At 60.2% G+C, this 55,628-nt stretch carries 59 protein-coding genes (1 of these 59 running past the window's edge); 23 read left to right on the top strand and 36 right to left on the bottom strand.

The window, feature by feature from the left end:
• From AO388_RS08080 to AO388_RS27270, 4 genes are all read right to left on the bottom strand, one after another.
• Positions 1-1,038 carry the 5' portion of a TonB-dependent receptor gene (locus AO388_RS08080; RefSeq protein ID WP_054081926.1) on the bottom strand. The gene continues 1,269 nt to the left of window position 1, outside the view, so only the first 1,038 of its 2,307 coding nucleotides appear in the window; it begins with the start codon at positions 1,036-1,038; its stop codon lies off the left edge, out of view.
• Between the two features lie 72 nt (positions 1,039-1,110).
• Positions 1,111-1,515: an ExbD/TolR family protein gene (locus AO388_RS08075; protein WP_058416278.1), complete on the bottom strand. Its 405-nt coding sequence runs from the start codon at positions 1,513-1,515 to the stop codon at positions 1,111-1,113.
• A gap of 1 nt (position 1,516) precedes the next feature.
• Complete coding sequence (locus AO388_RS08070) at positions 1,517-2,209, bottom strand: MotA/TolQ/ExbB proton channel family protein (protein ID WP_003431782.1); 693 nt, start codon at positions 2,207-2,209, stop codon at positions 1,517-1,519.
• Between the two features lie 10 nt (positions 2,210-2,219).
• A complete protein-coding gene (locus AO388_RS27270) occupies positions 2,220-3,020 on the bottom strand; it encodes an energy transducer TonB (protein ID WP_083515781.1) in 801 nt (266 codons plus the stop codon).
• Between the two features lie 320 nt (positions 3,021-3,340).
• On the opposite strand from AO388_RS27270, the gene AO388_RS08055 reads away from it, so the two are divergent.
• Entirely contained in the window at positions 3,341-4,189 is an 849-nt protein-coding gene (locus AO388_RS08055) for an ureidoglycolate lyase (protein ID WP_003368960.1), read from the top strand.
• Between the two features lie 48 nt (positions 4,190-4,237).
• Here the strand turns inward: AO388_RS08055 and AO388_RS08050 are convergent, their stop codons facing one another.
• Positions 4,238-5,056, bottom strand: coding sequence for an alpha/beta fold hydrolase (locus AO388_RS08050; RefSeq protein ID WP_058416277.1), 819 nt, complete (start codon positions 5,054-5,056; stop codon positions 4,238-4,240).
• 290 nt (positions 5,057-5,346) lie between these two features.
• On the opposite strand from AO388_RS08050, the gene AO388_RS08045 reads away from it, so the two are divergent.
• From AO388_RS08045 to AO388_RS08030, 4 genes are all read left to right on the top strand, one after another.
• Positions 5,347-7,665 carry a mechanosensitive ion channel family protein gene (locus AO388_RS08045; RefSeq protein WP_003431779.1) on the top strand — a complete coding sequence of 773 codons (2,319 nt, stop codon included), beginning with the start codon at positions 5,347-5,349 and terminating at the stop codon, positions 7,663-7,665.
• Positions 7,666-7,818: 153 nt separating this feature from the next.
• Positions 7,819-8,703: a sugar nucleotide-binding protein gene (locus tag AO388_RS08040; RefSeq protein WP_003431778.1), complete on the top strand. Its 885-nt coding sequence runs from the start codon at positions 7,819-7,821 to the stop codon at positions 8,701-8,703.
• Positions 8,696-9,622 (top strand): NAD-dependent epimerase/dehydratase family protein, encoded by a 927-nt coding sequence (locus AO388_RS08035; RefSeq protein WP_058416276.1) that lies wholly within the window; start codon positions 8,696-8,698, stop codon positions 9,620-9,622. The genes AO388_RS08040 and AO388_RS08035 overlap by 8 nt, the downstream gene beginning before the upstream one ends.
• Positions 9,623-9,979: 357 nt before the next feature.
• The gene (locus tag AO388_RS08030) at positions 9,980-10,474 is read left to right on the top strand and encodes a hypothetical protein (RefSeq protein ID WP_003368952.1); all 495 of its coding nucleotides are present in this window, start codon (positions 9,980-9,982) and stop codon (positions 10,472-10,474) included.
• 275 nt (positions 10,475-10,749) lie between these two features.
• Here AO388_RS08030 and AO388_RS08025 read toward each other — a convergent pair whose 3' ends face one another.
• The 5 genes from AO388_RS08025 to AO388_RS08005 all read right to left on the bottom strand — a co-directional run bounded on the left by AO388_RS08025 (position 10,750) and on the right by AO388_RS08005 (position 14,707).
• Positions 10,750-11,436 carry an OmpW/AlkL family protein gene (locus AO388_RS08025; protein WP_003368950.1) on the bottom strand — a complete coding sequence of 229 codons (687 nt, stop codon included), beginning with the start codon at positions 11,434-11,436 and terminating at the stop codon, positions 10,750-10,752.
• A gap of 103 nt (positions 11,437-11,539) precedes the next feature.
• A complete protein-coding gene (locus tag AO388_RS08020; protein ID WP_003431776.1) occupies positions 11,540-12,064 on the bottom strand; it encodes a DUF3299 domain-containing protein in 525 nt (174 codons plus the stop codon).
• An 8-nt stretch (positions 12,065-12,072) separates the two neighbouring features.
• Positions 12,073-13,338 (bottom strand): ABC transporter permease, encoded by a 1,266-nt coding sequence (locus AO388_RS08015; RefSeq protein WP_003368946.1) that lies wholly within the window; start codon positions 13,336-13,338, stop codon positions 12,073-12,075.
• 1 nt (position 13,339) lies between these two features.
• Complete coding sequence (locus AO388_RS08010) at positions 13,340-14,050, bottom strand: ABC transporter ATP-binding protein (RefSeq protein ID WP_003368944.1); 711 nt, start codon at positions 14,048-14,050, stop codon at positions 13,340-13,342.
• 69 nt (positions 14,051-14,119) lie between these two features.
• Positions 14,120-14,707: a DUF2796 domain-containing protein gene (locus tag AO388_RS08005; RefSeq protein WP_003368941.1), complete on the bottom strand. Its 588-nt coding sequence runs from the start codon at positions 14,705-14,707 to the stop codon at positions 14,120-14,122.
• 299 nt (positions 14,708-15,006) lie between these two features.
• On the opposite strand from AO388_RS08005, the gene AO388_RS08000 reads away from it, so the two are divergent.
• Both AO388_RS08000 and AO388_RS07995 read left to right on the top strand, forming a co-directional pair.
• Positions 15,007-15,429, top strand: a complete 423-nt coding sequence (locus AO388_RS08000; protein WP_003431775.1) for a nuclear transport factor 2 family protein — start codon at positions 15,007-15,009, stop codon at positions 15,427-15,429.
• Between the two features lie 61 nt (positions 15,430-15,490).
• Entirely contained in the window at positions 15,491-15,844 is a 354-nt protein-coding gene (locus AO388_RS07995) for a hypothetical protein (protein WP_054081931.1), read from the top strand.
• Between the two features lie 54 nt (positions 15,845-15,898).
• Here AO388_RS07995 and trxA read toward each other — a convergent pair whose 3' ends face one another.
• From trxA to AO388_RS07980, 3 genes are all read right to left on the bottom strand, one after another.
• Positions 15,899-16,771 carry a thioredoxin gene (gene trxA / locus AO388_RS07990; protein WP_003431771.1) on the bottom strand — a complete coding sequence of 291 codons (873 nt, stop codon included), beginning with the start codon at positions 16,769-16,771 and terminating at the stop codon, positions 15,899-15,901.
• A 247-nt stretch (positions 16,772-17,018) separates the two neighbouring features.
• Complete coding sequence (locus AO388_RS07985) at positions 17,019-17,672, bottom strand: class I SAM-dependent methyltransferase (protein WP_003368932.1); 654 nt, start codon at positions 17,670-17,672, stop codon at positions 17,019-17,021.
• Entirely contained in the window at positions 17,669-18,118 is a 450-nt protein-coding gene (locus AO388_RS07980; RefSeq protein WP_003368930.1) for a hypothetical protein, read from the bottom strand. Before AO388_RS07980 ends, AO388_RS07985 begins: the two co-directional genes overlap by 4 nt.
• Before the next feature lie 176 nt (positions 18,119-18,294).
• Here AO388_RS07980 and nrdR point away from each other — a divergent pair, with 176 nt between their 5' ends.
• From nrdR to AO388_RS07935, 9 genes are all read left to right on the top strand, one after another.
• Positions 18,295-18,759, top strand: a complete 465-nt coding sequence (gene nrdR, locus AO388_RS07975; RefSeq protein WP_003317051.1) for a transcriptional regulator NrdR — start codon at positions 18,295-18,297, stop codon at positions 18,757-18,759.
• A 41-nt stretch (positions 18,760-18,800) separates the two neighbouring features.
• Complete coding sequence (gene ribD / locus AO388_RS07970; protein WP_161937163.1) at positions 18,801-19,901, top strand: bifunctional diaminohydroxyphosphoribosylaminopyrimidine deaminase/5-amino-6-(5-phosphoribosylamino)uracil reductase RibD; 1,101 nt, start codon at positions 18,801-18,803, stop codon at positions 19,899-19,901.
• A 47-nt stretch (positions 19,902-19,948) separates the two neighbouring features.
• Entirely contained in the window at positions 19,949-20,611 is a 663-nt protein-coding gene (locus tag AO388_RS07965; protein ID WP_003317049.1) for a riboflavin synthase, read from the top strand.
• Positions 20,612-20,632: 21 nt separating this feature from the next.
• Positions 20,633-21,724, top strand: a complete 1,092-nt coding sequence (ribBA, locus tag AO388_RS07960) for a bifunctional 3,4-dihydroxy-2-butanone-4-phosphate synthase/GTP cyclohydrolase II (protein ID WP_003368927.1) — start codon at positions 20,633-20,635, stop codon at positions 21,722-21,724.
• Between the two features lie 130 nt (positions 21,725-21,854).
• A complete protein-coding gene (gene ribH, locus AO388_RS07955; protein ID WP_002555427.1) occupies positions 21,855-22,331 on the top strand; it encodes a 6,7-dimethyl-8-ribityllumazine synthase in 477 nt (158 codons plus the stop codon).
• Positions 22,328-22,825: a transcription antitermination factor NusB gene (gene nusB / locus AO388_RS07950; RefSeq protein WP_003368925.1), complete on the top strand. Its 498-nt coding sequence runs from the start codon at positions 22,328-22,330 to the stop codon at positions 22,823-22,825. Before ribH ends, nusB begins: the two co-directional genes overlap by 4 nt.
• 16 nt (positions 22,826-22,841) lie before the next feature.
• A complete protein-coding gene (gene thiL / locus AO388_RS07945) occupies positions 22,842-23,807 on the top strand; it encodes a thiamine-phosphate kinase (protein WP_058416274.1) in 966 nt (321 codons plus the stop codon).
• Between the two features lie 133 nt (positions 23,808-23,940).
• Positions 23,941-24,558, top strand: coding sequence for a GTP cyclohydrolase II (gene ribA, locus AO388_RS07940; protein WP_003368920.1), 618 nt, complete (start codon positions 23,941-23,943; stop codon positions 24,556-24,558).
• Entirely contained in the window at positions 24,555-24,974 is a 420-nt protein-coding gene (locus tag AO388_RS07935; RefSeq protein ID WP_054081934.1) for a hypothetical protein, read from the top strand. The genes ribA and AO388_RS07935 overlap by 4 nt, the downstream gene beginning before the upstream one ends.
• Positions 24,975-25,021: 47 nt before the next feature.
• Here the strand turns inward: AO388_RS07935 and AO388_RS07930 are convergent, their stop codons facing one another.
• From AO388_RS07930 to AO388_RS07910, 5 genes are all read right to left on the bottom strand, one after another.
• Positions 25,022-25,594, bottom strand: a complete 573-nt coding sequence (locus AO388_RS07930; protein WP_003368916.1) for a HupE/UreJ family protein — start codon at positions 25,592-25,594, stop codon at positions 25,022-25,024.
• 25 nt (positions 25,595-25,619) lie between these two features.
• Entirely contained in the window at positions 25,620-26,237 is a 618-nt protein-coding gene (gene ureG, locus AO388_RS07925; protein ID WP_003368915.1) for an urease accessory protein UreG, read from the bottom strand.
• A 21-nt stretch (positions 26,238-26,258) separates the two neighbouring features.
• A complete protein-coding gene (locus AO388_RS07920) occupies positions 26,259-26,933 on the bottom strand; it encodes an urease accessory protein UreF (RefSeq protein WP_003431765.1) in 675 nt (224 codons plus the stop codon).
• Positions 26,930-27,430: an urease accessory protein UreE gene (ureE, locus tag AO388_RS07915; protein ID WP_003431764.1), complete on the bottom strand. Its 501-nt coding sequence runs from the start codon at positions 27,428-27,430 to the stop codon at positions 26,930-26,932. Before ureE ends, AO388_RS07920 begins: the two co-directional genes overlap by 4 nt.
• A 236-nt stretch (positions 27,431-27,666) precedes the next feature.
• Positions 27,667-28,299: a TetR family transcriptional regulator gene (locus tag AO388_RS07910; protein ID WP_002555418.1), complete on the bottom strand. Its 633-nt coding sequence runs from the start codon at positions 28,297-28,299 to the stop codon at positions 27,667-27,669.
• A 223-nt stretch (positions 28,300-28,522) separates the two neighbouring features.
• Here AO388_RS07910 and AO388_RS07905 point away from each other — a divergent pair, with 223 nt between their 5' ends.
• Positions 28,523-30,589, top strand: coding sequence for an AsmA family protein (locus AO388_RS07905; RefSeq protein ID WP_003368911.1), 2,067 nt, complete (start codon positions 28,523-28,525; stop codon positions 30,587-30,589).
• A gap of 178 nt (positions 30,590-30,767) precedes the next feature.
• Here the strand turns inward: AO388_RS07905 and AO388_RS07900 are convergent, their stop codons facing one another.
• Positions 30,768-31,307: a ferritin-like domain-containing protein gene (locus AO388_RS07900; RefSeq protein WP_003431762.1), complete on the bottom strand. Its 540-nt coding sequence runs from the start codon at positions 31,305-31,307 to the stop codon at positions 30,768-30,770.
• A gap of 210 nt (positions 31,308-31,517) precedes the next feature.
• Here AO388_RS07900 and AO388_RS30205 point away from each other — a divergent pair, with 210 nt between their 5' ends.
• The gene (locus AO388_RS30205) at positions 31,518-31,604 is read left to right on the top strand and encodes a hypothetical protein (RefSeq protein ID WP_441344152.1); all 87 of its coding nucleotides are present in this window, start codon (positions 31,518-31,520) and stop codon (positions 31,602-31,604) included.
• Positions 31,605-31,655: 51 nt separating this feature from the next.
• Here AO388_RS30205 and osmE read toward each other — a convergent pair whose 3' ends face one another.
• Complete coding sequence (gene osmE, locus AO388_RS07895) at positions 31,656-31,994, bottom strand: osmotically-inducible lipoprotein OsmE (RefSeq protein ID WP_003431761.1); 339 nt, start codon at positions 31,992-31,994, stop codon at positions 31,656-31,658.
• 310 nt (positions 31,995-32,304) lie between these two features.
• Here osmE and AO388_RS07885 point away from each other — a divergent pair, with 310 nt between their 5' ends.
• Positions 32,305-32,538, top strand: coding sequence for a hypothetical protein (locus tag AO388_RS07885; protein ID WP_003368905.1), 234 nt, complete (start codon positions 32,305-32,307; stop codon positions 32,536-32,538).
• Here the strand turns inward: AO388_RS07885 and AO388_RS07880 are convergent.
• A complete protein-coding gene (locus AO388_RS07880; protein WP_003431760.1) occupies positions 32,535-33,416 on the bottom strand; it encodes a DMT family transporter in 882 nt (293 codons plus the stop codon). The genes AO388_RS07885 and AO388_RS07880 overlap by 4 nt on opposite strands.
• A gap of 152 nt (positions 33,417-33,568) precedes the next feature.
• Here AO388_RS07880 and AO388_RS07875 point away from each other — a divergent pair, with 152 nt between their 5' ends.
• Both AO388_RS07875 and AO388_RS07870 read left to right on the top strand, forming a co-directional pair.
• Complete coding sequence (locus tag AO388_RS07875) at positions 33,569-33,859, top strand: PsiF family protein (protein WP_003368898.1); 291 nt, start codon at positions 33,569-33,571, stop codon at positions 33,857-33,859.
• 188 nt (positions 33,860-34,047) lie between these two features.
• A complete protein-coding gene (locus AO388_RS07870) occupies positions 34,048-35,058 on the top strand; it encodes an AI-2E family transporter (RefSeq protein ID WP_003368896.1) in 1,011 nt (336 codons plus the stop codon).
• Positions 35,059-35,369: 311 nt separating this feature from the next.
• On the opposite strand, the gene AO388_RS07865 is transcribed toward AO388_RS07870, so the two are convergent.
• Complete coding sequence (locus AO388_RS07865) at positions 35,370-36,635, bottom strand: Hsp70 family protein (protein ID WP_058416273.1); 1,266 nt, start codon at positions 36,633-36,635, stop codon at positions 35,370-35,372.
• Positions 36,636-36,962: 327 nt separating this feature from the next.
• On the opposite strand from AO388_RS07865, the gene cbpA reads away from it, so the two are divergent.
• Positions 36,963-37,907, top strand: coding sequence for a curved DNA-binding protein (cbpA, locus tag AO388_RS07860; protein WP_003368891.1), 945 nt, complete (start codon positions 36,963-36,965; stop codon positions 37,905-37,907).
• A 75-nt stretch (positions 37,908-37,982) separates the two neighbouring features.
• On the opposite strand, the gene AO388_RS07855 is transcribed toward cbpA, so the two are convergent.
• The 14 genes from AO388_RS07855 to AO388_RS07790 all read right to left on the bottom strand — a co-directional run bounded on the left by AO388_RS07855 (position 37,983) and on the right by AO388_RS07790 (position 54,765).
• Positions 37,983-39,113, bottom strand: a complete 1,131-nt coding sequence (locus tag AO388_RS07855) for a sensor histidine kinase (protein ID WP_044310241.1) — start codon at positions 39,111-39,113, stop codon at positions 37,983-37,985.
• Between the two features lie 321 nt (positions 39,114-39,434).
• Positions 39,435-41,135 carry an urease subunit alpha gene (gene ureC, locus AO388_RS07850; RefSeq protein WP_058416272.1) on the bottom strand — a complete coding sequence of 567 codons (1,701 nt, stop codon included), beginning with the start codon at positions 41,133-41,135 and terminating at the stop codon, positions 39,435-39,437.
• A 331-nt stretch (positions 41,136-41,466) separates the two neighbouring features.
• Positions 41,467-41,775: an urease subunit beta gene (locus tag AO388_RS07845; protein ID WP_002555403.1), complete on the bottom strand. Its 309-nt coding sequence runs from the start codon at positions 41,773-41,775 to the stop codon at positions 41,467-41,469.
• Complete coding sequence (locus tag AO388_RS07840; protein ID WP_003431756.1) at positions 41,772-42,305, bottom strand: GNAT family N-acetyltransferase; 534 nt, start codon at positions 42,303-42,305, stop codon at positions 41,772-41,774. Before AO388_RS07840 ends, AO388_RS07845 begins: the two co-directional genes overlap by 4 nt.
• A gap of 10 nt (positions 42,306-42,315) precedes the next feature.
• Positions 42,316-42,858 carry a GNAT family N-acetyltransferase gene (locus tag AO388_RS07835; RefSeq protein WP_003368884.1) on the bottom strand — a complete coding sequence of 181 codons (543 nt, stop codon included), beginning with the start codon at positions 42,856-42,858 and terminating at the stop codon, positions 42,316-42,318.
• Positions 42,859-42,868: 10 nt separating this feature from the next.
• Positions 42,869-43,171, bottom strand: a complete 303-nt coding sequence (gene ureA, locus AO388_RS07830; RefSeq protein ID WP_003317023.1) for an urease subunit gamma — start codon at positions 43,169-43,171, stop codon at positions 42,869-42,871.
• A gap of 302 nt (positions 43,172-43,473) precedes the next feature.
• Entirely contained in the window at positions 43,474-44,319 is an 846-nt protein-coding gene (locus tag AO388_RS07825) for an urease accessory protein UreD (RefSeq protein ID WP_058416271.1), read from the bottom strand.
• 48 nt (positions 44,320-44,367) lie between these two features.
• On the bottom strand, positions 44,368-45,066 hold the full coding sequence (urtE, locus tag AO388_RS07820; protein ID WP_003368879.1) for an urea ABC transporter ATP-binding subunit UrtE: 699 nt from the start codon (positions 45,064-45,066) through the stop codon (positions 44,368-44,370).
• A gap of 101 nt (positions 45,067-45,167) precedes the next feature.
• A complete protein-coding gene (urtD, locus tag AO388_RS07815) occupies positions 45,168-46,028 on the bottom strand; it encodes an urea ABC transporter ATP-binding protein UrtD (RefSeq protein ID WP_003368877.1) in 861 nt (286 codons plus the stop codon).
• Entirely contained in the window at positions 46,025-47,104 is a 1,080-nt protein-coding gene (urtC, locus tag AO388_RS07810) for an urea ABC transporter permease subunit UrtC (protein ID WP_058416270.1), read from the bottom strand. Before urtC ends, urtD begins: the two co-directional genes overlap by 4 nt.
• Complete coding sequence (gene urtB / locus AO388_RS07805; RefSeq protein WP_058416269.1) at positions 47,104-48,693, bottom strand: urea ABC transporter permease subunit UrtB; 1,590 nt, start codon at positions 48,691-48,693, stop codon at positions 47,104-47,106. The genes urtC and urtB overlap by 1 nt, the downstream gene beginning before the upstream one ends.
• A 214-nt stretch (positions 48,694-48,907) precedes the next feature.
• Positions 48,908-50,173 carry an urea ABC transporter substrate-binding protein gene (urtA, locus tag AO388_RS07800; protein WP_058397068.1) on the bottom strand — a complete coding sequence of 422 codons (1,266 nt, stop codon included), beginning with the start codon at positions 50,171-50,173 and terminating at the stop codon, positions 48,908-48,910.
• A 255-nt stretch (positions 50,174-50,428) separates the two neighbouring features.
• A complete protein-coding gene (locus tag AO388_RS07795) occupies positions 50,429-53,908 on the bottom strand; it encodes a dermonecrotic toxin domain-containing protein (RefSeq protein WP_003431750.1) in 3,480 nt (1,159 codons plus the stop codon).
• Positions 53,909-54,303: 395 nt separating this feature from the next.
• Positions 54,304-54,765: a copper chaperone PCu(A)C gene (locus tag AO388_RS07790; protein WP_003368869.1), complete on the bottom strand. Its 462-nt coding sequence runs from the start codon at positions 54,763-54,765 to the stop codon at positions 54,304-54,306.
• 140 nt (positions 54,766-54,905) lie between these two features.
• Here AO388_RS07790 and AO388_RS27255 point away from each other — a divergent pair, with 140 nt between their 5' ends.
• Positions 54,906-55,328, top strand: a complete 423-nt coding sequence (locus tag AO388_RS27255; RefSeq protein WP_080396672.1) for an REP-associated tyrosine transposase — start codon at positions 54,906-54,908, stop codon at positions 55,326-55,328.
• The last annotated feature ends 300 nt before the right edge of the window (positions 55,329-55,628 follow it).

The raw sequence follows: 55,628 nt of genomic DNA, 5'->3' as shown, positions 1-55,628 counted from the left end.
ATAGACGGTCGCGTCCAGGACCAGATCATCGGTCAGCGAGAAATTGCCGTTGAGGATGTCCAGTTCGTCGTCGCGCAGGCTGCTGGCGTTGTAGGTCGCATCGTTTGCGCTGGTTACCCCGCCGGTATAAATGCCGTTGGCCGCATTGACCGCGCGGGTCCAGTCCGGCGTGTAGTAGCTCCAGTTGTAGCCCAGACGCTGGATGATGCTCTTCGACAGGTTCGGCAGGTTGGCTTCGTCATGTGACGAGGTGCTGTGGAAGAAACTGACCCGGTTGTCGCCGAAGTTGTAGTTGACCTTGGCGTTTACTGCGTCGGACTTTTGCGGGTTGCTGTGGCCTTTCCAGGCGTCGGCATCGTACTTTTCGCCTGACACGTACGCTGAAAGTCCGTTGTATTCGCCAGTATCGACCCGCATGAAAGTGCGCGAGGTGTCGTAGCTGCCCAGGGTTTGCGACAGGCGCGCGCCGAACTCTTTATCGGGATTGGAACTGGTGAACTGGATGGTGCCGCCCAGATCGCTGTTCGATGCCGTGCCCAGTGAGCCGATGCCGGGTGCCACTTCGCTGGAGGCGATGTTTTCAGCGATGATCGCGCGGGTGATGCTCAGGCCATTGAAGTTGCCGAAGCTCATGTTGCCGAGGGTGACGCCGTCCAGCGTGTAGCCCAGGTGGTGCATATCGAAGCCGCGCAGGCTGATGCGCTGGCTGCCTTCCTCACGGCCCAGCGGGTCACCAGACTGAAAGTTGACCCCAGGCAGGCGTTGCAGAACCTTCATCGGGCTGGTGCCTGCCGAGTAAGCCTTCACATCCTTTTGCGTCACGCGCTGCACCTGGCGAGTCTCGCCCTGACCGATCACTGACACCGTGCCCAGCGTCATGGCGGCGGTGTCGTCGCTGGCGGGCGCCGTTACCGAGGTGGGCACCTCGTCATCGGCCTGAATGAACGGGCTGATCAGGCACAGTGAGTTCAATGAAACCAGCAGCGCTAGGCGCGTTACCGGGAATCGAGGGGCACGCGGTATCGATCGATTGTTCATGGAAAGATTTTCCTGGGGGCGTCAGGGCGCCGCGCTTGCGGCGGGTCATGTGGTTAACGACAGGTTTTTGTTTCAGGGGCTTTCGGTAATCACCGACAGGCGACTGATGCCGGCCTTCTGCACATCGGCCAGTACCTGCGCCACGCGGCCGTAACCCGTCGCCTGATCGGCGCGCAGGCTGACGGCGACGTCCGGGTTTTTGCTGTGCAGGGCTTGCAGCGCCTCCGGAAGTTGCTCCAGCGCTACAGCTTCGCTGTCGATGAACACGCCGCCAGTGGCGTCGACACTCAGCACCACCGGGTCGGCCTGATCCAGTGAGGTGGTGGCGACGGTCTGCGGCAGGGCCAGCGGTATGGCGTTATTGAGCAGCGGTGCGGTGACGATGAAGGTCACCAGCAGCACCAGCATCACATCCACCAACGGCGTGATGTTGATGTCGCTGATTGCATCGTCATCATTGGACGTGGAGAAGGACATGTCAGCTCACTCCTTTCAGGCTCGGGGCCGTCTTGTCGCGATGGTCGGGTTGCAGCCGGAAGGCGTTGCGTTGCGAGAGGTTGAGGAAATCCACGGCGAACTCCTCAAGGTCCGCGATCACCAGCTTCAGACGCCGCCCGAAGAAGTTGTAGGCCAGCACCGCAGGCACCGCGACGGCGATGCCGACGCCGGTCGCTACCAGCGCTTCGCCAATGGGCCCGGCGACCACCGCAATGCTCGCCGACCTGGCCTGGCTGATCGCAGTGAGTGCATGAATGATCCCGAACACCGTACCGAACAGGCCGATGAAGGGCGCGGTGCTGCCGATCGATGCCAGCAGGATCATGCCGCTCTCCAGGCGACGACGTTCCTTGTGGATCTGTTGGCGCAGGCTGCGCTCGAGCAAGTCCTGGCGGTTCCAGCTGTGGCCCAGGTCCGGCGAGTCGTGGGGCGCGGCGAGGGCCTGCGCGCCGGCATCGGTCAGGCGCGCCAGGCTGCCTTCACTGTTCGGCAGGTGCAGCGCATTTTTGAGGTCGCGGGCGGCCCAGAACTGCGTGGCGTAGCGTCGGTTCTGCCGGGTCAGTCGCCAGTGCTGAAAGGTCTTGCCGAGCAGCAGCGCCCAGGTCACCAGCGAGAAAATCACCAGCAGGGCCATTGAGGATTGGGTAATGAGTACGGAGTAAGCAGTGTTCATGACGTGAGCCTCAGGGTGCGAGTTTGAAAGCCATGGGGACGTTGACCCAGCCTTCTACCGGGGTGTCGCCGCGTTTGGCGGGAATAAAGGTCCATTGCCGGACGGCTGCCTGCGCGGCGTCGTCCAGCGCCGGGACGCCGCTGCTTTGCAGCACCTGCACCTGGTCGGTACGTCCGTTGGGCAGCACATGCACACGCAGCATCGTCGTGCCTTCCTGATGGCGGCGGGCGGCGGCGGGCGGGTAGACCGGTGGCGGATTGTTCAGGTAACCGGCGCGGCCTATGGGCGCGGTGGTGGTCTGTGATGCCGCTGGCGCAGGTCTTGGCGCTGACGCTGCAGCAGGCGTCGGTGTGGGCGCCGCGATGGAAGGCGCCGGCGCAGCAGGTTTGGCGACAGGTTTGCTTGGTGCGGTTCTGGGCTGCGCCTTGGGCTTGGGTAGCTCGGCAGGTTTGGGCTCAGGAGGCGCTGGCGTGGGGGCTGGCTCCGGCCTGGGAGCTGGCGCAGGCGCAGGCGGCTCCGGTGCTGGCTCGGGCGGCGTCGGTTGTGCAACCGGCGGCGCAACGGGCGGCGGNGGCGGGGTCGGCTCGGGCGCTTGCGGGTGATCGGCCATCAGCCACGCTGCCAACGCGGCATGCAACCCGATCGCCAGTGCAATCGCCAATGCGGCGTGCGGCCATGTGCGTGGTGCGTTGTGGCTGTGCTGCTGGACGACAAGCGACGAAGGGGCAACGTTGCAGTTACCCACAGGCTGATGGGGCCAGTGGCGTAGCTGACGCGGCGGTAAGCGGCGGGACAGTATCAGCGTTGACATGAATTCAGCTCACCCGTGAAAGAATACAAGCCCGTCGTGTTGGCGAGAGGCTCGTTTCAACTGGAGCTGATATTAATACTCGTTGTGTGTATTAATTATGACCGCCGCCGTGTGATCGTGGTTTTCTGCTGTTGAAAGTGAACCCGGCTTGTCGCGCAATTGTTCGTAAATTTCATTAGGCAAGGCATTTGCTGCAATGCTATCTGTCCAGACTTGCCAGGTTCGTACTGACACGAAAACGTATTGCCGCGCAGGCTGGGCAACAGGGCGTCACCCTCTTGATCCGCGGTTCACACCTTGGACAGAAACGGGAGAACTCGATGAAATTGCTACGTTACGGTGAAAAAGGCTTGGAGAAACCCGGGCTGCTGGATGCCAACAACCAGATCCGCGACCTGTCTGCGCACATCAGGGATATCGCGGGCGAGGCACTGAGCCCGGCCAGTCTGGCGAGCCTGGCGGCAATCGATCCTGCCAGCCTGCCGCTGGTTTCGGGCCAACCACGTATCGGGGCGTGTGTCGGGCAGGTCGGCAAATTCATCTGCATAGGCTTGAACTACGCTGACCACGCGGCAGAGTCGCAGATGGACGTGCCGAAGGAACCGATCATCTTCAACAAGTGGACCAGTGCTATTTGCGGTCCCAACGATGATGTCCAGATCCCCCGTGGTTCGCTCAAGACCGACTGGGAGGTCGAGCTGGGCGTGATCATCGGCAAGGGCGGACGTTACATCGACGAAGCCGATGCCATGGAGCATGTAGCCGGGTATTGCGTGATCAATGATGTGTCCGAGCGCGAATGGCAGCTTGAGCGCGGCGGGACCTGGGACAAGGGCAAAGGCTTCGATACCTTCGGCCCTTTAGGTCCGTGGCTGGTGACTCGCGACGAGATTGCCGATCCTCACGCGCTCGACCTGTGGCTGGAAGTGGATGGCCATCGTTATCAGAATGGCAATACGCGCACGTTGATTTTCAGTGTGCCGCAACTGATCGCCTACCTGAGCCGTTGCATGAGCCTGCAACCAGGCGATGTCATCTCGACGGGGACACCGCCGGGTGTGGGACTGGGCGTGAAGCCACAACCTGTCTTCCTGCGTGCAGGGCAACGCATGCGTCTGGGGATCACGGGGCTGGGCGAGCAGAGTCAGTTGACCGTTCCGGCCGACTGACCCGCTGCCAGCAGGGAGCTGGCAATCGGCTCCCTGTCATGCAAACTGTCAGCCCTGCACAAACGCCAGCAGGTCTTTGTTAAGCGTCTCTGCATGGGTCACTGCAAACCCGTGCGGTGCTCCTGAATACACCTTAAGTTCGGCACCCTTGATCATCGCAGCAGCCCGTTTGCCCGAGGCTTCGAACGGCACCACCTGATCATCGTCACCATGAATCACCAGGGTCGGCACATCGATTTTTGCCATGTCCGGGCGGAAGTCGGTTGCGGAGAACGCTGTCACGCAATCCAGCGTGCCCTTGAGGGAGGCGAGCAGGGCGATGTTCAGCGTTTGCGTCTGTACGCCTTCGGAGACTTTCTGGCCGTGGTTTATGCCATAGAACGTGCTGGCGAAGTCGCTGATGAACTGGGCGCGGTCCTTGAGCAGGCCTGCCATGATGCTATCGAATATGGACTGGTCGACGCCTTCCGGGTTGTCAGCGGTCTTGAGGAAGAACGGTGTGACCGAGCCCAGCAACGCCAGTTTGGCCACCCGCTTGCTGCCATGTTTGGCGATATAGCGGGTGACGTCACCGCCGCCCATGGAGAAACCCACCAGTGTCACCTCGCGCAGATCGAGGTGTTCGATCAGATCGGCGATGTCGTCAGCGAAGGTGTCATAGTCATAGCCGGTCCACGGCTGACCGGAACGACCGAACCCGCGGCGGTCGAAGGCGATGGTGCGATAGCCCCGGCTGCTCAGGTATTCCATCTGGTATTCCCACATGTCCGCATCCAGCGGCCAGCCGTGGCTGAACAGGACCGGTTTGCCCGTGCCCCAATCCTTGTAATAGATCTCGGTGCCATCTTTGGTGTTGAACGTGCTCATGCAGATTCCTCTCGATGTCAGGTTCTCGATGTCGGGGTTATCGGGCGAGCGCTTTGGTGCGCAGGCGGGTGCACGCCTTCGGCAGCTCCCGATAATTCCGGCAGTGAGGGTTTTGCATAGTTCAGTCGAGAAGACTGAGCGTACTGCCCAACCGCGGTTTTCTGAAACATTGCCTCATCGTATTTCCTGCCGAAACCGAACTTGCCGCGCATACGGGAATCAGTTCATTGGGGTCGAGGCTTGCCTTGCCCTGTCCATGGTTTGACTTGCCCATTGAAGGAGAAAACTGCGTGGCGTCTCAGCTGAAAATCTTGATCCTTTCGGGTCTGCTGTTATTCGCAGGCAGTTTCAATCTCCAGGCGGCCGATGTACCTGCATTACCGATGGGCGCGGCGGTGCCGGCAGATGACAAGGCTGCTGAAAAGGCTGACCCCAAAGCCGACCCCAAGGCTGCTGACAAACCCGCCCCGAAAGCGGATGACAAGGCGGCGGACAAGGACAAGGCCGATGCGAAACCGGCTGATGGTGCAGAGCCTGCGGCCGAGGCTCCCGAGTTGCTGGTGCAGGGCGGGTTACTCGGCGCCATCAGTACCAGCATCGATGACGTCCAGGAAAAGCTCAACCTGGATGACAATCTGTTCGACGCTTGGCAACTGCGTGCCGATCGTGCCGCCGACGAGCTGGAAAAGCTGGTCAACAAACGCACTACTCGTTCCCCATGGAGCGTCGCCGGGGACTTCCTCGCCCTGTCTTTTGTATGGATCGCATCGTTTGCGGTTCTGACCACGCTGGGTCGTTTTCTCGCCGTACGCTTGTGCCGCACACCGTTCATGCGGGTGCGCGCACGCAGTCAGGCGCTGCTCAAGTACGTGTTGCCATTTACCCTGCCAGCCATCGTCTGCCTGCCGTTGACCCTTTACGTCAGCCATTTCATGCCGTCTTCGGTAGGCCGTGCGCTGGCACTGTGTTTCGCGTATGCAACCAGCAGCGGCATCGTCTCGACTTCGGTGCTGCTCTGCGTGATCGTGATGTTCAATTTCGGCCACAAGCGTGCCGCCGTGCGCATGATTCGCCGCTACGCGCCTAGGCCATTGTTCGTGGTCGGCTTCCTCGCGGCGCTGAGTGACGCGTTGACCAGTCCGCAGATCGCCCGCCAGTTGGGCAGTAACGTCACCACCAGTGTTGCGGTGTTTACCGGGCTGTTCGCCTCGGTGGTGTTCTGCATGCTGATCATCAAGGTGCGTCGCCCGGTGGCCCACCTGATCCGTAACCGCTCATTGAGCAGTCGCCTGCAACGGCCCGCGCTGCAACAGTCGTTGAAGATATTCTCCAAGCTGTGGCACCTGCCGATCCTGCTGATGATTCTGGTCTCGGCGATCAACCTCATCGGTGCCGGTGAGGACAGTCAGCAAGCGCTGCGTTGTGCGTTGTTCACTACCATTCTGCTGATTGCCACGGTGTTCCTCAGCACCGTGTTCCAGCACCTGTTCAAACCGACCGAGACCCTGGGTCGCGGCGGGCATGTGTACAAGGCGCGTCTGTTGAGCCTGGTGTATGCGGTGCTGCGTATCGCGCTGGCCATCGGGTTCATCGAGATCCTGGGCCGTATCTGGGGCTTCTCGATGTTCGAGTTTGCCCAGCGCAACACCCTTGGCCGGGTGATCAGTGATTCACTGAGCAGCATCGGTCTGATCTTCGTCGTCACTTGGCTATTGTGGGTGGTGCTCGACACCGCCATTCAGGAAGCCCTGAAACCGCCGGTCAATCATCGCAGCGGTCGCCAGCCAAGCACTCGGGTCAAAACCATTCTGCCGCTGCTGCGTAATGCGGTAAAAATCATTCTGGTAGTGATCTGTGCGATCACCACCATGGCCAACTTGGGCATCAACGTGGCACCACTGCTGGCGGGTGCCGGGGTCGTCGGTCTGGCCATCGGTTTCGGTTCGCAGCAACTGGTGCAGGACGTGATCACCGGCCTGTTCATCATCATCGAGGACACCTTTTCGGTGGGCGACTGGGTGGTGCTGAGTACCGGCCATTCCGGGTCGGTGGAAAGCCTGACCATTCGCACCGTGCGCCTGCGTGACGGCAAGGGGTTCGTGCACTCGGTGCCGTTCGGGCAGATCAAGGCCGTTACCAACCAGTCGCGGCAATTCGCTTATGCGTTCTTCTCGGTGCAGTTCACCTATGACTCGGACATCGATGACGCACTGGCGCTGATCCGCGAGACCGGCCAGTCGATCAGCGAAGACATCCTGCTCAAGCACAACCTGCAGGGACCGCTGGAGGTCTTCGGCGTCGACCGCATGGACCTCAATGGCGTGGTGCTGACCGCGCAATTTCGTACCTCTTCGGGCGGTCAGTACGCGGTGGGACGTGCGTTCAACGAGCGTCTCAAGCGGCTTGTGGACAAGAATCCGAGCGTACGCTTTGCGCAGACTTATCCACAGATGGTCATGGGGCCGGGCTTCAATAATCCGCAGGCTGGTGTCGAAGCCGAAGGGCCACCCGCGCCCTCGGACCCTGCCATGGCGACACCTTCTGCGCCTGCGCCCGCGCCGCTCAGTCTGTCCAAGGGCAACAGCACGCCGGGGCCGGCAGCTCAGTAACTCAACCGACATGCGCGGACGCTGCAACGCTTTGTCGCGGCGTCATTAACCCGCCAGGCTGCGCAACTGTTGGGGGTTGGCAGGCAACGTGTTATGTTTGCAGGCGTTTTTCAATTGTTCGTTTGATTATCTGATACCGAGCCTGCTGACTCTATGCGAATGCGCCTTATGCTGTTGGGCGGCGGGAATGCCCTCGGGCAGGCGCTGATTCGTCTGGGTGCCGAGGAAGACATTGGTTTCCTCGCACCACGTCCACCGCAAGACGGCTGGGACGTGGCGAGCCTTACGCAACTGCTTGATGACACCCGTCCCGATGCCCTGATCAACCTTGCTTACTACTTCGACTGGTTTCAGGCGGAGACCGTCAGTGAAGCGCGCCTGACTCATCAGGAGCGCTCTGTCGAGCGTCTTGCCGAACTCTGTCAGCACCACAACATCACGCTGGTTCAGCCGTCCAGCTATCGTGTGTTCGATGGTTCCCGCGCGACGGCCTACAGCGAAAAAGACGAGCCTGTACCTCTGGGCCTGCGCGGTCAGGCCCTGTGGCGTATCGAGCAAAGTGTTCGTGCGACCTGCCCGCAACATGTGCTGGTGCGTTTCGGCTGGCTGCTGGATGACAGCACCGATGGGGTGCTGGGCCGCTTTCTCTCGCGTGCGAAAGAACCCGGAGAGCTGCTGCTCGCCGACGATCGTCGCGGCAACCCGACGCCGGTCGACGATGCGGCGCGGGTGATCATTTCGGTCATCAAGCAACTCGATTGCGAAGCGCCGCTGTGGGGCACCTACCACTACGCCGGACACGAGGCGACCACGCCGCTGGCGCTGGGGCAGGCAGTGCTCACCGAAGCGCGTCTGCTGCACGCGCTGGCTATCGAATCGCCCACTGCGCAGGCCCACGCCGCGCGCCCCGATGCAGGCGAAGAACCGCAGCACGCGGTCTTGGCCTGCAAGAAAATTCTCCACACTTTCGGCATCAAGCCCCGCGCCTGGCGGGCCGGTCTGCCAAGCCTGCTGGATCGGTATTATCGACATGTCTGACGCTCCTGTTCTGATCACTGGAGGTGCGGGTTTTATTGGCTCGCACCTGACCGACGCATTGCTTGCCAGTGGGCAGGCCGTGCGTATCCTCGACAACCTCTCGGCAGGCAAGCGCAGCAATTTGCCGCTCGATAACCCGCAGGTCGAACTGATCGAAGGGGACGTGGCCGATGCCGACCTGGTCAAGCGCGCGGCGCAGGGTTGCAAGGCCGTCGTGCACCTGGCGGCAGTGGCCTCGGTGCAGGCGTCGGTAGACGACCCGGTGCGCACCCACCAGAGCAACTTCATCGGCACGTTGAATGTCTGCGAAGCCATGCGCGAAGCGGGCATCAAACGGGTGATCTTTGCTTCCAGCGCGGCGGTGTACGGCAATAACGGTGAGGGCGAAGCGATCACCGAGGACACCACCAAGGCACCGCTGACCCCTTACGCCTCGGACAAGCTGGCCAGCGAGCACTACCTGGATTTCTACCGTCGCCAGCATGGCCTGGAACCGGTGATCTTCCGCTTCTTCAACATTTTCGGGCCACGCCAGGACCCATCGTCGCCGTACTCCGGCGTGATCAGCATCTTTGCCGAGCGTATCCGCAAAGGCCTGCCGATCAGTGTGTTTGGCGATGGTGAGCAGACGCGGGATTTCTACTACGTGGGCGATCTGCTCAAGCTGCTGCTGCAGGCTCTGTCACGAGACAGCGCCATCGAAGGCGCGATCAACGTCGGTCTGAACAAGACCACGTCGCTCAATGAGTTGCTGTCGGCACTCTCGCAAGTGGTCGGCAAACAGCCGGAAGTCAGCTATCAGGCACCGCGCTCGGGCGACATCAAGCATTCCCGCGCGAGCAACCAGCGCTTGCTGGAGCACTTCACCATCGACGAGCCAACGCCACTGGTGCGTGGGCTTGAGTTGTTGATGGGATAGTGAGTCCCGCGCTAAGTGCTTGTCGTTATCCGTGCCTCAATCAGCCCTGAAGAAGGTGCTTATGCACCAGAGCATGGAAGGCTATGACGACTGCGATGGACTGAGGCTTTGGAATATGCGGCCTCGGTTACACCGATGCACCGTCTGCACGGGTTTTACTGCCTGTTTCGGCAAATGGTGTCAGCTACCAATTGCCTGCGGCCCAACGCTGGTGTGAGATCTATTGGCTGGTTGCGCAGGATTTAGCTTCCGAATATGTAGGAGCATTCTGCATTTTTTGTAATTGATGATTTTAAGGTGTTCAGCAATTTCAATGGCTTCTAGTATCCATCGTCATTCTTATGAAGGACGCATGGCATGCAAGACGAAGATGAACTAGAGGTAGAAAATCTCGGCGAGGTCAACGTGCACCAAGTGCCGGGAGAGATCGCAGTACCGGGCTTTATTGAAGCATATTTGGCTTATCTTTCTACTGAAAAGGAAACCGATAGCGCACCGGTCATTTTGACGTCACTCCTCTTGAGTCTTATTGGGTTGCTGCTGTTTGTAGTTGGGGGCGCTTTTATCATATTTGGCCCTGACACTGTTCGTATCGACTATCTGACCGGGCTAACGTTTCTTCAGTTTCTTCAACTTTACCCAGGTCCTATCGCTTCCGTAGGTGTGCTGGTGTACGGCATCAGCACCTTTCTTCGTTCCTCGGGCATAGTTGAGCCGATGATTCCGGAGCAGTTCCTGACGGCTAATTACGACCTGAAATTGCCAGAGGGAATTGACGATGATAAGCCGCTGGCGATCACCTATGTCGGTGATGGCGTATTCAGAATTGAGGATACTGTCGAGCAGGCATAATAAGCTTCGGCCCGAAAAGACGTTCAAGAGTCTGGCCATTTTACCTCCTCAAGGCAGTTTTTCGAGGTGCGAAGAGGCAACTTGAACAGGGCTTGAGTTTCTTTGATACAGCTTCACCACTTGGGGGAAGAGCGGATCGAAAGATGCTCTGCTCATCCGCGAACTGTTGAGAACCGATAAGCGTTGTGCACTGGCACGAGCGTCAGCAGCTCCCGCAAAAAACAAAGGCACCCAATAAGGGCGCCTTTGTGCTTGTGGCGCTTAAGACGTTCAGGTCAGAACTTGTAACCCACACCCACCATGTACACCCACGGGTCGATGTCCACGTCGACCTTGGTCTTGCCGACGGCCAGGGCTGACGGGCCGTCCACGGTTGCTTTGGTATCGATGTCGACGTACCAGACCGAGGCGTTGAGCAGTACGTTGTCGGTGATCATGTAATCCATGCCCAGCTGTGCGGCCAGGCCGACCGAGTCCTTGAGCTTGAGGTTGCTGAAGCCCTGATCCTTGCGGTTGCCGGTCAGGTCGGTATCGAAGAACGTGGTGTAGTTGATGCCCACGCCAGCGTACGGCTGGAATTTCGACGACGGTTCCATCGGGTAGTACTGCAACGACAGCGTCGGCGGCAGTTGTTTGATATCGGCCAGCTTGCCATCCAGGCCAGGCCCGAGGCCTTTGACCGACACAGTGTGGCTGAACGGTGTGGCGGCCAGCAGCTCGATGCCGACGTGCTGGGTCAGCATGTAGGCGAAGGTCAGGCCCAGCTGGTTTTCGCCGTCGACAGTCGCTTTGGTGCCGGAAACCTTGGTGCCGTCGAGGCGCACTTCGCCGCTGTCTTCATTGGGCTGAACGTGCGCGACACCGGCGCGAACGATGAAGTCGCCAGGCTCGTAGGCGTGTGCCGCGACCGGGGCGGTGAGGGCAAGCGCGACAAGGGACGCGCGTAGCAGATGCTTGTGCATGGAGGCTCCAGAGATCAGTCAAAATTTATGGGCGTAATGTTAAAGCGCTGTCGAGCGGCGACTTTGACTCAGCTCAATGAAATCGCTGGGAACCTCGTGATCCTTATGAATCCGGCAACTCGTAGACAAGAATCTTGTCTGCCTGCATCTGATAACCCGCTTCTGCCAGTTCGCTGGAAGACGACTTGGCCTGCATCGGTCCTTCGATCCAGTACGGCTGATACAGCTCATCGACCTTCACACCCAGCTCGCTCGTGACATGCACGATCTGGTTCGCCGGTGGCGGCGGCACATGGATGCAGGCGCCGAAATACGGCACCAGCAAAAACTCCGTCACCCGGCCTTCCTCACTGACCTCGAGCGGCACGATGTAGCCCGGTAAACGCACCAGTTTGCCGTCCAGTGCCTTGACCACCGGCGCATGCGGCGCCAGTTGGTGAGCCGCAGGCGCTGCCTCCATGGCCAGTGCATCGGACAGCTTGGACATATCGTGAAGCGGAGTCGTTACCGGCTTCACCACAGGTGCATCGGGTGGAATCATGTCATTCCAGGTCAGCTCACGCGGCTCGGCGGCCCACACTTGAGTGGTAACCGAGAACAGCAGAGTGAGTAGCATGCGCCGCATCATGAAGGTCCTCATAAACGAATCGACAGTCCATCGGCCAGTGACTGCCTGTAGGCTCGCCAGGCTGGCACGGTTCCCATCAACAGCGCGCAGCCGAGAATGGCACCGAGCAATGTCCATTCATATTGGCCAGGTGGCATAGACGACAGGTACAGACCGTAGTTGTCGAGCACGTAGTCGCGGGCCACGAAGATGCCGATATAGAGCAGCGCAAGGCCGCTGATGACACCCGCCAGCGCCAGGGCGAAGGCTTCGAGTATAAGCAGACTTGCGATATGCCAGGGACGCGCGCCGACCGAGCGCAGGATGGCCATTTCCCGGCGCCGTTCATTGAGGCTGGTAAGAATTGCGGTCAGCATGCCGATCAGCCCGGTCAGTACCACGAACAGCGAAATCACGAACAGCGCCTTTTCCGCCGTGCCCATCAGGCTCCACAGCTCCTGCAGTGCCACGCCGGGCAGAATCGCCAGCATCGGCTCACCACGGTATTCGTTGATCTCGCGTTGCAGGCTGAAGGTGGAAATCTTGCTGTTCAAGCCCAGCATGAAGGCAGTGATCGCAGTCGGCGTCAGGTCCATATTGCGCGCCTGATCGGCTGAGATGCGCTCGTTGCCGCGTGCCGGGGCGCCGTTGTGCCAGTCGATATGAATGGCCTCCATGCCGCCCAGACTAATATGCAGCGTGCGGTCCACCGGCGTACCGGTCGGCTTGAGGATGCCGACCACGGTGAACGGTTTGTCGTCATGCTTGACCAGACTGATCGCGGCGACACCGTGCGCCAGGACCAGCTTGTCGCCCAGCTTGTAATGCAGCGCCTTGGCGACCTCCGAACCCAGCACCACTTCAAAGGGATCGGTCTTGAACTCGCGTCCTTCGGCCATCTCCAGGTGCTGTTGGCGACCGAACTGATAATGCTCGAAATACGCTTCACTGGTGCCCATCACCCGGTAGCCACGATGGGAGTCGCCCAGCGAAACCGGGATCGCCCACTTGACCTGCTTGCTGTTGGCGAAGTGCTCGAAGCTGTCCCAGCGAATGTTGTTGGTGGCATTACCGATGCGGAACACCGAGTACAGCAACAGGTTGATCGAGCCGGAGCGCGCACCGACGATCAGGTCGGTGCCGCTGATGGTGCTGGCGAAGCTGGAGCGCGCTTCGGTGCGTACCCGCTCGACGGCCAGTAACAGGCAAACCGACAGGGCAATGGCGAAGGCAGTGAGGAACGCGGTGAAACGGCGATTGGCCAGGCTGGCCATGGCCAGACGAAACAGATACATCTCAAATCTCCACGGCGACGGCGGCGCGATTCAGGTCGCTCAGCGACAGATTGCGATCAAACAGCGGTGCCAGGCTCTGGTCATGACTGACGAACAGCAGGCTGGCCCCGGCCTCGCGGCACTCGGCGAACAACAGGCGAATGAACGCCTCGCGCGAGTCTGCGTCCAGCGCAGACGTAGGTTCGTCGGCAATCACCAGCTCCGGTTGACCGATCAGCGCTCGGGCGGCAGCAACACGCTGCTGTTGGCCGATGGACAGCGAGTCGGCGCGGCGTGCCAGCATCGCAGGGTCTTTCAGGCCCAGGTGGGCGAGCAGGGTGGTGGTGGCTTTCTCGACGCTGCCGTGGCGTTGTCTGGCACGTTCGGCACGCACGCTGGAAAAGTGGCAGGGCAGTTCGATGTTTTCCCGCACCGATAAAAACGGCAGCAGATTGAACTGCTGGAAGATGTAGCCAGTGTGATCGACGCGAAAGCGATCACGCGCGGCCGAAGAGAGGGCCGACAGTTCCTGGTTCAACAGGCGAATGCTGCCGCTGACCGGTTTTTGCACACCGCCCAGCAGGCCCAACAATGTGGTTTTGCCGCTACCGCTGGGGCCTTTGAGGAACAGGGTTTCGCCGCTTTGCAGACGGAATTCGGGGATGTCCAGCAGTTGCGGATGGCCGGGCCAGTTGAAGCGCAGGTCCGACAGTTCGATCAGTGCTTGGGTCATGGGCTGACTCACGCTCGGTTGGAAATTAAAAGACCGGGCCAGGCCCGGTCGTTGTACCGCAGGGTGCGATCAGAATTTCAGCGTCGGGTTGGCTGCGATCACTTCTGCGCCTGACTGGCCACCTGGCGAAATCAGTTGTACCTGAAGCTTCTTGGTGTCGGGAAAGGTTATGAAGATTTGCGACAGGTCGAGCTTCTTCAGAATGGCCGGTGCGTCACAGACGAACTTGTAGTGACCGTGAATTTCGCTGTGCTCATGATGATCGGCTTCGCCGTCCTTGGCGTGTTCATCGTGATCGTCATCCTTGTCGCCAAACAGCGGGCTTTCCAGCTTCACCGAAGTGGCCGAGCAATTGGCGGCATCGGCAATGCTGAACAAGGCGTTGGGCTTGAGCAGCAACTCGCGGGCCTTGGCGACTTTGGCCTTGTCTTCATCCGAGGTCGCAACGTGCTCGAAACCGACGATGTTCATGGCCGGGCTGTCAAATTCGAACTCCAGCGTCTTGCCTTCCAGCACCACATCCAGGCGTCCTACGCCGTGCTCGTGCGCACCCAGGCTGCCATGTTCATCGCCATGATCGTGGTCGTGTTCTTCGGCAGCGTGCGCAGCAACGAGTGGTAACAGGGCGAAAGGCAGGGCGAGTAGCAGACGGCGCATAGCGGGCTCCAGAACAATAATCGGAAAAACTGTTATGTGATCTTATAACAAGTGGCGACCTGCGTGGACGTGTTTTTATCCAGGCGCCGGAAGACCGGGCTTCAGCAAAGCGCTATTGACGGTCTTACCGGGAATACCCGGTCAGGGGCTTATGCCTAAGTAGTCTCACACTTAGCGTCACCAAGTCCTACTCTGGAAGATGAAAATCGCTACACCTGCGCCGGATGCGCAGGAAGGTTTTCATCCCAGCCAGGGCCTGCGCTCGACCTGGGCCGAGTGCGACATCAGGGAAGATACTCATGAACAAGCTCCATTCGAACAGGGAAGTCCTGCGTGCTGTGTACAAGGATATGGAACGTATCACCGAATTCGCCGACGCTGACATCGTGCTGCACAAGGCGGATCAAGGCGCTGGCGGTGGGTTGTCCATAGCCATCGGCCGGGAGGCAGTACTTTCCCACCAGATCAATCTGATCAGGCGGACGCATCAGACCCTGTACATGGATGTCCACGACATCGTCGCCAACGATCACTTCGGCTCGGTGCTGGGCGAGATGCGCGCCAGCTGCGGGGGAAGGAAAATCATCATGCCGTTTTGCGGCCTGTGGCGGTTTCGCGATGGCCGAATTATCGAGTACTGGGAAAACGTCTACGACGTGCGGGCGCTTGGCAATTTCATGAACGGCAAGGAACCGGTCCTCAACCCGTGGCGTTACGGTTGATCATGGGAATGCGCGCCAGCCTGTGGGAGCATGTACGCCTGACTGTCAACAGGTGCACATCATGTTGCGTATTCGTGGAACCGTAGGCCAATGGCCGGTGGATTTGACCCTTGAACTGGACGAAGGGGACTGGGCGCAACTGGGCGCGCAGCTCAAGGCAGCCGCCCCGGAGGTACCCGCCGCCGTGGCCGAGAACAAGCCGCTCAATCAGGACGACAGGCTCTGGCAAGTCGCTCAGGAATTGCTGTACAAGGCCGGGCAGATGAGTGGGCCGGATCTGTTGGGGCAACTGGAAGGGTTGGCGGGCAGCACCGCAGCGGGCAAGCATCTACTGGTGCGCTTGCGCCACTCGGCGAACGTGAAAGTCGAGAGCGGCGGAGATGCGCCGCTGTACAGTTGGGTCGAAGCGACATGACCTGACTGTGCTCGGCAACAACAGGCACCCGAGCGGTGCCTGTTGCTTTGTACATTAGTACAGCGCGGCAAACAGCTTGCGACGGTACGCCGTGACCAGCGGATGGTCGTTGCCCAGCAGGTCGAATACTTGCAGCAGCGTCTTGTGCGGCAGGCCCTCGGCGTAATTGCGATTGCGGATGAACAGCTTGAGCAGGCCCTCGAGCGCAGCTTCGTACTGTTGACGCGACAACTGCTGAATCGCCAGTTGCAGTGCCGCTTCATCGTCTTGAGGGTTTTGTGCAAGACGGCTTTTCAGTTCGGCGGCGTCCGGCAGGGTCGCGGCTTGCGCGAGGAACGTCAGCTGGGCCTTGGCACCTGCCAGTTCTGCCTTGTGTGCATCACCGGTGACCGCATCCAGCACGGCCTTGGCTTCGCTCAGTTCGCCCCGTTCGGCCAGGCAGCGCGCATACAGAATCAGCGCGGCGCCATTGGTGTTGTCTTCGCCCAACAGCACCTTGAGCTGTGCTTCGGCTTCGGCGAAACGACTTTCCGCAAACAGCGTCTGTGCCTGCTTGAGCGGGTCGGCGGCTGGCGGTGGCGGCATGACTACGTGTTGTTCGAGGATCTTGCGGATTTCCGACTCGGGCTGTGCACCGGCAAAGCCATCCACCGGCTGGCCGTCCTTGAACAGCACCACGGTAGGCAGGCTGCGAATGCCGAAGCGCGCCACGATGTCCTGCTCGATGTCGCAATTGACCTTGGCCAGCAGCAACTCGCCCTGATAACTCTCGGTGATTTGTTGCAGCAGGGGCATCAAGACCTTGCAGGGCGCACACCACTCGGCCCAGAAATCGACGAGCACGGGCTGGTCGAAGGACTTGTCGATCACCAGTTGATCGAAGTTCGCGGCGGTTGCGTCGAAAATGTAAGCAGTTTCCTGGCTCATTGCACGTCTCGAAGAATCTGAATGCTGCCAACTATAAAGCCCGCAGGACAATGCTGAAAGCGGCGTCGTCTATTGGACATGATCGTTCCCGCACTCATTGCTCCTGATGCTGGCCGAAGGCCGCGGGAGCGAGCCGGGCGACGCCTCGCTTGTTCGTGAAAGGGGTGGAGAGCTCCAAGGGATTTATCGTTTGAACGACCGTCTTCGCGAACAAGTTCGCTCCTGCAGAGACCGTCTGGCTGAGCGCTCACCGCGCCGCGTGATAGAGGCTCACGTCGCGAAACTCGTGCGGTTCGGCCAGGTCCGGCAGGGTGTGCGCATGCAGCATTGTCAGACGCTGGTAGGCAGTGTGCCTGAAGTCGCGCACGCGGGAATCGGCCACCAGTGCCTCGCGGCCTCGGGAGAGGAAATGATCCAGCAGCGGCAGGTTGGCGCGGTCGTAGAGCACGTCGGCGACCAGAATCAGATCGAAGCGGTCCGCCTCGGCAAAGAAATCCGTCGAGTAGCTCAATGGCACCTGATTGAGTTCGGCATTGGCCCGGCAGGCAGCGAGCGCCAGTGGGTCGAGATCACAGGCCACTACCTCAAGCGCCCCTGCCTTGAGCGCGGCAATGCCCGCCACACCCGAGCCCGCACCGAAATCCAGTACCCGCTTGCCGGCCACCCAGTGCGGGTTTTCAGCCAGAAAGCGTGCCAGAGCCAGGCCGCTGGCCCAGCAAAAGCACCAGTACGGTGGATCTTCCAGAATGCGCCGCGTTTCATCCGGGCTGAAGGCGCGGTCCATGTTGGCATCGTCGATCAGCCACAGCTTCAGATCTGTGCCCGGCAGCGAAGTAATTGCCAGCCGGGCGTCGCCAAGCAGTTCGCTCAGCGCGTGTTGCAGATGTTGCGGAGCGATCATGGCGCCTTGACGAACTGCAACTGCCCCAGGGCCTGAGTCACCGGCTGATCAATGCGCATCGACGGCAGATGCAGAATCAACTGCCCGGACTGGCTGGCACGGCCACGCAACTCGACGCGTCCGCCGACCGGAAAGGCTTCCGGGTTGAAGCGCAGCTGGAACGGCAATGATTGACCGTTACCCTTGAGCAGGGTGTTGGTCAGCAGCTTCTGCGGACGTCCGCGTTCGTCGATGACCAGCATCGCCAGCTCGACCTCGGCGCCGGCCGGTACGCCCAGCAACTGCCCGCTGATTTCTCGCTGGTACGGCTGCAACGGCCCTGGACCGGCGGGCAGCTTGATCGACGGTGCGACCGGTGGCGGCGCAACGGGTTTCGGCGCGTCATTGCTGCTGCACGCGGCCAGCAAGCCGATGAAGCAGAGTAGAAAAGCGGGGCGTAACGTCATCAAGAGCTCCACAAGGCAAAATTCGAAAGGCTGGGTGACGCCAAGCGTGCAGTATTACCGAGCCCGGACAATTTCACACCGCTTTAATGCGCGTCTATATACCGTAAACCCTCAGCCTTGTCTTGCCGGCAGGATGCGCTAACATGGCGCTCCCCATTCTTTCGTTGCCAGCCATCATGCACTGTCCCTTCTGCGGTGCCAATGACACCAAAGTCATCGACTCCCGCCTCGTCGCCGAAGGCGAGCAAGTACGCCGCCGACGCGAGTGCCTGGCCTGCGGCGAGCGCTTCACTACGTTCGAAACTGCCGAACTGGTCTTGCCGCGTCTGATCAAACAGGACGGCAGCCGCCAGCCTTTCGATGAAGAAAAACTGCGCGCCGGTATGCAGCGCGCGCTCGAAAAGCGTCCGGTGAGTGTCGAACGCCTTGAAGCGGCCCTGGTTCACATCAAACACAAGCTGCGCGCGACCGGCGAACGCGAAGTCAAATCGCTGGTGGTGGGTGAGCTGGTCATGACCGAGCTGCAGAAGCTCGACGAAGTGGCCTACATCCGCTTCGCTTCCGTGTACCGCCGCTTTCAGGACCTCAACGAATTCCGTGAAGAAATCGACCGTCTGGCCCGCGAGCCGGGCAAGGAATAAATGCATTGCTGACTGAACAGGCGGCTCTCGACGTTCATTACATGGCGCGAGCACTCGAGCTGGCGCGCAAGGGGCTGTACTCCACGCATCCCAACCCGCGAGTCGGCTGCGTGATCGTGCGTGAAGGCCGGATCGTTGGCGAAGGCTGGCATGTACGGGCCGGTGAGCCGCATGCCGAAGTGCATGCCTTGCGCCAGGCTGGCGAGCTGGCCAGAGGCGCGACCGCTTACGTCACCCTCGAACCGTGCAGTCACCAGGGGCGCACACCGCCCTGTGCCGATGCACTGATCGAAGCCGGAGTGACGCGGGCTGTCGCTGCGATGCAGGACCCCAACCCCGAAGTCTCCGGCCGTGGCCTGTTGCGCCTCATGAATGCCGGTATCGGCGTTCAATGTGGTGTGCTGGAAAGCGAAGCGCGAGCGCTGAACAAAGGCTTTCTCAAGCGCATGGAAACCGGCCTGCCGTACGTGCGGGTCAAGATGGCCATGAGCCTGGATGGCCGCACGGCGATGGCCAGCGGTGAAAGCCAGTGGATCACCGGTCCCGAGGCGCGCTCTGCCGTGCAGCGTCTGCGTGCGCAGTCGAGTGTGGTGCTGAGCGGCGCCGATACGGTGCTGGCCGACAAGGCTCGTCTCACCGTACGCCCTGATGAATTGGGGCTCGATGCCGAACTGACCTCACTGGCCGCTGCACGCCCGCCGTTGCGCGTGTTGATCGACGGCCGTTTGCGTGTGCCGCTTGATGCACCGTTCTTCCAGGCAGGCAGTGCGCTGGTCGTGACGTGTGCCGCTGCGTCGGCGCGAGGTCGCTACCAGGAAGAGGGCCACGAAATGCTCGCTCTGGCCGACAGCGCCGGTCATGTGGACCTGCGCAGGTTGATGGGCGAACTCGCCGCGCGTGGCGTCAATGAAGTATTGGTCGAGGCCGGTCCGCGACTGGCGGGGGCTTTTGCGCGTCTCGGGCTGGTCGACGAATTTCAGCTCTTCATCGCCGGCAAGTTTCTCGGCTCATCGGCCCGCCCGCTGCTCGATCTGCCCCTGGCGCAGATGAGCGAGGCACTTGAACTGAACATTGTGGAAATGCGTGCTGTCGGTAATGACTGGCGAGTCATCGCTCTCCCTGTGCGCACACCCGGCGTATAATTCCCGGCTTTCGCCTAGCGCGCAGCCCTTGTTCTCCCGGAGGACCCATGTTTACCGGCATTATCGAATCCATTGGCAGCATCCGCGCCCTGACTCCGAAAGGCGGCGACGTCCGCGTTTATGTGGAAACCGGCAAGCTTGACCTGACCGACGTCAAACTCGGCGACAGCATTGCCGTGAATGGCGTATGCCTGACCGCCGTCGAATTGCCCGGTGATGGCTTCTGGGCTGATGTCAGCCGGGAAACCCTGACCGTCACCGCCTTTGTCGACCTCAAGAGCGGCAGCCGGGTCAACCTGGAAAAGGCCCTGACCCCGACTACGCGTCTGGGCGGCCATCTGGTCAGCGGTCATGTCGACGGCGTGGGCGAAATCGTCGCCCGTGCGGACAACGCCCGCGCCATTCAGTTTACGGTGCGTGCGCCACGCGAACTGGCCAAATACATCGCCCACAAAGGCTCGATTACGGTCGACGGCACCAGCCTGACCGTCAATTCGGTCAACGGCGCCGAGTTCGAACTGACCATCGTGCCTCATACCTGGAGCGAAACGATCATGGCCGACTACCAGCCCGGCCGTAAGGTCAACCTGGAGGTCGACCTGCTGGCGCGTTATCTGGAGCGCCTGCTGCTGGGTGACAAGGCCGCCGAGCCGGGCCACGGCACGATCACCGAAAGCTTCCTGGCCGAGAACGGCTACCTCAAATCCTGAATTGATTGAAGGGGGTGCCGCGTGGCGCTCAACAGTATCGAAGAACTGGTCGAAGACATTCGCCAGGGCAAGATGGTCATCCTCATGGATGACGAAGACCGCGAAAACGAAGGCGACCTGATCATGGCCGCCGAATGCGTGAAGCCCGAGCACATCAACTTCATGGCGCGTTTCGCCCGTGGTCTGATCTGTATGCCGATGACTCGCGAGCGCTGCGAAACCCTCAAGCTGCCGCTGATGGCAGCGCGCAACGGTTCGGGTTTCGGCACCAAGTTCACCGTTTCCATCGAAGCTGCCGAAGGCGTGACCACCGGCATCTCGGCAGCCGACCGCGCACGTACTGTGCAGGCTGCCGCTGCCAAGGACGCGAAAGCTGAAGACATCGTCAGCCCTGGGCATATTTTCCCGCTCATGGCCCAGGCTGGCGGCACCCTGGCGCGTGCCGGTCATACCGAGGCGGCCTGCGACCTGGCGCGCATGGCCGGTTTCGAGCCGACGGGCCTGATCTGCGAAGTCATGAACGATGACGGCACCATGTCGCGACGTGCCGAACTCGAAGCATTTGCCCTGCAACATGACATCAAGATCGGCACCATCGCCGACCTTATTCACTACCGGATGATCCACGAACGTACCGTTCAGCGGATTGCCGAGCAGCCGATGGACAGCGAACTGGGCAGTTTCAACCTGGTGACCTACCGCGATTCGGTCGAGGGCGACGTGCATCTGGCGCTGACCCTGGGCACCATCTGCGCCGAAGAGCCCACGCTGGTTCGCGTGCACAACATGGACCCGCTGCGTGACCTGCTGATGGTCAGCCAGCCCGGCCGCTGGAGCCTGCGCGCCGCCATGCGCGCGGTTAACGAGGCGGGCAGCGGTGTGGTGCTGCTGCTCGGTCATCCGCTGGATGGCGATGTCTTGCTGGCTCATATTCGCGAAACCGCCGGTCAGCAACCGATCAAGACACCGACCACTTACAGCACGGTCGGCGCTGGTTCGCAGATCCTTCGTGACCTCGGCGTGCGCAAAATGCGCCTGATGAGTTCGCCGATGAAGTTCAATGCGATATCCGGTTTCGATCTGGAAGTTGTAGAATACGTGCCCTCCGAATAAATACCGGCAGGTCGGGGCGTGTGAAAGATGGTTTTTTCGCAGGTTTTGGCCTGACAGGCGTGATTCGTGGCCTAATATCCCTCAAAGTCCGCCCCAAGGCGGGCTTGCTCTTTAATACGAGACTCACCGAATGACCTTGAAGACCATCGAAGGTACCTTCATCGCCCCCCAGGGCCGCTATGCCTTGGTAGTTGGCCGTTTCAACAGCTTCGTCGTGGAAAGCCTGGTTAGCGGTGCCGTTGATGCGCTGGTACGCCATGGCGTGAGCGAAAGCGACATCACCATCATCCGTGCGCCGGGTGCGTTCGAGATTCCACTGGTTGTGCAGAAAGTTGCCCAACGCAGCGAGTTCGCGGCCATCGTCGCACTGGGTGCAGTGATCCGTGGCGGCACTCCACACTTCGAATACGTGGCAGGCGAGTGCGTCAAGGGCTTGTCCCAGGTGTCCATGGAATTCGGCGTGCCGGTCGCTTTCGGCGTATTGACCGTCGACTCCATCGAACAGGCCATCGAGCGTTCTGGCACCAAGGCCGGCAACAAGGGCGCTGAAGCCGCTCTGTCCGCCATCGAAATGGTCAGTCTGCTGTCGCAGCTGGAGGCCAAGTGATTTCCGACGATACCGACCAGTTCAACCCGCGCGACGCCAAATCGCCGGAAGCCGCCAAGGGTAAAAGCGCCAAGCGTCGCGAAGCGCGTCAGATGGCGACTCAGGCCCTGTACCAACGGCACATGGCTGGCCACGCGCTGAACGAAATCGAAGCACAGTTTCGGGTCGATAACGACTTCAGCAACGTTGACGGCCCCTACTTCCGTGAGCTGCTGCACGGCGTAGCGACCAACCAGACCGAGATCGATGCTGCTCTTTCGCCCTGTCTTGATCTGACCATCGAAGAGCTGGACCCGATTGAACTGGCGGTATTGCGTCTGTCGACGTTCGAACTGCTCAAACGTATCGACGTGCCTTATCGCGTAGTGATCAACGAGGGCATCGAGCTGGCGAAAGTCTACGGCTCCACTGACGGCCACAAGTTCGTCAATGGCGTGCTGGACAAGCTGGCGCCGCGCCTGCGTGAAGTCGAAGTGAAGGCCCACAAGCGCTGATTCGCGCCTGACCTTCATGGGAGAGTTCGAGCTGATCCGCAATTACTTCGCCGCCGCGCCCTGTGCGCAGGCGGGCGAGGAAGTTGCCCTGGGGATTGGCGACGACTGCGCGCTGCTGGCGTTGGCGCCCGGCGAGCAGTTGGCGATCTCGACCGATACCCTGGTTGCCGGGGTACATTTTCCTGATGTCTGCGACCCCTTTCTGCTCGGTCAGCGTGCGCTGGCGGTGTCTGCCAGTGACCTGGCGGCCATGGGTGCCCGGCCTGTCGCGTTCACCCTTGCCCTGACCCTGCCGCAGGTCGATGCCGACTGGCTGCAGACCTTCGCTCGCGGCTTGAACCAGATGGCGCAAGGCTGTTCGCTGCGTCTGATCGGTGGTGATACCACGCGCGGTCCCTTGAGCCTGACGCTGACGGTGTTCGGTGCCGTGCCGGCCGGATCAGCCCTGACCCGCGCGGGTGCCCAGGCGGGTGACCTGCTGTGTGTTGGCGGCACGTTGGGTGATGGTGCAGGTGCATTGCCGCTGGTATTGAAGCAGCGCAGCGCCGAGCCCTCGATCGCCGAAGCATTGCTGGCCCGCTACTGGTCGCCTCAACCGCAACTGGCGCTGGGGCAGGCCTTGCGGGGCAGGGCGACGTCCGCGCTGGACATCTCCGACGGGCTGCTGGCCGACTGCGGACACATCGCCCGCGCTTCGTCTATTCGTCTGGTGATCGAGCGTGACCGGCTGCCGATGTCCGACCAGTTGCTGACCTTGTTCGATCTGCCCTCTGCCCGACAGGCCGCGCTCAGCGGTGGCGACGATTACATCCTGGCCTTCACGCTGCCTTCCGAACACCTGTCGGCGTTGCTGAAAGAAGGCTGGCCGGTGCATGTCATTGGCCGGGTAGAGCAGGGTCAAGGCGTCGTGCTTGTCGACGACACAGGGCAAGACGTCACGCCCGACACGCACGGCTACCAGCATTTTGGCGCTGAGCAGTGAGCGGATGAGCGCTTCTATCTATCGAACTTTATGATCTAAATGCCCGAGAATTCACCCTGAGCGTCCGCAGGAACCTGCTGTTACAATGCAAATCTTGCGAATTTCCAGTCTTCACACTGATCAGGAGCACACGGTGCCCGTCGTCTTTGTCGCCGCTTCCAAACTGCCCACTCCCTTTGCAGAGTTTGCCATGCACGGCTTTATCGAGTCGGCAACCGGCCGTGAACATGTCGTCCTGAGTCTGGGCGATGTGGCGGACGGTGAGCCGGTTCTGGGTCGCGTACATTCCGAATGCCTGACGGGCGATGCCCTGTTCAGTCAGCGTTGCGATTGCGGTTCTCAACTGGAGGCTGCCCTGCGCGCCATCGCCACCGAAGGGCGTGGTGTACTGCTGTACCTGCGTCAAGAAGGGCGCGGTATCGGTCTGATGAACAAGATCCGCGCCTACGAGCTGCAGGATGGCGGCGCCGATACGGTTGAGGCCAACGAGCGCCTGGGCTTTGCTGCCGATCAGCGTGACTACGCGATCTGCCTGCCGATGCTTCAGCATCTGGGCGTGCAATCGTTGCGGCTGATGACCAACAACCCGCGCAAGGTCAAAGCCTTGACCGACATGGGCATCAGGGTCGCCGAGCGCGTGCCTCTGCACACCGGACAAAACCCGCATAACCGTCTTTATCTGGCGACCAAGGCGGGCAAGCTGGGGCACATGATGGGCAACGAACATCAAAGCGAGGTCGGCCCCGCGTGACACGCAGCGAGGTTCGTCAAAAGCTGGAGATGCAATGGTGGCGTCAACTGGGTCTGACCCTGGCGCCATTGCTGGTGGTCTGTGTATTTTTTGGTGCCAGCGAACCGCTCATTCCGGTGTTGGCGATCCCGCTGTTCATCGCCGGGATAGGCTCGATGTTCGTCAGCCTGAAACCCTTCGGCGCCTACAAGCGCGCGTTGGCGGCCACCCAGGCTGCACTCGATACACCCGAGGAGCCGGCAGCATGGCTCAAACTCGCTGCCATCCGCCGCCTGGCGTTCCTGGCCGCCGGTTTGCCCGCCTGGATCGCGGCCATCGCGGTGCTGTTCGGTCTGCATCCCTTGCCGGTCTGCCTGCTGGCGTTTGCCAGCGCAGTGCTGCTTTACCTGTACCGAATTCCCGCGCTTTCGCGCTGATCGTCCCCCCCCCCGGCTGAAGCGGACACGATCAGCGCGAAACGCCATCAGGCTGCGAGTAACCAGACACCCGCTGCCGCAGAGGCTGCACCGGCGATACGCACCAGGGGGGCCGCCGCCTGAGGCAACACGCGAACCACCGCATAACCCAGCGCATGCAAGGCCGCAGTTGCAGCAACGAAACCTGCTGCGTACGCCCATGGGCTGGACATTTCCGGCAGTTCAAGGCCATGCGCTACGCCGTGGAACAAGGCGAACAGGGCTGTTGCGGCTACCGCTAGCGCCAGCGGCGGACGCACTGCCAATGCCACGGCCAGGCCCAGAGCCAGTACCGAGGCGGCAATGCCGCTTTCCAGCGCCGGCAGGTTCAAACCTTCAAAGCCCAGCATGCCGCCAATCAGCATGGTGCCAACGAAGGTGCACGGCAGCGCCCAGCGTGCCGAACCTTGTTGCTGCGCAGCCCACAAGCCGACGGCCAGCATGGCCAGCAAATGATCCAGCCCGCCAATCGGGTGGCTGATACCTGCGATCAGGCCATTATCGCCATGACCGGGGTGAGCCAGCGCCAGAGTCGGGACCAGCAACAGCGCCAGGGCGCCAAGGGCTTTTTTGTAGTTCATCGACGGGTTCCTTTTGGTTGTGAATTCAGGCGGCGGCAGTCAGCAGGCCCTGGCGCTCAATGAAGGCAATGATCTGTTCCAGACCTTGGCCGGTTTTCTGATTGCTGAACACGAACGGCTTTTCGCCACGCATCCTGCGCGTGTCGCTGTCCATCATTTCAAGTGACGCGCCTACCAAAGGGGCGAGGTCGATCTTGTTGATCACCAGCAGGTCGGACTTGCAGATGCCCGGACCGCCCTTGCGCGGCAGCTTGTCGCCGGCCGACACGTCGATCACGTAGATGGTCAGGTCGGAAAGCTCCGGGCTGAAGGTCGCGGAAAGGTTATCGCCACCGGATTCGACGATGATCAGGTCCAGGCCTTCGAAGCGGCGATTGAGCTGGTCGACTGCTTCCAGGTTGATCGAAGCGTCCTCGCGAATCGCGGTGTGTGGGCAGCCGCCTGTTTCAACGCCGATGATGCGCTCAGGGGCCAGTGCCTCGTTGCGCACCAGAAAGTCAGCGTCTTCGCGGGTATAGATATCGTTGGTCACCACGGCCAGGTTATAGCGGTCGCGCAATGCCAGGCACAGCGCCAGGGTCAGCGCCGTCTTGCCGGATCCGACCGGGCCACCGATTCCGACGCGCAGAGGTTGGCTGTTCATTGAGTTCTCCATAAGGAATGATCAGGACCGGAATAACCGGCTGTATTGACGTTCGTGCGCCATGCTCGCCAGGGACAGGCCAAAGGCTGCGCTGCCGGCATGGCAGGGATCTTGTGTGCTGGCACTGACCTGCGCCTGCTGCAATAACGGCAACAGCTCGCTGGTCAGGCGCTGGGCGGCTTGCTGGCCCAGCGGCAGGGTTTTCATCAGCACGGCCAGCTGGTTTTCAAGCCAGCTCCATAGCCAGGCGGCCAGCGCATCCTGCGGGCTGATCTGCCAGGCGCGTGCGGCCAGCGCCCAGCCAAGGGCCAGGTGCGGCTCGGCAGTCTGCTGCAGAAACTGGCGTGCTTCACGATCCAGTTCAGGCAGGCCATTGAGCAACTGTTGCAGGGAGTAGCCCATCTGCCGGCTTTCCAGATGCAGCTCGCGGGTCTCGCGGCTGGCGCGATGCTGCTCGCTGACTTGCAGCAACTGGCCCCAGTCACCGGCTGCCGCCGCCTCGCAATGAGCCAGCAGCAGCGGGGCTTCGAAGCGCGCGAGATTGAGCAGCAGTTGATCGCCGATCCAGCGGCCCGCGGTCGGCGGGTCCACCACAATGGATTGCTCCACGGCCATTTCCAGCCCTTGCGAATAGCTGTAGCCACCGATAGGCAGCTGCGGACTGGCCAGGCGCAATAGCGCCCAGGCGCTGTTCACTTGCGCACGCCGAACTGGTGCATGCGCGGCGGATAGTTGAAATCCTCCTCGCCCGCGCGCGAATGATGATGCCCACCGCCGTAGGCGCCATGTTCCGGCTGGAACGGCGCTTCGATGGTTTCGACAGTGGCGCCCAGTTGGTCGAGCATCGCCTTGAGCACGTAATCGTCGAGCAGGCGCAGCCAGCCGTCGCCGACTTGCAGGGCCACGTGGCGATTGCCAAGGTGATAGGCCGCGCGGGTCAGTTCGAAAGTACTGCTGCACGTGACGTGCATGAGTTTTTCGGGACGTGCGCAGACACGCACCACGCGGCCGTCCTGGGCCTGAAGAAACTCGCCATCGCGCAGCGGCGACTGACCGCGTTGCAGAAAGAGGCCAACGTCTTCGTTTTCCGCACTGAAGCAGCGCAGTCGACTTTTGCTGCGTGCCTCGAAATTCAAATGCAGCTCGGCGGCCCATTCGGCCTGAGGTTCGATTCGGTCGTGAATCACCAGCATCAGATAGCTTCCAGCCAATTGCGATGCTTCAAATCAGAGCAAGGGGCTTGCCAACAGTGCAGCTTGCGGGGAAATGGCTGACAGAGGCAGGTGATCCAAGCATCGGCAAGATCACTAAAGATCTATTTTGGTGCGTAATCATGATAGCGCTTTAATTTGGTGCGCCTTGGATTGCTGGAAGTGAAGTTAATAGTGAGACGGTTCACATCTCAGCCCCAGGCAGAGCGTGTCGCCGCTCAATCGTGACTGCCCAGACCACGCCAGTGCCGTGCGCCAATGAAGATGAAGCGCAGTTGCTGAGTGATCTTCGCCTGAGGTGTCAGGTGCGGGGCGAGCGAGGCGGGCGGCGGGTCGATCAGCTCCGGCAGCATCGCGAACACGCTTTTGACCACCAGGTCGGCGATAATCGACAGGGCATCGGCATTCAGGTGCTGCCATTTGGGCATCTTTGCCAGGTCGGCTGTGAGGTCGGCGCTGATGCCTTCGCGCAATGCGCCAAGCGCCTGACGCACCTTCAAGGAGCCGCCGTATTGTTCGCGCGCCAGAAACAGGAACTGCGACCGGTTGGCCGCCACACGTTCGAGGAATATCTTCACCGAGGCACGAATCAGCCCGCCCATGGCGAATTCGTTGTGGCGCACCAGCCTGATGGTCTCGCGAAAGGTCTGGCCGACCTCGCTGACCAGCGCCAGCCCCAACTGGTCCATGTCTTCAAAGTGCCGGTAGAACCCGGTTGGTACGATGCCTGCCGTGCGCGCCACTTCCCGCAGGCTCAGGCTGCCGAAGCCGCGCCCGCTCTCCATCAATTGGTGGGCAGCATCGAGCAGGGCTCTTCGGGTCTGTTGTTTCTGTTCGGCGCGGGGCAGCATGGCTCAAACGATTCTTGGATTAGGCTGGGTTGCACTTTAGCAAATGCGCTTTACCTGCGTCGAAAGGGTTTTCAGTCAGGCTCCTTGACCAGTAATAGTGCATGAGTGCTGGCCTTCGATGCATTTTCGTATTCAAATCAAACCCTCGGCGCGTTTGTCAGTCGAACATTCATGTCGTATTCAGCGCGCCAGGGTCGGGGCGCTGTTTTCTGGAGAGTGACGCATGACGCGCAGCCGCAAGATTTTCGCCTGGACAGGTGCCACGTTGTTGGTGGTGCTGGCTATATTGGTCATTGTGATCGTCACTTTCGACTGGAATCGCATCAAACCCACCCTCAATGCGAAAGTCAGCGAAGCGCTGCATCGTCCGTTCGCCATCAATGGTGATCTGGATGTGCGCTGGACGCGTGAGCCCGAACTCGGTGGCTGGCGTGCCTGGGTGCCGTCGCCGCACTTTGTTGCTGACGACCTGAGTCTGGGTAACCCTGAGTGGTCGAAGACCCCGCAGATGGTGACCCTCAAGCACGTCGAATTTCGTCTCTCGCTGCTGCCGCTGCTGGCGCAGCAAGTGGTTATCCCGCGTATCGATCTGACCGGACCCGAGGCTAAACTCGAGCGTCTGGCCGATGGTCGTGCCAACTGGGTGTTCGATCTGCCCAAATCCGACCCGAACGCCGAGCCCTCCAAGTGGGTGATGGACATCGGCGCGATCAAGTTCGACAAGGGACTGGTGAGCTTCAACGACCAGAAGCTCAACGCCAACCTGGACGTGGTGATCGACCTGCTCGGCAAGCCGATCCCGTTCAGTGAAATCGTCGGCAGCAAGGAAGCGAAAAAGGCCCAGGACAAGGGCGCAGTACCGCAGGATTACGCATTCGGTCTGGCGGTCACCGGCCAGTACCACGGTCAGAAGCTGAGCGGCACCGGCAAGGTCGGCGGCCTGCTCGCGCTTAAGGATGCCAATCAACCGTTTCCGGTACAGGCTGACGTGAAGGTCGGTGACACCCATGCGGTGATCGCCGGGACCCTGACCGATCCACAGAACCTGGGCGCGCTGGACCTGCGGCTCAAGCTTTCCGGCGCGAGCCTGAGCAATCTGTACCCGCTGACGGGTGTGACCCTGCCGGATTCTCCGGCGTACTCCACCGATGGCCGCCTGATCGCCAAACTGCACGACCCGGCCGGCGCCAACTTCCGTTACGAAGGCTTCAACGGCAAGATCGGCAACAGCGATATCCACGGCGACCTGGGCTTCGTCGCCAGCCAGCCCCGGCCCAAGCTGAGTGGCGTGCTGGTCTCCAATCAATTGCTGTTCAGTGACCTCGCGCCACTGATCGGTGCGGACTCCAATGCCGCGCAGAAAAAGCGCGGTGGCGAGAGCAAGCAGCCTTCGGGCAAGGTACTGCCCGTCGAGGAATTTCAGACTGATCGCTGGCGGGCAATGGATGCCGACGTGGAGTTCACCGGCAAGCGCATCGTGCAGAGCCCGGACCTGCCATTCACTGACCTCTACACCCATCTGGTTCTCAACGATGGTCAGTTGAGCCTCGAGCCGCTGCGTTTTGGGGTGGCAGGTGGCAAGCTGGACGCGGACATTCGCCTCAACGGGCAAAACAAACCGATGCAGGGCAGGGCCAGGCTGTCGGCGCGCAATTTCAAGCTCAAGCAACTGTTCCCGACCTTCGAACCGATGAAAACCAGCTTCGGTGAGCTGAACGGCGATGCCGATATCAGTGGCCGTGGCAACTCGGTTGCAGCCTTGCTGGGGACTGCCAACGGCGAAATGAAGATGCTGGTGAACGACGGTGCGATCAGTCGTGGCCTGATGGAAATTGCCGGGCTCAACGTGGGCAACTACGTCGTTGGCAAGCTGTTCGGCGACAAGGACGTGAAAATCAATTGCGCGGCCTCAGACTTCGGCATCAAGGACGGGCTGGCGACCAGTCGGCTGTTTGTGTTCGATACCGAGAACGCCATCATCTACATCAACGGCACTGCGAACCTGAAGACCGAGCAACTGGACCTGCAGATCAACCCTGAGTCCAAGGGCTTCCGCGTGTTCTCGCTGCGCTCGCCGTTGTATGTCAACGGCCCGTTCGCCAAGCCCAACGCAGGCGTACAGTCCGGCCCGCTGTTGCTGCGCGGAGCCGGCATGGTCCTGCTCGGCGCAACCGTAGGCCCTGCTGCAGGTCTGCTGGCGCTGGTCGCCACTGGCGACAGCGAGCCCAATCAGTGTGGCCCGCTGCTGGAGCAGATGCGCACCGGCAAGGCGCCGAAGACGGTGAAGTAACGCTCCACCTCTCGTGCCAGCGCTCCGCGTTGGCGCGCACTTGGCCGGACCCAGAGCGTCCAGAAATGCATTCCCACGCTGGAGCGTGAGGAGCGACGTTTACGTCGCTGGCCTGAGAAAATACTTCCCCACAAAAAAGCCAGGACACAGGTCCTGGCTTTTCATTTGCTGTCGCGAGTTACAGGTCTTCGAGAATATCCGCCATGTCATCAGCGTGCTCTTCTTCCTGAGCAAGGATCTCTTCGAAGATGCGGCGGGTAGTCGGGTCGCTGTCGCCGAGGTATTGAATGATTTCGCGATAGCTGTCGACGGCGATGCGCTCGGCAACCAGATCTTCGTAAACCATTTCCTTCAGTGTGTTACCCGCCACGTACTGCGCGTGGGAGTTCTTCGACAGAGTGTCCGGGTTGAACTCCGGCTCGCCGCCCAGTTGCACGATACGCTCGGCCAGTTTGTCGGCGTGCTGCGCTTCCTGCTCTGCGTGTTCCAGAAACTCGGCTGCCGCGACGCTCGCTTTCAGGCCTGACGCCATGTAGTAGTGGCGCTTGTAGCGCAGCACACAGACCAGCTCGGTAGCCAGCGATTCATTGAGCAGGCGCAGGACCGTCTCGCGGTCAGCGCTGTAGCCTTGAGTCACAGCACCATCCTCAACGTTCTGGCGTGCGCGCTGGCGCAGAGTATTTACATCGGAAAGCTGTGATTGCGGTGCAGAATTCATCATTTATCTCCAGGACTCATCAGGTTTTGCTGTCTCGCTCTGTGGGTGGCCCGGCAGGATCAGCAAAGATTGTGAGTAGCGAAGGGGGCAAAAAGTTTTATCGGATTTTCACAGATACGGACGGCTGTGTCTGAATGTAAAAATATAAGAAACGAGTGCCGAGCCCCGCGGTCCCAACCTTGAGACCCAAATAAATCGTGGAGATACACAATGCTCAAGTTCCTGGGAAGCACCGTTGGCATCATCTTTCTGATCGGCCTGGTCGTGGTTATCGCCCTGTTCAAGCTGGTTTTCTAAAAACNCCGAGGCATTCATGCCTCGGGCTTTTTGTTTGTGCCTGCGTTTTGATTACATCGCTTTTTCGTTCTTCTCGCGTTGTTCGCACGTCATGAAACCTTTGTTGGTCACACGGCCGTCGCTGTTGAAGCTGACGTGGTAGACCTGTTTGTGGCCGTCCTTGTTCATGACGTAGTTGTTGCAAGTGCCTGGGTTGACCTTACGCTCGATAGTGCTCGACGGCTCACCGCCGATAGTCAGGACCTGCTGGCGCGTCATGCCGTTCTCGACCTGCTTGACCAGCGGCTCGTTGCGATAAGTGACGTAGTCCACCGGGTTCTGCACGGTTGTGTTGCTGCAGCCAGCCATCGTCGCCAATACAAAGGTCGCCGCGAAGAGTTTTTTGTACATCGTTATTGCTCCACATGTCAGAGCCGGTTTTGGCCCGGTATGCCTTGGAGCAGAAGAGGGGCTCAAGAGTTCGAAAAAAAGATGGCGATGAGGCAGTACCTCGCATCCACCCTGAGGCCGTTGCTGACCCCCCTGAACGCCATGACAATCGGGCATGAAAAGCGCTTTGAATATTCCTCGCACGTTCCCGAAAGGCCGAGGTCAATCTGATGGCATGGTTGAGCGTTTTGCTCGGCCTTGGGCTCGGTCATCGGTTGTCGGACCGTAGTTCGTTAATCAGCCGCTCCTCAGTGACGGCCAGGAAGATGCGATGAGCGATAAAGAACTGTATGAGATCGAGTACACCCTGCTCGGCGAGCACCACGTAGACATTATCGAGAATCTGGATGTGCCCATCATCGAAGTGGTGCACGAACTGGCGCTCAAGCATCACGTAGAACTGGACGAGCTGCCAATGGGTGAAGCCGGGCTGCCGCTTGCCGCCGGCATCACCGATGTGTCGATTCACAGCCTGGAGGGCAGCGAAGGCAGCGCGACTGCCTAGTCCGCCCTGGATCGCAGCGGCGTCGTCCAGCGTTCCGCGAGGATGACGCCGCAGAGGGTCAGCGCTCCGCCGAACAGGTGATAGAGCGCCAGCTGCTCGCCCAGTGTCGCCGCGGCAATCAAGGCCGTGGCAATGGGCATCAGGTTGAAGAACAGTGTTGTGCGGCTGGGGCCCAGGCGCATGATCGAGGTCATCCACAACCAGGGTGCGAGCATCGAGGTTGGAATCGCTGCGTACAGCACCATCGGTATGTTGTTCGCATTCAGACCGGTTTTCGCCGACAGCATGAACGGCGGCAGCAAAACGATAATCGCCAGCAGGATCTGTACGTAAAGCAACTGCAGGGGCGGCAAACGCAACTGCCACTTCTTCAGCAGCGTGCTGTAGACCGCATACGATGCGGCGGCCACCAGCACCATCGCATCGCCCCGATTGACCCCCTGCTCAATCAGACCGGCCGGATTGCCCGCCGAGACCACGACCACCACTCCCGCGAATGACAGCACCGCCCCCAGCAGTGCACCCGAGGTCAGACGAGTGCCGAGGCAGGCTATCGACAGCCCCAGCGCCATCATCGGCACCATCGACTGAATGATCCCCATGTTGGTGGCGGTTGTCAGGCTGGCCGCGAAATACGCCAGGCTTTGATACAGCGCTGTGCCGAGCACGGCCAGAATGAAAATCTTGCCGAGTACCGGTTTGATCGCCGCGCGGTTCGCCCACACAGGCCCGAGCATGAACGGTGTGAACAGCAAGCCAGCCAGCGCCCAGCGATAAAAGCCAATTTCAGCCGGAAAGATCACCCCGGCAGACGCCTTGGTGACGGCTGTGTTGATCGCCCAGATAAGGATGGTAATCAGCGGAAAAGCGTATTGCATGAGTGGATCATCGTTAGAGCGAGGCGTAATTATCCGCCTGTTTGTCGAGAATGCCAGCGGCGATGTTGGGTGCTCCGTCACAGAGCGCAGACGCTGACTACACTGAATCTCAGTCTGTGCCGCCCGGTGCAGTGGATCTGGAGAGTGGATCGATGAACAAGCTCGGTATTCCTGTATTGCTCGTTGGGTTGATGTTATCTGCCCAGGGTTTCGCTGCGACCGCGCAGCAGAACAAAATGACCACCTGCAATGCCGACGCCAGCGCGAAGTCGCTGAAGGGCGATGAGCGCAAGACGTTCATGAGCACTTGCCTTAAAGCGGCACCGCCGCCAGCGGCGACCCAGCAGGAGAAGATGAAAACCTGCAACGCGACTGCCAGCACTCAGGCGCTCAAGGGAGACGCGCGCAAGAGTTTCATGAGCGATTGTCTCAAGAAGAAATAATTTTTCAGTCGGCATCTTTGCGGCAGGCAAGAGGCGCGGGTGCAGTAAACACTGCACTTTCGCGCCGTTCTCGAGCCGATCATCGGGCAGATGATTGCGGCGTGTTTTTTCCGGCTTTCTGATCACTGGTTCTGGACTGAGAAGGCTGGCAGACTGCCCACCTTCCTTGTGTTGCCCGTTGAGGGTCTATGCCAACGTTTTCTGCGCGTCAGGTGTTAATAGCCAGCTGGATTCTTGTATTTGGCGGTCTGTTATTGGTGTTGCCATTCAAGTTGTTGCCCAGTCTGTTGGCCGGACTGTTGGTTTTCGAGCTGGTCAACATGTTGACCCCCAAACTGCAGCGGCTGATCTCCGGCGAACGTGCTCGCTGGCTGGCCGTAGCGTTGCTCGGCACGCTGGTGGTCAGCCTGCTGACGCTGATTTTTGCCGGCGCCATCAGTTTTGTGCTGCACGAAGCCGAAAATCCGGGCGCCTCGCTCGACAAGTTCATGACCCTGGTCGACCGCGCTCGTGGTCAGCTGCCTCCGTTCATCGATGCCTACCTGCCTGCCAGCGCAGCGGAGTTTCAGGTTTCTCTCGGGCAATGGCTGCAGAAGCACGTGGGCGAATTGCAGTTGATCGGCAAGGGGGCGGCGCACATGTTCGTCACCATGCTGATCGGCATGGTACTGGGCGCGATCATTGCCTTGCAGCGTATCTCCGACGTGCATGCGCGCAAGCCGCTGGCGGCTGCTCTGTTCGATCGCCTGTACCTGGTCAGCCGGGCGTTTCGCAACATTGTTTTTGCCCAGATCAAGATTTCCCTGCTCAACACGGCGTTCACGTCGGTGTTCCTGGCCATCGTATTGCCGCTGTGCGGGATTCACCTGCCGCTGACCAAGACCCTGATCATCATGACCTTCCTGCTCGGCCTGTTGCCGGTGGTGGGTAACCTGATGTCCAACACGTTGATCTTCATCGTCGGCATGTCCATCTCGATCTGGGTCGCGCTGGCTGCGCTGGGCTATCTGATCGTGATCCACAAGGTCGAGTATTTCCTCAATGCGCGCATTGTGGGCGGACAGATCAACGCCAAGTCGTGGGAGTTGCTGCTGGCGATGCTGCTGTTCGAAGCCGCATTCGGCCTGCCGGGCGTGGTTGCAGGGCCGATTTACTATGCGTATCTGAAGAGCGAGTTGCAGAAGGAAGGGTTGGTCTAGGGCGCTTGCGTATGTAGCCGTCCGAAACAACGCCTGTCACTTCACCGCGTTGGCATGCAGTTCTGGACGCTCTGCGTCTGCGGTGCCGCAGAACATCCACATGGCTCGAAACACTCCCGCCCGTGGGAGTGATTCACATGGCTTGAAAACACCCCGGCCCTACAGGAGTGAGCTTGCTCACGAACAGGCCCGTGCAGCCGCTGGAAGCCCATTGGTCAGGTAATCCGCCTTCGCGAGCAAGCTCGCTCCCACAAGATCAGCGATCTGTGACGCGGAGCATCACGAAGGGCATTCCCACGATAGGCGCATGACTAGCCGTAACGCTTCTTCGCTTCGATGGCCAGGCCGCTACCGATGCTGCCGAAGATGTTGCCTTCAACGTGGCGCGCGTTGGGCAGCATGTCAGAGACGCTGTTGCGCAGGGCAGGGATGCCGCTTGAACCGCCGGTGAAGAACACCGTGCTGACCTGTTCGACACTCACGCCCGCATCGTTCAGCAAGTTCGTCACGCTGTTGCGCACCCGCTTGAGCTGGGCGTCGATCGCTGCTTCGAACATCACCCGGCTCAGGTCGACGCTCAGTCCGGCTTCCACGCGATCCATAGGCAGATGGCGGCTGTCGGCGTGGGTCAGCTGGATCTTGGTTTCTTCCACCTCCATGGCCAGCCAGTGCCCGGCGCGTTGTTCGATCAGCTTGAACAGGCGATCGATGCCACCGGTGTCTTCGATGTCGTAGCGCATACTGCCCAGGGCCAGTTGCGATTTTTGCGAGTACACCGCGTTGATGGTATGCCAGGTCGCCAGGTTCATGTGGTGGCTGGTCGGCATGTACGCACCGCTTTTCATGCGGCTGCCATAACCGAACAGCGGCATCACGCCTTGCAGGCTCAACTGCTTGTCGAAGTCGGTCCCGCCGATGTGTACGCCACCGGTGGCAAGGATGTCTTGCTGGCGATCATCGTGCCGGCGTCGCTCGGGCGACAGACGTACCAGCGAAAAGTCTGACGTACCGCCGCCGATGTCGACAATCAGCACCAGCTCTTCGTCCTGGATGGTGGACTCGTAATCGAAGGCCGCAGCGATGGGCTCGAACTGGAAAGATACGTCCTTGAAGCCGATCTTGCGCGCCACTTCAGCCAGCGTGTCTTCGGCTTCCTGATCGGCCTGCGCGTCGTCATCGACAAAATGCACCGGACGGCCCAGCACGACTTGCTCGAATTCGCGGCCAGCCGTTTGCTCCGCGCGCTTTTTCAGCTCGCCGATAAACAGTGCCAGCAAATCCTTGAACGGCATCGCCGTGCCCAGCACGCTGGTGTCATGCTTGATCAGCTTCGAGCCCAGCAGGCTCTTGAGCGAGCGCATCAGGCGGCCTTCGTAGCCCTCCAGATACTCGTGAAGCGCCAGGCGGCCATACACCGGGCGGCGTTCTTCCATATTGAAGAACACCACCGAAGGCAGGGTAATCTTGTCGTCCTCCAGCGCGATCAACGATTCCATGCCGGGTCGTTGCCAGCCGACAGTGGAGTTGGACGTGCCGAAATCGATACCGCAGGCACGGGCCGGGGATTGGTCATTCATGTCTTTTACGTTCCAGTCAAAAAACGGCCGCGCAGTTTATGCCAGCGCGGGCAAATTGCGTAGCGCGACACGTCGCTTATATTTACCTGGCTGTATTTGCGACCAAGGCTTGAACTGAGGCCCGTTACCCCCAATCTTGAAGGGATTCTCGGTAGACCCTGTTGTCGGACATTATGTTGTCGAGCTATCGACCTGCCGACAAAGGCAGCTGGTCTATCTGTATATTTTTCGACGTTAGGTAATCCAGATGCCTCGTGACAGAGGGAGCTGGGCGCGTGACGCCAGCGTATCTGGCTTTGCCGGATAATTCGGATGGGTGATCGTTACATGGATTTCAAAGACTACTACAAGATACTTGCCGTGGAGCCGACTGCGGACGACAAGGCGATCAAGACCGCCTATCGCAAACTCGCGCGCAAGTATCACCCGGACGTCAGCAAGGAGGCAGGCGCCGAAGACAAGTTCAAGGAAGCCTCCGAAGCGTACGAGGTACTCAGCAGCCCGGAAAAGCGCGCCGAGTATGACGAGCTGCGCAAATACGGTCGTCAGGGCCGCCCGTTCCAGACACCGCCGGGCTGGCAAAGCCGTGCCGGCGCCGGGGCAGGCGGGTTCGAGGAAACGGCAGACTTCTCGGAGTTTTTCAGCTCCATTTTCGGTGGCCGGCCACAGCAGGGCGGGCGTACCCGCAACCCTGGGCGTACCGGGCAGGACGTGGAGATGGAACTGGCGGTATTCCTCGAAGAGACCCTGTCGGGGGAATCCAAGCAGGTCAGCTTCAAGGTGCCGCAGCACAGCCCCAACGGGCAGCGCATGAGCGATATCACCAAGACCCTGAACGTGAAGATTCCCGCGGGCGTGGTCGATGGCGAGCGTATTCGCCTGAAGGGGCAGGGCGCGCCGGGCGTGGGCGGTGGTGCCAATGGCGACCTGTACCTGATCATTCGCCTGGCCCCGCACCCGCTGTTCGAGGTCGAGGGGCATGATCTGGTCATCACCGTCCCACTGGCCCCCTGGGAAGCCGTGCTGGGTACCAAGGTCGCTGTGCCGACGCTGACCAGCAGGATCAACCTGACCATCCGCCCGGACAGTCAGAACGGTCAGCGTCTGCGGATCAAGGGTAATGGCTTGATGAACAAGAGTGGCGAACGCGGTGATCTTTACGCGCAGTTGAAAGTCGTCGTGCCCAAGCACACCGACGAGGCTACCCGGGCGCTCTGGCAGAAACTGGCAGACAGTTCGTCGTTCGATCCCCGCGCGCAGTGGAAGGGTTGAGCATAGCGGTCTTGCGATTCTGTCTTTTCTGAATGGGCTGATGCGCCACCCGCATCAGCAGGCAATCAGCCTCGCTCAGTTTTTCGGCAGCACCACATTGAAGGTCGTGCCCTCACCAATGGTCGAGGTCACAGTGATGCTGCCACCGTGGGCGTTGACCACTTCCTTGACGATGAACAGGCCAAGACCCAGGCTGGTCGATGTACCGCGTGTTTCGCTGTTTTCCTCGGTGCTGCGCACCAGCGGATCGAAGATCGTCCCGATAGCATCTTCGGCAATCGGCTTGCCTTCGTTGTGTACCACCAATATCACCGCTTTCTCGGCACCCGTAACACTGACCGTTATCTCGTGACTGGCCGCACCGTGCTGCAGGGCGTTGCCGATCAGATTCTGTAACATCTGGCTGATCCGTCCGGCGTCCCAGTGACCCTTGGTGTTGCCTTCGATGTTCAGCACCGGAACAGAGTCCGGTCGCCCGGCGCAGGCTTCCTCGATGGCTTCACGGCAAGCACTGGCCAAATCCATGTATTTGCGTTCAACCGGTAGCCCGGCGCCCAGGCGACTGCGCACGAATTCCAGCAGATCGCTGACCATCGAGCCCATATGGCGGGTGCTGGTCTGGATACGCGAAACATAGGACTGGGTCTTTTCGTCCAGCGCTATCTTGCGTGCCAGCAATTCCGTCGACATGCTGACGGCCTGCAGCGGCGCGCGCAGATCGTGACCCAGAATGGCAAGAAATATATCCCGTGAGCGGCCGACCCGTTCCGCATAGGCAGCGGTGGATTCGGCAAGCGCCTCGTCGATGGCTTCGTTGAAACGAATCACGTCCTGAAAATCGGCCAGTTGCGGCGCTGCCAGGCTTTCTACCCAGAGGCGGATGACGCTGGCGCGCAGATGGCGAAATTCCGACGTCATCTGCACCAGATCAAAGCCGACCTCATGACGCAACTCGCCATGGCTGCTGGCTGCTTCGTCCAGGCTTGGCGTCTTGTTCAACTCTTCGCCTCTGGCCTTGGCAATTTCCTCGCTTTTGCTCTGCGCGGTATTCATGTCCCGCGCAGCGGCGAGCAGGATCGACCTGGCATGATCCCGCAGCTCGGCTTTGCTCATCGTTTCTGCCGCCGGTTTCAGGGTTCTGGCGAAGTCTTCCCATTCATCGACGATGCGATCCACATGAATAACGATGAATTCGGAAAGGCGCATGGCCGGTTACCTTTGGAGATGCGTGACGAAAGAATGGGCGCATATTACCTCCTTTGCATGACACGACAAACAGGGCGTTTGCTGTCATTTCTGTCAGTAGACGTCCTATTCGCTTCGTCCTATGTTCTCTCCGGGGACTATACGAACGGAGGGCCATGACATGAGCGTCATTACGGTTACAGATGCGATCTTTCAACAGGAAGCTCTTGAAGCCAGCAAGGCGAAGCCGGTCCTGGTCGAAATTTCTACCCGAGGTAACCGAATACCAGGCCAAGTCGGTAACATCAAAGGGCCGTCCGAAGGGGAGGCCCTTTTTTGGGTTCAAAACAGAAAGTACCGCTGCGCCATCGGCAGCACATCCGCGGGCTCGCACCACAGCAACACCCCGTCGGCCTTGACCTGATAGGTCTGCGGGTCGACTTCGATGTCCGGCAGGTAATCGTTGTGGATCAGGTCTTTCTTCTGCACGGTGCGGCAGCCTTTGACGACACCGATCTGCTTCTTCAGGCCCAGTGACTTTGGTACACCGGCATCGAACGCTGCCTGGCTGATGAACGTCAGGCTGGTGGCGTGCAATGAGCTGCCGTAGCTGGCGAACATCGGGCGGTAATGAACCGGTTGCGGGGTCGGGATCGAAGCGTTGGCGTCGCCCATCAAGCTGGCGGCGATGGCACCACCCTTGAGGATCAGGGTCGGTTTGACGCCGAAGAATGCCGGACGCCACAGCACCAGGTCGGCCCACTTGCCAACTTCGATAGAGCCTACTTCATGACTGATGCCATGAGTGATCGCCGGGTTGATGGTGTATTTGGCGATGTAACGCTTGGCGCGGAAGTTGTCGTTGCCCGGACCATCCTGCGGCAGTGGGCCACGCTGTTTCTTCATCTTGTCGGCGGTTTGCCAGGTGCGCATGATCACTTCGCCAACCCGACCCATGGCCTGGCTGTCGGAACTGAGCATCGAAAAGGCGCCCAGGTCGTGAAGGATATCTTCGGCAGCGATGGTCTCGCGGCGGATGCGGCTTTCCGCGAAAGCCACGTCTTCGGCGATGCTCGGGTCCAGGTGATGGCAGACCATGAGCATGTCCAGGTGCTCGTCGATGGTGTTGCGGGTGAACGGACGCGTCGGGTTGGTCGAGCTCGGCAGCACGTTCGGCGAACCACAGGCCTTGATGATGTCCGGCGCGTGACCGCCACCGGCACCTTCGGTGTGATAGGTGTGAATCGTGCGGTTCTTGAACGCGGCCAGGGTGGTCTCGACAAAACCTGACTCGTTGAGGGTGTCGGTGTGGATCGCGACCTGCACGTCGTATTCGTCGGCCACGCTCAGGCAGTTGTCGATGGCCGCAGGTGTGGTGCCCCAGTCCTCGTGCAACTTCAGACCGATGGCCCCCGCCTTGACCTGCTCGATCAGCGGGCCGGGCAGGCTGACGTTGCCCTTGCCGGTGAAGCCGATGTTCATCGGGAACGAGTCCGAGGCCTGGAGCATGCGCGCCATGTGCCACGGGCCGGGCGTGACAGTGGTGGCATTGGTGCCCGTGGCCGGGCCGGTGCCGCCGCCGATCATGGTCGTCACGCCGCTCATCAGCGCCTCTTCGATCTGCTGCGGGCAGATGAAGTGGATGTGCGTGTCGACGCCACCCGCGGTAAGGATCATGCCTTCGCCGGCAATGACTTCGGTGGCGGCGCCGACCGCGATGGTCACGTCCGGCTGGATGTCCGGGTTGCCCGCCTTGCCAATGGCCGCGATACGCCCGTTCTTGATGCCGACGTCGGCCTTGACGATGCCCCAGTGATCGATGATCAGGGCATTGGTGATCAGCGTGTCGACTACGTCAGCGGCCAGCAACTGGCCTTGGCCCATGCCGTCACGAATGACCTTGCCACCGCCGAACTTCACTTCTTCGCCGTAGGTGGTGAAGTCCTTCTCGACCTCGATCCACAGCTCGGTGTCGGCCAGGCGAACCTTGTCGCCGACGGTGGGGCCGAACATGTCTGCGTAGGCTTGTCGGCTTATCTTCATCTTTCGTACCTCGGATTCAGAGCGGCAAGCTGCAGGCCGCAAACTGTAAGTTTTTCAAAGCGACCAGCGGCGAGCTGCAAGTCGTTAGTCGTCAAAGCTTTTGATCCTCGTGCCGAGTGCCCATCGTCATACACACGTCCCGATTGGATGCCTGTGTGACCGGTGCGGCGATCCGCATTGCTCACGAAGACGTTAGTCCGAACGCCCTGTTTCTGGAGGCTGTACCGGCCTCTTCGCGAACAAGTTCGCTCCTACGGCCTTCGGCCAGAATCAAAAGCAGACTTGTGTATAACGGTGAACGCGGAGCGTAGGAATGGTATTCAAAAAGCCTTCAATCCAGATCGCCCATCACCCGACCGGCAAACCCGTAAACCTTGCGCAAGCCGGCCAGGTCCACCAGCTCGACTTCGCGGGACTGGCCCGGCTCGAAGCGCACCGCGGTGCCGGCCGGAATGTTCAGGCGCATGCCCCGGCTGGCGGCGCGGTCGAAGGTCAGTGCGTCGTTGGTTTCGAAAAAGTGGAAATGCGAGCCCACCTGAATCGGCCGGTCGCCGCTGTTGGCGACGGTCAGGCTGAGGGTGCGGCGTCCGGCGTTGAGTTCGATGTCGCCGGGCTGGATCTGGTATTGACCAGGGATCATGTCGGTTGCCCCAAGGTTTTGAAATAAATGGCGGTGGGATGCAGGCGCCCGTCCGGTGTGGCGCAATAATCCGGCAGCTCACCGACACGGTGGTAGGCCAGCGCGCTGTAGAAGGCTTCAGCCGCCGAGCCTGCTTCGGTGTCCAGGTGCAACAGCCCACGTTTGTGTTTCACGGCCGCCTGTTCAACGGCCTCCATCAATTGCCTGCCCAGGCCACGCCCGCGCGCCGCAGGCAGCACCATCAGTTTCTGTACTTCGGCGCGGTTCAGGCCGTTGGGCTTCTGGCACAGCGACAGTTGCGCACTGGCCAGGACGTTCTCGTTCTCGACCACCACCCACAGCAGCAGAGAGCCAGCGGCGACATCGGCTCTGAGCCCGTCGCACCAGCCGTAGGCCTGCGCCATGTCGAGGTCGGCCATGAAACCGACCGACGCGCCATCATGAACCGTATCGAACAACAATTGCGCCAGACCCTGGCGGTAATGCGCGAAGCTTTCGGCGGTGACGCGGCGCAGCTGTGCTGGATTCATGGCGTGCTCTCTAAAGGGCGGAGGGGGCTTGCGAAGCCGGTGGCTGAGCACCGGGCGACAGGTCGAGCTGCATGAAGGTCAGGTCCAGCCAGCGGCCGAATTTGGTGCCGACCTGAGGCATTTGTCCGGTGGTCTTGAAACCCAGGCGATCATGCAGGGCGATGGACGCAGCGTTACCACTTTCGATCGCCGCGACCATCATGTGCTTGTCACAGGCACGGGCGCGCTCGATCAAGGCGGCCATCAGACGCGGGCCCAAGCGTTTGCCACGCTGGTCAGCGCGCACGTAAACCGAATGCTCGACCGTATGGCGAAAGCCTTCGAACGGCCGCCAGTCGCCAAACGACGAATAGCCGAGCACTTCGCCTGCGGTGTCGGTGGCCACCAGAATCGGATAACCCTGACTCTGGCGAGCGGCGTACCAGGCCTGGCGGTTGGCCAGATCAACCGGCTGCTCGTTCCAGATAGCCGTGGTATTGAGCACTGCGTCGTTGTAGATCTCCAGAATGCCCGGCAGATCGTCCGGCAGGGCATCGCGAATCACGTCCTGCATGATCACTCCTTCAGGCAATCGGCTGATGCACGGTGACGAGTTTGGTGCCGTCCGGAAAGGTGGCTTCCACCTGAATCTCCGGGATCATTTCCGCGATACCTTCCATGACCTGATCGCGGCTCAGCAGGGTCGTGCCGTAGTGCATGAGCTCAGCGACGGTCTGTCCGTCACGCGCACCTTCGAGCAGTGCCGCAGAGATGTAGGCCATAGCTTCCGGGTAATTGAGCTTCACACCGCGTGCCAGACGCCGTTCGGCGACCAGTCCGGCGGTGAAGATCAGCAGCTTGTCTTTTTCGCGTGGTGTCAGGTCCATGGGGCTTCCGTTTGTTCAAATTCGGTGGTTGATCGTTCCCAGGCTTGAGCCCTCATTGTTATGTATAAGTCTGTTTTGGGTTCTGGCCGAAGGCCGTGGGAGCGAACTTGTTCGCGAAGGGGCCGGTGTAGTCGCCGAAAATGCAGCGCCTAAAACATGGTCTTCGCGAACAAGTTCGCTCCCACGCCCTGCGGGCAGAAGCGCTAAAAGCCCCGATTTTCGGGCTTTTCAGGACTTATGTACCACGCTGAGTGCATCAGCGCCGAGGGTGTAGCCTGGAATGCAGAGCGTCCAGTCATCAATCAGGTGTTCCAGATTCTTGGCGTTACCGCCTCGCGTCCCAGCAGGGCAGGGCGCAGGTATTTCCAGATTTGTATCAGCCAGGCCCGCGCGTGCAATGCTTCGTCTGCCAGACAGCGAGCGACCAGCAGACCGGGCAATTGAGTCAGGTCGCCGCGTACCGGGTTGGGCATCGACAGCAAACGGCAGGCCTCGAGCAGCTCGCTGCTTACTTCGCCGGTCATCAGCAGGGTGGCGAACACCGTTCTGCCGTCCAGGCCGATGGGCGAGTCCAGCAGCCCGTCGCCACCGATAATGCGTTGTCGCTCATGCCAGAGCAATGTGCCGTCGCGACGTATATCCAGATGCGACTGAAAATGCCCGTGCTCGAACCGCTCGCCACTGGCCGGGCGGCCCAGCGCCACTACATCCCAGTAACACAGCTTCGCATCACCGTGCAGCTCTATCCGAGTGCTCAGTTCTGCCTGGGCATTGCTGAAGACGATGGTTTCCTGCGGCAGCCATTCCAGCGTCGCACCAGGCTGGACGTGCAGTTCCAGTTGCTGAAAGGCCGGGCTGGCGGCGCGATACCATTTGGCCGCGCCGGGGCTGGTCAACTGTGCCCAGGCATTGGCCCCCACGGTGGCCGAGATATCCAGCCGGTCACCCCCGGCGATACCGCCTGGTGGATGAACGATGATGTGCTGGCACACCTCCGGGCCTTCGGCGTACAGATGCTTTTGCACCCGCAGCGGTCCTTTGTGGCGCCGCTGCGTCGGGCGTGTGCTGTCATCGAAACGGCCGTAACCCAATTCCAGCTCGGCGTGCCAGCTGGGGGTGAAGAGGGCGGTGTTGGCAGGCAGGTTCATGGTGTCTTCATTGGCTTGTCGAATGCTGCACGATAACGGATTGGCGCATCAAATAGTGACCAGACCACGAACGCCGTCGGTCTCCATGTTCTCGCCACGGCCCTGCTGGACGATCTCGCCCCGCGACATCACCAGGTACTGATCGGCCAGCTCCGCGGCGAAGTCGTAGAACTGCTCGACCAGCAGAATCGCCATGTCGCCACGCTCGGCGAGCTTTTTGATGACGGCGCCGATTTCCTTGATCACCGAGGGCTGAATACCTTCGGTGGGCTCGTCGAGAATCAGCAGGCGTGGACGGCTCGCCAATGCCCGGCCTATGGCCAGTTGCTGCTGCTGACCACCGGACAGATCGCCGCCGCGGCGGTGCTTCATTTGCAGCAGCACCGGGAACAACTCGTAGATGAAGGCCGGCACTTCCTTGGCCTCGGAGCCCGGAAAACGGGACAGGCCCATGAGCAGATTTTCCTCCACCGTCAGCCGACCGAATATTTCCCGGCCCTGCGGTACGTAAGCGATCCCGGCATGTACCCGTTGATGCGTCTTGAACTGGGTGATGGTCTTGCCTTCCCATTGCACCGAACCTTCCTTCGATGGCAGCAGGCCCATCAGCACGCGCAAGAGCGTGGTCTTGCCCACGCCGTTGCGGCCCAGCAGGCAGGTGACTTCACCGACCTTCACATCGAACGACAGACCGCGAAGAATGTGGCTGCCGCCGTAATACTGATGAAGCTTTTCGACCTGGAGCATGGTGGGTGTTCTCGTCTATTGCAGCGTAATCGCAGTGTTGCGACGCGGGGCGTCTGGACAGGTATTCCCGCGCAGCGCGCCGGAACGATCGGTTCGTTGCGTCAGCGTCCCAAATACACTTCGATCACGCGTTCATCGGCCTGTACGTCGTTCAGCGAGCCTTCAGCCAGTACGCTGCCCTGGTGCAGCACGGTGACATGGTCGGCAATCGAGCCGACGAAACCCATGTCGTGCTCAACCACCATCAGCGAGTGCTTGCCGGCGAGGCTCTTGAACAGCTCGGCGGTAAATTCGGTTTCGGCATCGGTCATGCCCGCCACCGGCTCGTCGAGCAGGAGTAATTGCGGGTCCTGCACCAGCAGCATGCCAATCTCCAGAAACTGCTTCTGGCCGTGGGACAGCAAGCCTGCAGGGCGCTGCATCGAGCTGGTCAGGCGGATCGTTTCCAGCACCTCACCGATCCGGTCCTGTTGTTCGCCGCTCAACCGCGCACGCAAACTGGCCCACACCGATTTGTCGGTCTTCTGCGCCAGCTCAAGGTTTTCGAACACGCTCAAGGCCTCGAATACTGTGGGTTTCTGGAACTTGCGGCCGATGCCGGCCTGGGCAATCTGCACTTCGGTCATCTGCGTCAGGTCCAGCGTTTCACCGAACCATGCCTTGCCGTGGCTGGGCCGGGTCTTGCCGGTGATGACGTCCATCAGCGTGGTCTTGCCCGCGCCGTTGGGGCCGATGATGCAGCGCAGTTCGCCTACGCCGATGTACAGATTCAGATCGTTCAGGGCCTTGAAGCCGTCGAAGCTGACGCTGATGTCTTCCAGCGTCAGGATCGTACCGTGGCGAGTGTTGAGGCCTTTGCCGGCGCTTTTGCCGAGCCCCACTGCGTCGCGGCTGGTGCCGGCATCGGAGTTTGGCGCCAGGATCGGTTCCAGCATGAAAGACGGGGTCGGAGTGGTTTTCATTGCTCGCTCCTTTTCTTCAGCATGCCGATCACGCCCTTGGGCAGATACAGCGTGACGATGATGAACAGCGCGCCAAGAAAGAACAGCCAGTATTCCGGGAAGGCCATGGTGAACCAGCTCTTCATGCCGTTCACCAGACCTGCGCCCAGCAGCGGGCCGATCAGCGTGCCGCGGCCACCCAGGGCAACCCAGACAGCGGCTTCAATGGAGTTGGTCGGCGACATTTCGCTGGGGTTGATAATGCCGACCTGCGGCACATACAAGGCCCCAGCCAGACCGCACAGCACAGCGCTCAGGACCCAGACGAACAGTTTGAAGCCGCGCGGATCGTAACCGCAGAACATCAGGCGGTTTTCCGCATCGCGCAGTGCCGTCAGCACGCGGCCGAACTTGCTCTGCGCCAGGCGCCAGCCGATGTACAGACTGGCCACCAGCAATGCGACCGTGGCCAGAAACAGCGCGGCTCTGGTCCCTTGTGAACTGATGCTGAAGCCCAGAATGCTGCGGAAGTTGGTGAAGCCGTTGTTGCCGCCAAAGCCGGTCTCGTTGCGAAAGAACAGCAGCATGCCGGCGAAGGTCAGCGCCTGGGTCATGATCGAAAAGTACACGCCCTTGATCCGCGAGCGGAAGGCGAAGAAGCCGAATACCAGAGCCAGCAGTCCCGGGGCCAATACCACCAGGCACATCGCCCAGAGGAAATGGTCGGTACCTGCCCAGTACCACGGCAGCTCGGTCCACGACAGGAAGGTCATGAACGCAGGCAAACCGTCGCCTGCGGCCTCGCGCATCAGATACATGCCCATGGCATAACCGCCCAAGGCGAAGAACAGGCCGTGACCCAGCGACAGTAGCCCGGCGTAGCCCCAGACCAGATCCAGCGCCAGCGCGACAATGGCGTAGCAGAGGATCTTGCCCACCAGGGTCAGGGTGTAGGCCGAGACCTGAAAGCCGTTATCGGCAGGCAGCAACGACAGCAGCGGCAGTGCCAGCAGCACCGCCAGTATTACGCAGCCTGCAGTCAGCGTGACTCTTGGCCCGACTTTTTGCGCGGCAGTTACTATCAATGGCTGGCTCATCAGTCGATCACCCGTCCTTTCAGTGCGAAGAGGCCTTGCGGACGTTTCTGGATAAACAGAATGATCAGCGCCAGAATCAGGATCTTGCCCAATACAGCGCCGATTTGCGGTTCTAGAATCTTGTTGGCGATGCCCAGCCCGAAGGCCGCCATCACGCTGCCGGCCAGTTGCCCGACGCCACCGAGCACGACCACCAGGAACGAATCGATGATGTAGCTTTGCCCAAGATCAGGGCCCACGTTGCCGATCTGGCTCAGGGCAACACCCCCCAGACCAGCGATACCTGAGCCCAGACCGAAGGCCATCATGTCGATGCACCCGGTCGGTACGCCACAGCAGGCGGCCATGTTGCGGTTCTGGGTGACGGCGCGCACGTTCAGGCCCAGGCGGGTCTTGTTCAGCAGCAGCCAGGTCAGTACCACCACGAACAGCGCGAAGGCGATGATCACGATGCGGTTGTAAGGCAGCACCAGATTAGGCAGCACCTGGATGCCACCCGACAGCCATAGCGGGTTGGCGACTTCAACGTTCTGCGCGCCGAAGGCAAGACGCACGGCCTGAATCAGCATCAGACTGATGCCCCAAGTTGCAAGCAGCGTTTCCAGCGGGCGGCCATACAGGTGACGAATGACCGTACGTTCCAGAGCCATGCCGATCGCGGCGGTGACAAAGAACGCCACTGGCAGCGCGATCAGCGGGTAGTACTCGATGGCCCCCGGTGCATAGCGCTGCAGCATCAGTTGCACAACGTAGGTGGAGTAGGCTCCCAGCATCAGCATCTCGCCATGGGCCATGTTGATCACACCCAGCAGGCCGAAGGTGATCGCCAGACCCAGCGCCGCCAGCAACAGGATCGAGCCCAGCGACATGCCGCTGAACGCCTGACCGAGGATTTCACCGATCATCAGCTTGCGCTTGACCTGCGCCAGGCTGGTTTCAGCCGCCACGCCTACCGAAGCGTCGGTTTCCACGCCGGGTGCCAGCAATGATTCAAGACGGGTACGCGCCAGCGGATCACCGGTTTCGCCCAGCAGCCGCACGGCAGCCAGACGTACTGTCGGGCTGGAATCGACCATTTGCAGGTTGGCCAGCGCCAGGGTCAGCGCGCTTTTGACGCTTGAGTCGGATTCACTGGCCACGCGTTCGGTCAGCAACTCGAGTTGTGCAGGGCGCGCGCTTTTTTGCAATTGCAGGGCCGCGGCCATGCGCAGTTGTGTGTCGGCTGCCAGCAACTGATGGCTGGCCAGCGCCGTTTCAACCAGGCCACGCAGCCGGTTGTTCAAGCGCAATTTACGCGGTTCGTCAGGCGTTGGAGCATCGGCGGCGGCAGGAGCCTGTGCATCGACGGCCACGTATTGATCGTTGTTTTCGATCCAGGCGCGCTTGCTGCTGTCAGCACCTACACGGCCATCGCGCAAGGCTTCAAGCAGCTCGACGCGTTCCGGCACAGGCTTGGCGGCCCAGGCCTCCAGCAGCTCTGCCTGTTGCGAAGAACTGGCTGCGACAAAGTCACTGGCATCACCGGCCTGGGCAGCCAAAGGCAGCAGCAGGCTGATGGTGAGGATCAAACGGTAGAAATAAGAAGGCATATCAATATGGCCTTGGTCTGTTATGGCGTTCCACTAGACATTCGTGGCTGTTCGCCCTGACGCTGCTCGTTTCTCACGCTCTGCGTGGGAATGCCTTTCGTGACGCTCTGCGTCAACCATGCACCGAGCCGCGCGCTCAGGATCGGACGCGGAGCGTCCAGAACTGCGTTCCCACGCTGGAGCGTGGGAACGATCAGGCTGTGTTGATAGGGGGTCAGTTGCTCTTCGCCGGGGCGTCCGGCTTCTTGTCGTTGCCAGGGATGTACGGGCTCCAAGGCTGGGCGCGGATCGGCTCTTTGGTCTGCCACACAACGTTGAACTGACCGTCGTCCTGGATTTCGCCGATCATCACTGGCTTGTGCAAGTGATGGTTGGTCTTGTCCATGGTCAGAGTAAAGCCCGACGGCGCGGCGAACGTTTGTCCGGCCATGGCTTCACGGACCTTGTCCACGTCGGTGGATTTGGCTTTCTCGACCGCCTGCGCCCACATGTGAATGCCGACATACGTGGCTTCCATCGGGTCGTTGGTCACGGCCTTGTCAGCGCCTGGCAGGTTTTTCTTTTTGGCGTAGGCCTTCCAGTCAGCCACGAACTTCTTGTTGACCGGGTTTTCCACCGACTGGAAGTAGTTCCAGGCGGCCAGATGGCCTACCAGTGGCTTGGTGTCGATGCCGCGCAGTTCTTCTTCGCCTACCGAGAAGGCCACAACCGGCACGTCGGTAGCGTTCAGGCCCTGGTTGGCCAGTTCCTTGTAGAACGGCACGTTGGAGTCGCCGTTGACGGTGGAAATAACGGCCGTCTTGCCACCGGCGGAGAACTTCTTGATGTTGGCCACGATGGTTTGATAATCGGAGTGACCGAACGGGGTGTAGACCTCTTCGATATCGGTATCTTTCACGCCTTTGGAATGCAGGAAGGCGCGCAGAATCTTGTTGGTGGTGCGCGGGTAGACGTAGTCGGTGCCGAGCAGGAAGAAGCGCTTGGCCGAGCCGCCATCTTCACTCATGACATATTCGACGGCAGGGATGGCCTGCTGGTTAGGCGCAGCACCGGTGTAGAAAACATTGGGCGACATCTCTTCGCCTTCGTACTGCACCGGGTAGAACAGCAGCCCGTTGAGTTCTTCGAAGACCGGCAGCACCGATTTGCGCGACACCGATGTCCAGCAGCCGAATACCACGGCTACTTTATCCTGGGTCAGCAACTGACGGCCTTTTTCCGCGAACAGCGGCCAGTTGGACGCCGGGTCGACGACGACCGGCTCCAGCATCTTGCCGTTGACGCCGCCTTTGGCGTTGATCTCGTCGATGGTCATCAAGGCCATGTCCTTGAGCGATGTCTCGGAGATGGCCATGGTGCCGGACAACGAATGCAGAATGCCGACCTTGATGGTCTCGGCTGCCTGAACGGTCCAGGTCAGCCCCATGGCGGCGATGGATGCGGACAGGGTAAAGGCTTTGATCAGGCTGCGACGCTTCATTGACTGGCTCCCTTAGTACATTGTTTTGAGGTTTGGCGGCGGTGCATTTTTTGCTCTTTCAGGCTTTAGCAAGGTCTGGGCCAATGCAGAAACGTCGCAAAATGGAACGAATGTGTCGCGGTTCGGGGAAGATGTGCACCAAGGTGGAACCCGGCCTTGTCCCGCGTGCGCTCCGGGCTCTGCAATGGTGCAAGGCTGCTTTGCAGGAGCGCCGGCCAGTAACGACCGGCTTCCCGGATCAGCCGCGTGTGGGTTTCAGACCCAGAGTTCCTGTTCCCCGGTATAGAGATCGTAGGTCTGATCAACCAGTTGTTCGGGCGCATCGAACCAGGCAAACAGCTGTCCGTTGACCCGCTTGGTCGCACCCAGTTGCACGTATGTCCCCGGCGCAATGGCCACGTGATCACCAAGAAAGCCGGTGAACATGTTCTTCTTGGGCACAGCCGGTGCAAAGATGAAGAACACCGGGTGGTTTTCGGCATTGGCGTTGCGATTCACGAACCCGTCCTGGCTCCATCTGGAGGCGTTGGCTCGCGACATCGATGCAGACTGCACGCCATTGTCGGTAAACACTGCACCCACTTCGCGCTCAAGGCATGCCACCCCGTCGCTGGACACATAGGTGGCGCGAAATGCAGTGCCTTCCCACGCCTTGAGCTTATGGAACTGACGCAGAAACCTGCGCGTGGTGGCATTGCGTACGCCGCTTCGCAGCAGCGGGTTGATCTCCGTTGAACCGCCTTCCACGTAGGTGGTTATTTCGGAAAATTTTTCTGCGTTGGATGTATGGGCCAGCGTCAGGTAGTCGGTCTCGAACTTCAGGCGTTCGATGCTACTTGCTTCCTCCAGAGACGCCGGCCAGAGAGTTGTCAGGCTGGTCAGCCGCGCCTCGGCACTGCGGATTGCCGATTGACTCATGCGCGGTATCTGTTTGCCCACGATTTTCCAGACGCCGGTCGTGCTGCGAAGAGCAAACTCCTGCCCGTGCACCAGTTGTGTGGCATCCATCGGGTTTACCCGATAAAGGCGCGAGTGGCCGAACACGTTAGCCCGCCGGCTTATGAAGCAGGTCTGGCCCTCTACCTCAATGGCGACGAAGCTTTTGGGGTCCATGGCAGCGATCAGTTTCGAGCCTGCGAAACGCGGCGCCTTTGAGTGCGAAAGGAGGTAGCCGATCTGCGCCTGACCATCACGACCGACTCTGCGTACGAGGTGCGGACGTCTCACCATTTTTGCGGCGCTTCCTGCCGGCTTCAAGGCCAGCGCCAAGTGGCCGACCAAGGCAATGGCAAGATAGCTGAGGGCGCTCAGAAACTCCTCGGCGGCGCCTTCCAGGTCGTTTTCATCGATTTTCGAAAAAGCGCTCCAGGTTTTGTAAAGGCCAGCGCCCAGCGCGACAGGCATCATGATCGCGCCAGGCAGAAACAGAATCGCAATGCTCGCGATCAGATCGAAGCCCAGACCCGATTGCCCTGTACCGGTGGTCAGACTCATCTGCCGTTTGGCTTCGTTGATCAGAAGGTTGATCTTGGTCTCGTGATTTTCCTCGTAAATGTCTTTGCTCTGGCTGACAAACACGACGGGGCGCAGCAGCCTTGACGGGATCGGTAGCAGCGTCAGCTGGGTAAATACTTCGGGTGGACGCCAATGCTTCGCTTCCTTTTCGTACTGCATGGCATGCAGCGTCTCAAGACGCCTGGAAACCGGTATTTGCTGAATCAGATACTGCTGGAAGGGTGCCTCTTCCAGAAAGCTGGTGGTCAGGTGATACATGCTGTTGAACCAGCGGAAAACGACACCGTCGGCAGCATCCAGCGTGCACAGCACCAGTGGCCCCTTCTCGAATTTTCCGGCTGGAGCAATCAGCATCACGTTGGTCATCTTGAGTTGGTTGACGCTGAAAAAACGGACTTCAATGGCTTGCTTGTTGATGGTTCGACGTCCTTGGAGTCCTGGCGAATCCAGCACAGCCTTGATCCACTCGCGGCCGGTGGGTGCAAAAGCCTGTTGTTCGATCTCCAGCAGCGCCATCTTCATCTGAGCTCGCAACATGGCTTTTTCTGACCGCTTGAGCTGCTGTGCATACGCCGAGGTTTTCAGGTGCAGGTCAAGGTAATTACTGAGGTATTGGGGATCTTCCAGCGTGGTAATCAGCTCTGTTACGGCCTGCTTGTCCAAGTGCGCAAGGTAGATGCCTTCGGCGTCGACAGCGCGTAGAAGCACGGCATCCTTGGCCTTGGTGTGCAGGGCTTGGGTATGTGCCAGTTGCCTGAGTGAAACGTTCTCGGTGTTGATTTCTGGCAATACAGGCGCGCCGGGAATATCGAGCACTTCGATGCCCGTCCTGTAGGTCAGTGAAATATTGATCTGTTGCGCTGTTGCCGTGATGGATAGCCGGTTCAGCAGTTGAGCCAGTTGCTTGTCGATATAGCGCGTCGGGTAGGTGCGGCTGTCATTTTCTGCCTGGCCGAAGTGCTCCTTGCTGGCTTTGCGCATGTTCACCACCAATTCGCCAAACCGCTTTGCCTGGCGATGCCATGCATGACGCTGCGTCAGCGTCATGGTTTTCCACCAATCGGGCATTCGGCTTTGCACCAGATCGCTGTCGAATCCGTCGAGTCGCCAGTGGTTGTCGAAGTAAATCCTGGGTTTCAGCAAACTCGCTATCGTTTGCTCGAAACAGACCGCGTCCATCTTCTGAGCGCGGGCCAGCTGTACAGCCTGAGCGAAGACCGACTGCTGCGCGACAACCTGCCGGGCAAGCAGCAGGCTGAGAAAGTTGCCGTCCATCAGGGTGTATTGCCATTGCAGGACAGGGGTGGGTTTGGTGGGGCTTGCCTCCCCGGCGGTGACGCTGTCGCCCAAGCGTCCTCGGTACTCGGGTTCAGTCACTCGCTGAACAAGCGCGTGGTTCAACTGTTGCAATGAGGCAAATGCTTCCAGCCCGTCATGGGGCGTAAACAGAAGTACATCTTCCAGCTCTTCCTGCTCTTCCAGGTCTGGCTGGACCGGCGCATCACGAAGACGCCGGGCAATGGCAAACGCACCGTAAAGCGACAGCGAGGGGCCGTCGCCGTCTTGTGCCGACAGGCTGTAAACACTGTGCGGCTGCAAGTCTGCGAGACCCGCGGTCGCATCTGTGGCACAGGGCCCAAGGGTGGCCGAAAGCAGGCTGTAGTGCCCGGTCGTCATCTTTCCCAGGGCGATCAGCACCGCACATTCGGATGTCAGGCACTCGATCTGCTCTGCGACAAACTGGCTGCTCCGGGTTTCGCCATCAAGCGTCGCAGTGCTCCAGTAGTCTGCAAGATTTCGTGTGTAGCACTGCTCAAGTTGCTCGCTGACCTGGGTGAAGAACGTTACAGTCGCTGCCCGCCCCAGCGGCTGAATGGCAGGTGGCTTGACGTCAGGCTGCTGTGTGTCAGGCGTTGGAGAAGGCGTGTCGAGAGGCGGGTGGAGAGCGACTACATCATTGTCGATCCATTGCAAATGGCCGGTGAAGTATTCGATCAGGCCAGGGATCAGTGGAACCCTGTGTATGTTGCTCCCGTGGTCGAATCCGACCTCGTTGTCACGGTAAGTCAGCCAGGTCGTCTCGACATCCAGCTCGGGTTTGAGGGGATGCAGCAGGGTACGGGCCAGTTCTTGGGTCGTCTTGCTGAAGTCGGGTGGATAGGTATCGCTGGCAAGCGAGGCGTTTAGAGCCTGGGTTGATGCGGTGAGCGGTAAGGTCATGGTGCCGATTCGTCTGCGTGATGGATGATCCGCTCGATGTGTTGGCCGGGCGGTTCATTTCATATAGTCAGGGTTAAAGGCACGCGGGTATCGGCCAGCGCAGTGAGAGGACTGCAGCATCGGCTCTCTGATAGGTAGGAAGTCTCGGAAACGCGCGAGATTGAGGTAAGGACGGGGCCTGAAACCGGGTATGAGGAGGAATTCATCACAACGCCACTCAATGGTTTCAGGCCCCGCAGAGAGCAATCTAAGCTGTTGTCGCTGTTTTGGCAAAGCGCGAAAGCACTATTCGATCAAGCGCCCGGACAACCAGCATCGGTCCTGGGTGTCAGGGATACCACCGCGATAGGATCGATGAAGGCATTCAGCTCCCGGCCCTGCTCGTTGGGAGTTACTCAGTGCTGGTGTTCCGAAGCCTGTTTTTGTACCACGACCTGCACCTCGACATCCCCCGCCTTTTCAAAATGCAGGGTCATCGGGAAGCGTTGGCCGACCACCAGCTTCGAGCGGTCCTTGATGTCCAGCAGCATCACGTGCCAGGCCATGGGGGCGAAAGCCACCTTCGCGCCAGCCGGTATGTCGACCGCCTGAACGTGCTGCATCTTCATCAGCCCGTCGACATGTACATGCTCATGCAACTGCGCCTGCCCGGCGATGGGTGTGTCGACGCTAATCAAACGGTCGGCGCTGTCACCCTTGTTCTCGATAGTGAAATACGCTGCCACCGTCGGTGCGTTGGGCGGTAGCTCCATTGACCACGGATGGCCAATCAGCAACGGCCCTGCCTTGTACTCATGGGCGTGGACGAGGCTGGCTGGCAGCAGCAGTGCGGCCAGCAGCAGTGCTTTTTTGAGCATGGGGGGCTCCGCAGGATTCGATGAAGGGGTGAAAGGTAGTTTAAATGGAAATCCGAAACACCTGGGTAAACCTTTGAGCGCCGCTGAGTGAGCCTGTTTCGTAAAGTCGTTCCCCGGCATGCAGTCATAAGGGGATCGGGATGTATGAAAGGGCACAGTCACATCGTTTGCGTTTGGGGCGATTCTCCAGTGCAGGCCAAATGTATTTGGTCACCGCAAAAACATTCCAGAGAAATCCTGTCTTTTCCGATTGGCGCATGGGCCGTCTGCTGGCTGATTCATTAGCCTGGGTGGTAATGCTCGACCACATTCACTGGCTGCTGCAGTTGAATAGTCATTCATTATCCAGAGTTGTGCAGCGCGTGAAATCGAAAAGCGCGATCGCCATAAACAGAGCCAGAGGCTGCAGTGGACCTTTTTGGCAAAGCGGATTCCACGACGTCAGCATCCGCACTGAAGAAAGCCTTTTGGGTTTTGCCCGTTATATTGTGGCCAATCCGGTTCGAGCCAACCTGGTCAAAAGCGTGCGCGATTATCCCCTATGGGACGCAATCTGGTTGTGAAAAACCGGCCTCTTCGTGAGCAAGCTCACTCCCACGGGGCCGAGGTGTGTTCTGCAGCATCGCTGATCCTGTGGGAGCGAGCTTGCTCGCGAAGGCGTATTAACAGATCAACAGATTTTCAGCGGCTGCACCGGCCTCTTCGTGAGCAAGCTCACTCCCACGGGTCGAAGGCGTATTAACGGATCACAGATTTCCAGCGGCTGCCCCGACCTCTTCGTGAGCAAGCTCACTCCCGCGGGTCCGAGGTGTGTTCTGCAGCATCACTGATCTAGTGGGAGCGAGCTTGCTCGCGAAGGCGTA

Source organism: Pseudomonas sp. ICMP 10191 (genome assembly GCF_001467335.1).
GTDB classification, from domain to species: Bacteria; Pseudomonadota; Gammaproteobacteria; order Pseudomonadales; family Pseudomonadaceae; genus Aquipseudomonas; species Aquipseudomonas cerasi.
This window is presented reverse-complemented; position numbering and strand designations above follow the sequence as displayed.

Bases quoted from the DNA above. Each gene is read 5' to 3' on its own strand.
- AO388_RS08075 (WP_058416278.1), bottom strand. From the start codon at position 1,515: ATGTCCTTCTCCACGTCCAATGATGACGATGCAATCAGCGACATCAAC.
- AO388_RS08070 (WP_003431782.1), bottom strand. From the start codon at position 2,209: ATGAACACTGCTTACTCCGTACTCATTACCCAATCCTCAATGGCCCTG.
- AO388_RS08055 (WP_003368960.1), top strand. From the start codon at position 3,341: ATGAAATTGCTACGTTACGGTGAAAAAGGCTTGGAGAAACCCGGGCTG.
- AO388_RS08050 (WP_058416277.1), bottom strand. From the start codon at position 5,056: ATGAGCACGTTCAACACCAAAGATGGCACCGAGATCTATTACAAGGAT.
- AO388_RS08040 (WP_003431778.1), top strand. From the start codon at position 7,819: ATGCGAATGCGCCTTATGCTGTTGGGCGGCGGGAATGCCCTCGGGCAG.
- AO388_RS08035 (WP_058416276.1), top strand. From the start codon at position 8,696: ATGTCTGACGCTCCTGTTCTGATCACTGGAGGTGCGGGTTTTATTGGC.
- AO388_RS08030 (WP_003368952.1), top strand. From the start codon at position 9,980: ATGCAAGACGAAGATGAACTAGAGGTAGAAAATCTCGGCGAGGTCAAC.
- AO388_RS08025 (WP_003368950.1), bottom strand. From the start codon at position 11,436: ATGCACAAGCATCTGCTACGCGCGTCCCTTGTCGCGCTTGCCCTCACC.
- AO388_RS08020 (WP_003431776.1), bottom strand. From the start codon at position 12,064: ATGATGCGGCGCATGCTACTCACTCTGCTGTTCTCGGTTACCACTCAA.
- AO388_RS08015 (WP_003368946.1), bottom strand. From the start codon at position 13,338: ATGTATCTGTTTCGTCTGGCCATGGCCAGCCTGGCCAATCGCCGTTTC.
- AO388_RS08010 (WP_003368944.1), bottom strand. From the start codon at position 14,050: ATGACCCAAGCACTGATCGAACTGTCGGACCTGCGCTTCAACTGGCCC.
- AO388_RS08005 (WP_003368941.1), bottom strand. From the start codon at position 14,707: ATGCGCCGTCTGCTACTCGCCCTGCCTTTCGCCCTGTTACCACTCGTT.
- AO388_RS08000 (WP_003431775.1), top strand. From the start codon at position 15,007: ATGAACAAGCTCCATTCGAACAGGGAAGTCCTGCGTGCTGTGTACAAG.
- AO388_RS07995 (WP_054081931.1), top strand. From the start codon at position 15,491: ATGTTGCGTATTCGTGGAACCGTAGGCCAATGGCCGGTGGATTTGACC.
- trxA (WP_003431771.1), bottom strand. From the start codon at position 16,771: ATGAGCCAGGAAACTGCTTACATTTTCGACGCAACCGCCGCGAACTTC.
- AO388_RS07985 (WP_003368932.1), bottom strand. From the start codon at position 17,672: ATGATCGCTCCGCAACATCTGCAACACGCGCTGAGCGAACTGCTTGGC.
- AO388_RS07980 (WP_003368930.1), bottom strand. From the start codon at position 18,118: ATGACGTTACGCCCCGCTTTTCTACTCTGCTTCATCGGCTTGCTGGCC.
- nrdR (WP_003317051.1), top strand. From the start codon at position 18,295: ATGCACTGTCCCTTCTGCGGTGCCAATGACACCAAAGTCATCGACTCC.
- ribD (WP_161937163.1), top strand. From the start codon at position 18,801: ATGGCGCGAGCACTCGAGCTGGCGCGCAAGGGGCTGTACTCCACGCAT.
- AO388_RS07965 (WP_003317049.1), top strand. From the start codon at position 19,949: ATGTTTACCGGCATTATCGAATCCATTGGCAGCATCCGCGCCCTGACT.
- ribH (WP_002555427.1), top strand. From the start codon at position 21,855: ATGACCTTGAAGACCATCGAAGGTACCTTCATCGCCCCCCAGGGCCGC.
- thiL (WP_058416274.1), top strand. From the start codon at position 22,842: ATGGGAGAGTTCGAGCTGATCCGCAATTACTTCGCCGCCGCGCCCTGT.
- AO388_RS07930 (WP_003368916.1), bottom strand. From the start codon at position 25,594: ATGAACTACAAAAAAGCCCTTGGCGCCCTGGCGCTGTTGCTGGTCCCG.
- ureG (WP_003368915.1), bottom strand. From the start codon at position 26,237: ATGAACAGCCAACCTCTGCGCGTCGGAATCGGTGGCCCGGTCGGATCC.
- ureE (WP_003431764.1), bottom strand. From the start codon at position 27,430: ATGCTGGTGATTCACGACCGAATCGAACCTCAGGCCGAATGGGCCGCC.
- AO388_RS07910 (WP_002555418.1), bottom strand. From the start codon at position 28,299: ATGCTGCCCCGCGCCGAACAGAAACAACAGACCCGAAGAGCCCTGCTC.
- AO388_RS07905 (WP_003368911.1), top strand. From the start codon at position 28,523: ATGACGCGCAGCCGCAAGATTTTCGCCTGGACAGGTGCCACGTTGTTG.
- AO388_RS07900 (WP_003431762.1), bottom strand. From the start codon at position 31,307: ATGAATTCTGCACCGCAATCACAGCTTTCCGATGTAAATACTCTGCGC.
- AO388_RS30205 (WP_441344152.1), top strand. From the start codon at position 31,518: ATGCTCAAGTTCCTGGGAAGCACCGTTGGCATCATCTTTCTGATCGGC.
- osmE (WP_003431761.1), bottom strand. From the start codon at position 31,994: ATGTACAAAAAACTCTTCGCGGCGACCTTTGTATTGGCGACGATGGCT.
- AO388_RS07885 (WP_003368905.1), top strand. From the start codon at position 32,305: ATGAGCGATAAAGAACTGTATGAGATCGAGTACACCCTGCTCGGCGAG.
- AO388_RS07880 (WP_003431760.1), bottom strand. From the start codon at position 33,416: ATGCAATACGCTTTTCCGCTGATTACCATCCTTATCTGGGCGATCAAC.
- AO388_RS07875 (WP_003368898.1), top strand. From the start codon at position 33,569: ATGAACAAGCTCGGTATTCCTGTATTGCTCGTTGGGTTGATGTTATCT.
- AO388_RS07870 (WP_003368896.1), top strand. From the start codon at position 34,048: ATGCCAACGTTTTCTGCGCGTCAGGTGTTAATAGCCAGCTGGATTCTT.
- AO388_RS07865 (WP_058416273.1), bottom strand. From the start codon at position 36,635: ATGAATGACCAATCCCCGGCCCGTGCCTGCGGTATCGATTTCGGCACG.
- cbpA (WP_003368891.1), top strand. From the start codon at position 36,963: ATGGATTTCAAAGACTACTACAAGATACTTGCCGTGGAGCCGACTGCG.
- AO388_RS07855 (WP_044310241.1), bottom strand. From the start codon at position 39,113: ATGCGCCTTTCCGAATTCATCGTTATTCATGTGGATCGCATCGTCGAT.
- ureC (WP_058416272.1), bottom strand. From the start codon at position 41,135: ATGAAGATAAGCCGACAAGCCTACGCAGACATGTTCGGCCCCACCGTC.
- AO388_RS07845 (WP_002555403.1), bottom strand. From the start codon at position 41,775: ATGATCCCTGGTCAATACCAGATCCAGCCCGGCGACATCGAACTCAAC.
- AO388_RS07840 (WP_003431756.1), bottom strand. From the start codon at position 42,305: ATGAATCCAGCACAGCTGCGCCGCGTCACCGCCGAAAGCTTCGCGCAT.
- AO388_RS07835 (WP_003368884.1), bottom strand. From the start codon at position 42,858: ATGCAGGACGTGATTCGCGATGCCCTGCCGGACGATCTGCCGGGCATT.
- ureA (WP_003317023.1), bottom strand. From the start codon at position 43,171: ATGGACCTGACACCACGCGAAAAAGACAAGCTGCTGATCTTCACCGCC.
- AO388_RS07825 (WP_058416271.1), bottom strand. From the start codon at position 44,319: ATGAACCTGCCTGCCAACACCGCCCTCTTCACCCCCAGCTGGCACGCC.
- urtE (WP_003368879.1), bottom strand. From the start codon at position 45,066: ATGCTCCAGGTCGAAAAGCTTCATCAGTATTACGGCGGCAGCCACATT.
- urtD (WP_003368877.1), bottom strand. From the start codon at position 46,028: ATGAAAACCACTCCGACCCCGTCTTTCATGCTGGAACCGATCCTGGCG.
- urtC (WP_058416270.1), bottom strand. From the start codon at position 47,104: ATGAGCCAGCCATTGATAGTAACTGCCGCGCAAAAAGTCGGGCCAAGA.
- urtB (WP_058416269.1), bottom strand. From the start codon at position 48,693: ATGCCTTCTTATTTCTACCGTTTGATCCTCACCATCAGCCTGCTGCTG.
- urtA (WP_058397068.1), bottom strand. From the start codon at position 50,173: ATGAAGCGTCGCAGCCTGATCAAAGCCTTTACCCTGTCCGCATCCATC.
- AO388_RS07795 (WP_003431750.1), bottom strand. From the start codon at position 53,908: ATGACCTTACCGCTCACCGCATCAACCCAGGCTCTAAACGCCTCGCTT.
- AO388_RS07790 (WP_003368869.1), bottom strand. From the start codon at position 54,765: ATGCTCAAAAAAGCACTGCTGCTGGCCGCACTGCTGCTGCCAGCCAGC.
- AO388_RS27255 (WP_080396672.1), top strand. From the start codon at position 54,906: ATGTATGAAAGGGCACAGTCACATCGTTTGCGTTTGGGGCGATTCTCC.